The sequence below is a fragment of the Mesorhizobium sp. M0045 genome, from assembly GCF_040323385.1.
Classification (GTDB): Bacteria; Pseudomonadota; Alphaproteobacteria; order Rhizobiales; family Rhizobiaceae; genus Mesorhizobium.
On sequence record NZ_JAMYUY010000021.1, the window covers coordinates 1 to 55,498 of the forward strand.

A 55,498-nucleotide genomic window follows, 5' to 3' on the forward strand; every position below is an offset into this window, starting at 1 on the left:
ATGCCGCCACTCAAGCCCGCTTGCGGGCTTGAGCAACGTGAGTTCATGGGCGTGCTTTATAGACTTCTTAGAAGTCCATGCCGCCCATGCCGCCCATGCTGCCGCCGCCCATGCCGCCAGGCATGCCGCCGCCAGCCGACTCCTTCTTCGGAGCCTCCGCGATCATGGCTTCGGTGGTGACCAGGAGGCCGGCGACCGAGGCCGCGTCCTGCAGAGCCGTGCGCACAACCTTGACCGGATCGACGATACCCATGGCGATCATGTCGCCATATTCGCCGGTCTGGGCGTTGTAGCCGAAGGTCGCGCCCTTGTTCTCGAGGATCTTGCCGGCAACGATCGATGCTTCCGCACCGGCGTTGGACGCGATCTGGCGGGCCGGAGCCTGCAGCGCGCGACGCACGATGGCGATGCCCGCGGTCTGGTCGGAGTTGGCACCGGTTGCCTTGATGGTCAGCGAGGCACGCAGCAGTGCGACGCCGCCGCCGGGAACGATGCCTTCTTCGACGGCCGCGCGGGTCGCGTTGAGGGCGTCATCGACGCGGTCCTTCTTTTCCTTGACTTCCACTTCGGTCGCACCGCCGACGCGGATCACGGCAACGCCGCCCGCCAGCTTGGCGAGACGTTCCTGCAGCTTCTCCTTGTCGTAGTCCGAGGTGGTCTCCTCGATCTGCTGCTTGATCTGGGCGACGCGGCCCTGGATCTCGGCCTTCTTGCCGGCGCCGTCGACGATGGTGGTGTTCTCCTTGGAGATCGACACCTTCTTGGCGCGGCCGAGCATGTTGAGGCCGACATTCTCGAGCTTGATGCCGAGGTCTTCGGAGATGACCTGGCCACCGGTGAGAATGGCGATGTCTTCCAGCATGGCCTTACGGCGATCACCGAAGCCCGGCGCCTTGACGGCAGCGATCTTCAGGCCGCCACGCAACTTGTTGACGACCAGCGTCGCCAAGGCCTCACCTTCGACGTCTTCGGAGATGATGACCAGCGGCTTCGAGGTCTGCACGACAGCCTCGAGGATCGGCAGCATGGCCTGCAGGTTGGAGAGCTTCTTCTCGTGGAGGAGGATGTAGGCGTCTTCCAGATCCGCAACCATCTTTTCGGCGTTGGTGACGAAGTAGGGCGAGAGATAGCCGCGGTCGAACTGCATGCCTTCGACGACTTCGAGCTCGGTCTCGGCGGTCTTGGCTTCCTCGACGGTGATGACGCCCTCATTGCCGACCTTCTGCATCGCTTCAGCGATCATCGAGCCGACCGAAGCATCGCCATTGCCGGCGATGGTGCCGACCTGGGCAACCTCTTCCGAGGTCTTGATCTTCTTGGCGTTCTTGATCAGCGTCGCGACGACGTCGGCGACGGCGAGGTCGATGCCGCGCTTGAGGTCCATCGGGTTCATGCCGGCGGCAACCGCCTTGTGGCCTTCCTGGACGATCGACTGCGCCAGAACGGTCGCGGTCGTGGTGCCGTCGCCGGCGATGTCGTTGGTCTTCGAAGCAACTTCGCGGACCATCTGCGCGCCCATGTTCTCGAACTTGTCTTCAAGCTCGATTTCCTTAGCGACGGTAACGCCGTCCTTGGTGATGCGCGGTGCGCCGAACGACTTGTCGATGACGACGTTGCGGCCCTTGGGGCCGAGCGTGACCTTCACCGCGTCGGCGAGGATGTTGACGCCGCGCAGCATGCGCTCACGAGCGTCGCGGGAGAATTTTACGTCTTTGGCAGCCATTTTTAGCTCCTGGCAGGGGCTTGGATTAAGCCCGAAGATTTAAATGAGGGTGAGGCCGATATTCAGCCGATGATGCCCATAATGTCGGATTCCTTCATGATCAGAAGGTCTTCGCCATTGAGCTTGACTTCGGTGCCCGACCACTTGCCGAACAGGATGCGGTCGCCGGCCTTGACGTCCAGCGGGACGAGCTTGCCGGCTTCGTCGCGGGCGCCGGAACCGACGGCGATGATCTCGCCTTCCTGCGGCTTTTCCTTAGCCGTATCGGGGATGATGATCCCGCCCGCGGTCTTGGATTCGGATTCGACCCGACGAACGACCACGCGGTCATGAAGCGGGCGGAACTTCGACTTTGCCATTTTTTATTCCTCGATGAGAATGGTGAGAACAGTTCCTCCGTCCGGCGGCGCCGGACATGTGGTTAGCACTCATCTTGGGGGAGTGCTAACGTGGCGCTGAAATAGGCTGGCAGCTCGCGCGAGTCAAGACGCCTGGTGAGCATCCTCAGGACGATTGCTTCAAACGGATACTTGACTAAGTCAACTAAATGGCTGATCTTGCCGGGCAGGAGGATGCCATGACCATTCATCATCACCCAGGCAAGGAGCGGATCGACGCGGTGCGGGCCTTCAACCGCTTCTACACCCGCCAGATCGGGCTGCTCGACGAAGGGCTGCTGAAAAGCACCTTCTCGCTGACCGAAGCGCGGGTGCTCTATGAGCTGGCGCATCGCGACGGGCTGACCGCCACCGACCTTGGGCGCGATCTCGGCCTCGATGCCGGTTATCTCAGCCGGCTGCTGAAGAAGTTCGAGGAGCGTGATCTGGTCGAGCGGGCCACGATCGAGGCGGATGCGCGGCGCTCGTCGATCGCGCTGACCAAGGCCGGGCGGCAGGCCTTCGCGCCGCTGAACCAGGGTTCGCACGAACAGGTCGCGGCTTTGCTCGAACGGCTTTCGGCTGCCGAACAGGACAGGCTGGTCAGGGCCATGCAGACGGTGCAGCGTCTGCTGGGCGGAAGTGCCGAGCCCAAAATTCCCTATATGCTGCGGTCTCTGCAAGTCGGCGACATCGGCTGGATCATCCATCGCCAGGGCCTGCTCTACGCGCAGGAATATGGCTGGGACGAAACCTATGAAGCGCTGGTCGCCGAAATCCTCGGTGCCTTCGTCAAATCCTTCGATCCGAAATGGGAACGCAGCTGGATCGCCGAGCGGGAAGGGGAGGTCGTCGGCTCGGTCTTCGTCATGCACCAGTCGGACGAGGTGGCGAAGTTGCGCCTGCTCTATGTCGAGCCTTCGGCGCGCGGTCTCGGCATCGGCAGGCGGCTGGTCGAGGAATGCATCGGCTTTGCTCGAACGAAGGGTTACAGGACACTGACGCTGTGGACCAACGACGTGCTCACCTCGGCGCGCCGCATCTACGAGGCGGCCGGGTTCAAGCTGACCGACGAGGAGCGCCACCATTCCTTCGGCAAGGATCTGGTCGGCCAGAACTGGAATTTGGAGTTATAGCAGCGCCGCAGAATTTCGAGCATCGGCCTGCGGCGGTCGCTCAGGTCGCAGGCTTAATGTTTTGGTTCAAGCGACAGAGATTGGTGGGGTCATACTTGTTTTTTAGCGCGGCCAGCCTCGGATAATTCTCGCCGTAGGCCGCCAGAACGGCTATGCGCGCAGGATGCCGCGGGACGTTCCCGCGCAGGAAATTTTTCGGGACGCATTCTTTCCGGTATGCAGCCCGGATCTGTTCGCAGGAGGCGACCGACAGATCGAGCGCGCCGCCGATCTGCTGCAATACCCGCTCATCCATTTCAATTGGACGAACCGCGACCCGGAAGCGCCGACCTGGCAGCGATGGCTGGCAATCGCACGCTCGATCGATCCCAGCATCCCGAATGCCAACCGGGCATGGGACTTGAGTTTCCGCGAAGAGCTGCACGCGATTGACGCGGTAGCGGCAGGCCAAGGCATCGCTATCTGCAGCGATGTGGTCGTCAGTGGCGAACTCGAGGCTGGCAGGCTGGTCAAGGCACATGATCTCTCTCTGCCAGGCTATGGCTTTTACCTTGCTGGCGTAGCCAATCACCCCCGACAAGCGCATATCGAAGCCTTTTCCGCCTGGGTGAGATCGATAGTCTAAGCATCTGAACGCCGATCTTCCGCATGCTCGTCACAAACGCCCGGCGTAATAAATTGCTAACCACGATCGCCCTGCACCGATTGCCATGCACACTTACCGGCTTCTGGCACAATCGGGCTCCTTGAATTATGAGCACGCTTATTATATATGTCGCTCATGGTTTCCGACGGCATCGACAGATTGGGCTTTTTGATCCACGACGTGCAGCGCCTGATGCGCAAGCGGTTCGAGGCGCGCGCCAGTGGTTTCGGCCTTTCTTCGGCGCAATGGCGGCTTCTGGTACGTGTCGCCAAGGAGGCGGGTGTCGCGCAGGCGCGGCTTGCCGAGCTTCTCGAAATCGAGCCGATCAGCGTCTCGCGTCTTGTCGATCGAATGGAGGAGGGCGGCTGGATCGAGCGCCGTCCCGACGCAACCGACAGGCGAGTGCGCATGATTTTCCCGACCGCCAAGGCGAACGCGGCCTACGCCCACGTCAAGAGCCTTGCCGGCGAGGTCTATGAGGAATCGCTCGTCGGCGTTTCGCCGGAAGATCGCCGCGTCCTGGTCAAGGCGCTGGAAACAATGGTGCAGAATCTTGCAGATGGTGAGACGCCGCCCTCGGAAAAAACGAAGAATACGGAAGGCGCAGCAGCATGAACGCGGTAGCCAAACTAGATGAGAATGCGGCCAAGCTGGAGATGGAAGCTCCCGCGAAGCCGGCGGCAGCTCCGGTAACGGTCGCTCCGCAGGTAGCTCCGGCGCCGGTGGCGCCGAAGCGCCGTGCCGGCCGCTTCCTTTTGATGTTTGTGCTGCCCGCTGCGTTGATCGCCGGCGGCAGCTATGTCTGGGTGACCGGCGGCCGCTATCAGGAGACCGAGAACGCCAATCTGCAGCAGGCCAAGGTTTCGATAGCCGCCGATACGGCGGGCCGCATCGTTCAGGTCGACATTTTCGACAACCAGTCTGTCAAGCAGGGCGACGTGTTGTTCGCCATCGATCCCGAGCCCTACCGGATCGCGTTGGCCCAGGCCGACGCGGCGGTTGCCGGTGCGCGGCTCAATGTCGAGCAGCTGCGTGCGGCCTACAGCCAGGCGCTGGCGCAGGAGAAGTCCGACGAAAGCCAGGTCCAGTACGCGCAGTCCCAATATGACCGCGCCGCCGACCTTGCCCAGAAGGGCATCAACGCCAAGTCGTCGCTGGACGAAGCCAAGAACGACCTCGACAAGGCCAAGCAGCAGCTGGCCGTAGCCCAGCAGGGGATCGTCAGCGCCAAGGCGGCACTTGGCGGCAATCCCGACATCGAAACCGACAAGCATCCGACAGTAATGGCGGCGCTCGCCGCACGCGACAAGGCGGCCTACGATCTGGTCCAGACCAAGGTCAAGGCGCCTGCCGACGGCATCATCAGCCAGGCCGCTTCGTTCAAGGTCGGCCAGTATGTCGGTTCGGGCACGCCGCTGTTTTCGCTGGTCGAGACCGGCGACACCTGGGTCGACGCCAATTTCAAGGAAACCCAGCTCACCAACATGAAGCCAGGCCAGAAGGCCGATATCGTGGTCGATACCTATCCGGGCAAGACCTTCGAAGCCACCGTCAAGGCGATCGGCGCCGGCACCGGGGCCGAGTTCTCGCTGCTGCCTGCGCAGAACGCCACCGGCAACTGGGTCAAGGTCACACAGCGCATTCCGGTCCGCCTGGAATTGGCCGATGCCGACGCCAAGGCGGCGCTGCGCACCGGCATGAGCGCTACGGTCACGGTGGACACCGGCGTTTCCCGCGGGCTGCCGAGCATTTTCCGCGGCGCCACGGCGGGCGAGGCCAAGTAAGGAGGCCGAACAGCGGCCGCATAGCAAACGGCGAAATGGATGCAGGATTGGTCCGAAGGAGGCGCAGGAAAAGTTGAATGCGTAAACGGGCTGCGCTGTAGCCTGCCTGAGCAAACAACTCCGCGCAGGGTCTTCGGTCCTCAGGTTTCCGGGCGGCAGGCGCCCGCTTGTCGAGACGCTCAGTTGATGTAACCCCCACATCGATGCTCGCGTCCCACCGCGATGAGGGTCTCTCTACAGCGAGGGCCTCGCCGTCCGGAAACCCAATGTACACGTTTTTGTTACCTGCTGGAAGTTTTACGTCATGAGCAGCCCAGAACCCTTTCGCGAAGTACCGCACCGCGGCCTGATTACAGTCGCGCTCATGCTTGCGACGATCATGCAGGCGCTCGACACGACGATCGCCAACGTTGCGCTGCCGACCATGACCGGCGATCTCGGCGCCTCCCCCGACAACATCAACTGGGTGCTGACCTCCTACATCGTTGCCGCGGCGATCATGACGCCGGTGACCGGCTGGCTTGCCGACCGCTTCGGTCGCAAGGAGCTGTTCCTGACGGCCGTGGTCGGCTTCACCGTCTTCTCCATGCTGTGCGGCATCGCCTGGAGCCTGGAGACCATCGTTTTGTTCCGGCTCATGCAAGGTGTGTTCGGCGCTGCCATCGTGCCGCTGTCGCAGACCTTCCTGCTCGACATCAACCCTAGGGAACGCCACGGCCAAGCCATGGCCATCTGGGGCGCCGGCATCATGCTGGGACCGATCCTTGGCCCGACGCTGGGTGGCTGGCTGACCGAGAACTTCAACTGGCGCTGGGTGTTCTTCATCAACCTGCCGGTCGGCATCATCGCCTTCCTCGGCATGGCGGCGTATCTTCCCAGCGTTGCCCGGCGGGTGCGCAGCTTCGATTTCTTCGGCTTCACCATGCTCTCGCTCGGTGTCGGCGCGCTGCAGCTGATGCTCGATCGCGGCGGCGAGGTCGACTGGTTTTCCTCGATCGAGATATGGATCGAGCTCGGTCTTTCCATCACCGGCTTCTGGGTGTTCACCATTCACACATTGACGGCGGAGCACCCCTTTATCGACCCGAAGATCTTCCTCGATCGCAATTTCGTCACCGGGCTGGCGTTCATCTTTGTCATGGGCGTGCTCATCTTGGCGAGCATGTCGCTGCTGCCGCCAATGCTGTCGACCATCTTCGGCTATCCGACCCTCACCATCGGCATTGTCCTGGGGCCGCGTGGTGTCGGCACGATGATCGCGATGCTGTTCGTCGGGCGGATCATGCACAGGATCGATGCCAGGATCCTCGTCGTCATCGGCTTCCTGCTAACCGCGCAGTCGCTCTACACGATGTCCAGCTTCTCGCCGCAGATGGACGACTGGCTGATCCTCAGTTCCGGCGTCATCCAGGGCCTGGGAATGGGCATGGTGTTCGTGCCGCTGTCGACTGTAGCCTTCGCCACGCTCGACGCACGCTTCCGCACCGATGCCACGGCGTTGTTCAGCCTGGTGCGCAACCTTGGCTCGTCGATCGGCGTGTCGGTGGTGACGGTTTTGCTGGTACGCAACACGCAGATCAACCATGCCGAGCTTTCGGCCTACATCAATCCGTTCAACCCCAACCTCTGGGCGGCATCGCCGGCAGCGGCGGGCGGCGATCCGACGGCGCTGTCGCTGATGGATCGCATGGTCAATGTCCAGGCGATGATGATCTCCTACGTCAATGACTTCAAGCTGCTGATGATGATGACGCTGCTTGCCATTCCGTTTGTTTTCCTGCTGCGCAAGCCAAAGGCCGCGCCGCCCGCCGGTGGGGCGCCTGCCGCGCATATGGACTAAGCCTCAGGGCTTACGGCAACCGCGACCGGCTCGAGGTTTCCGTTGGCTGTGCCGGTCGCGTCGCGTTGAGCCAGGTTCACCTGCCATTAGTATATCCGGACCAATATGCACTGCTTTTGGGTTGAAGGCGAGCCTCCATTGCTTGCCTCAAGCATCAGCGGGAGGAATTGTGTTTGGCCACGAAATCATCCAGGCAAACCGCCGCAGCGCCCGAGTCCGCCAATCTGACGACGCTGGCAAAACTGGCGACTACCTCGTACGAAGTCCTCGAGCGCGAACTTCGCGCCACGATTGCGGCGCTTCAGGACCAGGCACTGCGGTTCCAGACCGCGATAGAGAACATCTCGCAAGGCATCTGTTTCTTTGACGCCGATGAACGGCTGATCCTGTGCAACCGACGCTACGCGGAAATCTATCGCCTTGCACCGGAGCAATTGCAGCCGGGTGTGGCGCTGCGCGAAATCGTCGAGCGGCGCGTCGCTGTCGGGACCTCGGCAATGAATGCGGACGCCTATCTGGGGTTGGCCCGGGCAGTCAATTCGGGCACGGCTTCGGGGAACTGGACAGCCGAGCTCGCCGATGGCCGGACAATTCAGGTCTGCCATCAACCGATGCCTGACGGCGGCTGGGTGGCCACGCACGAGGACATCAGCGAGCTCAGCGCCAATCGCTTGGTCGTTGACGAGCGTATCTCCTTGCAGACGCTGATCGACCTGGTGCCTGACTACATGTGGGTGAAGGACACCGAAAGCCGCTTCGTCGTCGCGAACCGAGCCATTGCGTCCGATAGCGGTCGGGACAGCACGAGCGACATGATCGGTCTGAGCGACTTCGACCTTCATGCGCCGGAACTTGCGCAGAAGTTTCGCTTCATCGAGCAGCAACTGATGCGCGACGGACAGCCGATGATCGACGAGGAGGAGTTCGTCATCGATGCGTCAGGCACCGGCAAATGGTTCCTGTCGACGAAACTGCCGTTGCGCAACGTTCAAAACAACATTTTCGGCCTCGTCGGCATTGCCCGCGACATCACTGCGCGCAAGCGGGCCGAAATCCTGCGCGACGGGCAGGCGCATATCCTCGAGATGATCGCAAAGAGCGCTCCCCTCGAAGATGTGCTCGAGCGGCTCATGCGTCTGGTCGAATCCCAACTGGCGGGGATATTCGGTTCGGTCTTGCTGCTCGACAAGGATGGCAGCCACTTGCGTCACGCCGCCGCGCCCAGCCTGGCGAGAGACTACACCGACGCCGTCGACGGCGCCGCGGTCGGCCCCAGAGCAGGGTCTTGCGGAACCGCAGTCTATCGGCGCGAGCCGGTGATCGTCGCTGACATCATGCACGATCCGCTTTGGGAGGATTATCGCGAACTCGCGCGGCCGCACGGTTTGCGTTCATGCTGGTCGACCCCGATCCTGTCGCATCAGGGCGCCGTGCTTGGAGTCTTTGCGATGTATTCGATGACGGTGCGCGAACCGACAGAGGCCGAGACTCGCCTCATCGATTTCACCACGCGCATCGCCGGGATCGCCATCGAACGCAAACAGGCCGAAGACCGGATCCACTTCATGGCCAACCATGACGTGCTGACCGGGCTTCCCAATCGCGCCTTGTTGGAGGATCGGCTTTCACAGGCGGTCTTGTACGCCCAGCGATACGATCGCTGGGTGACGGTGGTGTTCATCGATCTGGACAATTTCAAATTCGTTAACGACACGCTCGGCCACAATGCCGGCGACGAGCTTCTGAAGACCGTCGCTAGTCGCATGGTCGACTGCGTAAGGGCGACCGATACCGTCGTGCGGCTTGGCGGTGACGAATTCGTCATCGTGCTGTTCGACCAGCCGGCGAACGTTGATCTCGTTTCCGAGACGTTGCAAAAGCTCAGGGCTGCACTCGCCGAGCCGGTTCGGCTCGGAGCACATCTGGTGCGGGCGACGGCCAGCATCGGCATTGCCAACTATCCCAAGGATGGAACGGATCCCGATACGCTGCTGGCAAATGCCGATGCGGCCATGTATCGCGCCAAGGAGTTCGGCCGCGACAATTTCCAGTTTTACGCTCCGGAGTTCAACACCAGGGCGCATGAAAAATTCGTGCTTCAGGAAGAGTTGCGAAACGCCTTGGCCCGTTCGGAATTCACGCTGCTCTACCAGCCGCAAGTGGACCTTCGGTCAGGTCGGGTTTTTGCGGTCGAGGCGCTGATACGCTGGAACCATCCAACGCTTGGCACGGTAATGCCGACGATGTTCATACCGACCGCCGAGGAGACAGGTCTGATCGTACCGATCGGCGACTGGGTTCTGCGTGAGGCGTGCCGGCAGAACAAAGCCTGGCAAGACGCGGGACTGCCGCCCTTGACCGTTTGCGTGAATGTGTCGGCGCGGCAATTCAGGGAGCGCAACCTGATCGATCGCATCGTCAGCGCGCTGAAGGACAGCGGCCTGGAGGCCAGGTATCTCGAGCTGGAGGTGACCGAGAGCCTGATCATGCAGGATATCGAGCTGGCGGTCGCCACCATGAACGCCCTGCAAGGCCTGGGTGTCCAGATCTCGATCGATGATTTCGGCACCGGCTATTCCAGCCTCAGCGCACTCAAGACCTTTCCCGTGGCGCGGCTGAAGATCGACAAGTCCTTCATCAAGGATCTCGCCGCCGATGAGAACGATCAGGCTGTGGCCAGCGCGGTGATTTCATTGGGGCAAAATCTCAACCTGAGGGTCATCGCCGAGGGCGTTGAGACAGATGATCAGGTTGCTTTCCTGCGCAGGAACAATTGCGACGAAATGCAGGGCTATCATTTCAGCAGGCCGGTTTGCGCGCAGGACATCGAGGAATTGCTCGGCGGCGGCCGCAAAGACTGACGGATCGGTCGCCAGCAGGCTTCCGCCGACCAAATGGCGGAAGTTATCTGCCGAGCACAAGGCACCAGTAGCGAAGCGTGCTGTCGCGGCCGTCGCGCACATAGGCGAGACCGAAGCGGGTGAAGCGCGGGTCGAGCATGTTGCGGCGGTGGCCTGGCGAATGCACCCAGATATCGAACAGCTTCTGCTGGTCGAAGCGGCCTTCGGCGATGTTTTCGGCGGCAGCGCCGGCAATGCCATTGTCTTTGACGCGCGAGGCAAAGTCCTTGCCCCAGCCGGTGGTGTGGTTCATTCGGCGGCCGCGCGCCATATAGCCGGCCTGCTGCAGTGCCGCCTGCTCGAGCCGGGCATCGGGGACAAGCGGCCCGAGACCCGCCGAAGCGCGGATGCCGGCCAGCGTGCCAGCGGCGGAGGCAGAGACACCGGCGCCTTCGCCGGTGGGCAGCACGGTGGCGCAGGCGACGAGCCCGGCAAGGGCGCCAAGGCCGGCAGCTCTGAGCAGCACGCGCCTACTTAGGCTTGGTTGGGCCCCATAATTTTCGATTTTCGTAACGGTCATGCCCGCCTGACATAAGCGCGATCATGGCTTTTGCCGGGCAGGGCGGTGAAAATGCGTGATGATGGTTTCCGGCTCGACACCAGTCAGGCATTCACGGACAGACAGCTTCTTTTGCCCCATCTTTGCGGCTTCACGAGCGCTGGCGAGGTATCCTCGGTTGCAAATTTTCTCTGGGGGATATCGCTTGCAGTGACGACCGGAGCGATTCGTACGCCTGAGCACCAAGCAGCCTCCGGTATTGGTCTTCGAGACGCTGATTGAAATCGTGGACGGTCCGGATCACCGCAAGCGCCGCGTCGGTTGCAACGATTAATTTGGCCCGTCGGTCGTTCGGATCACGCGAGCGCCGAACATAACCGAGGCGCTCCAGTTCATCGATCAACTCACCCATCGATGCTTTGCCAATGCCCGCTCGCTCTGCGAGGACGCTGGGTCGGGTTCCTTCCGCGTCGATGTTGGCGAATACAGCGCCGTGTTTGGGCTTGATTGCCGAATGGCCGCTCTCCCGGAGAACCTGGACCAAAGCGCTCGCCGACGATTGATAAGCATAGAGAAGCAGAGACTGCGTGTATGGCTGATTATCCATCTTTCCAAACTTATATGGTGCCCATATAGTATGGCAACCGAACTATATGGCAAGAGGTCAGCATGGCTACTGGCAACGTCCGAACCGAAGGGGTGGAAAGTGTCGCGTACAGGCTGATCGACGCTTGGAATCGTCACGATGCTCGCGCCTTTGCCGCCGTATTCGCGGCAGATGCCGAATTTACTAACGTCTTCGGTATGCAGGCGACTGGACGTGACAGGATCGAGCAGTTCCATGCCCCAATTTTTGAGAAGATGTTCAAGCACAGCCACCTATCCGCGGAAAGCGTGCGGAACAGGCTTGTTCGCCCGGATGTTGCCACGCTCGACCTGCGGTGGTCCATGACTGGCGCACTCGATCCGATGGGAAACGAATGGCCGCGTCGGCGCGGATTAATCAGCGTAGTGGCGACGCGGGATCACGATGGATGGTTGATTGCAACGATGCACAATATGGAACTTGGAGACGATCAAACGGTAAAGTCTCAGGAGAAACTTCAAGAGCATAAGTAGGCTCTTCATCCACGTCTAAATCGAAAGCAACAGCCATCCAGCATGGTCAGCCGATCTGATCGGGCAATGAGATCGAACGGCGGGTCAGTGACCGGGATTGGCGAGCCATGCTACAGGAGTTGGTGCTGGATGGCCCGCGCCTTGCCCGGTTTGGTCGGCCACAATGGCGCGCCCCATAAGCCGGTCGCTTGGTCTTGCGGGATCTAATGTATGAACGGCTTGGCGCGCGCTGGGCTCTCGCCGGCAGTCTTTGCGATGCGGTGATCGCCGGTCGGCTATTCCGCCGCCACGAGTTTGGTTTCCGGCGTCGATGAAACCCGGCCGTCCCGATCGTCTTCGGTATGTTCCCACCAGTCGCCCAGGGCGTCGATAAGCGGCACAAGCTTGAGGCCGGGCTCCGTGAGGTCGTAATCCACACGTAGTGGATAGCCGGCATGCGCCGTTCGCCGCACGATCCCGGCTTCCTCCAGCTTGCGCAGTTCCAGCGCCAGGATGCGGTGCGACACTGCCGGGTTGTCACGCCTCAAATCGCTGAAGCGCTTGGTACCATCCTTGAGATAATAGAGCAGCAAGGTGGGCCAACGACCGCTGAGCACACGCATGGTCTCCTCGATCGGGCAGCGTGAGACGACATCTTTCATGGCGGGGACCTGGTTACAGAATAGTGCCTAATTTACATGGGGCGACCAGCGTTTAGGGTCAAGTTTCGCTGCGCAGCGTGACCCCTAACATGGAAGAGACAAAGAAATGGAACCTATTCTCCTTTACGGCTTCCCGCTGGGAAGTTCGATGGGGCTTGTCGCTGCTTTTGAACGCCTCGGACAACCCTATCGCCTGTGTCGTGTCGACATGCTCACTGAGATGAAGAACGACGCCTATGCCAGCATCAACGGCCGTCAGGAAACGCCGGTGTTGATCACGCACGAGGGCAGGGTGCTCACCGAGACTATGGCGATTGCCGCCTGGCTCGAAGCCCGCGATACGCAACGCCGTATCAGCTTCGATCCTCGCTCGCCGGAGGCCGACCGGATGCACCAGCTGGTCGCCTTCATAAACACCGGCTTCACCGCCGCCTTCACCCCGCTCTGGGCGGCATATGAAATGGAGTCGGCCGAACCGGTGCTGCTGGCGACTTTACGTGATTTCGGCCGCAAGGTCGTTACCAACCGCCATAACCAGCTTGAGGCGATGATCCTCGACACGGATTTCCTGATCGGCGAGCGGCTGACGCTTGCCGACACCACGTTGATCGGCGTGGCGCGCTGGGCGGAGTTCCACCAGGCGGTCGACGGCGCCGCTTACCCAAAGCTGGCGGCGCTACGCCGCCGCATCGAAGCCGATCCGGCCGTGCAATACGCGCTCGCTGTCGAGGCTGGCGAAAAGCCCGCCGGGTCAGGCGCTTGCTTCGGTCACTTGCCGCTGGCCGAGGTGATCGATCGCTTCGCGGCGTAACTGTTCGCTCAGCGCCCGGCGCCCCGGCGCCGGGCGCTGGCGACAAGCACGCCCAGATCGGCTATCATGTCGACGTTCTTGAAGTGGCAGCTGCGGGCGGCCATCCTGGCGGTGACCGCCCCGACACACGGGAGAAAGGTTATGGCCGGCTTTCATGTCATGGCTGATGCACGTGGAATGCATGTACAGCCCACGGTGCGCCGCATCAGCACCGAGGATCTGATTGATGCGCTCCGTCTCGGCGTCGAGGATTTCTGGGCCAAGCCGTCGCATTATGTGTTCCTGTGCCTGATCTATCCGGTGGTCGGCCTGATCCTGACGCAGTGGACCTCGGGCTCGAACGCCATCCAGCTGATCTATCCGCTGATGTCCGGCTTCGCTTTGGTCGGTCCGTTCGCGGCTATCGGCCTTTACGAAATCAGCCGCCGGCGCGAGTTCGGCATGGATACATCCTGGTGGCATGCGCTCGACGTGCGCCACTCGCCGGCGCTCCCCGCGATTGCGGTCATCGGCATCATGCTGCTGGTACTGTTCCTGCTCTGGCTGTTCACCGCGCAGTCGATCTACACCAGCCTGTACGGCAATCAGCCTCCGGCCTCTATTGCCGGCTTTATTCGCGAGGTGCTGACGACCAGCAAGGGCTGGACGCTGATCCTGCTCGGCAACCTGGCCGGGTTCGTCTTCGCCGCGATCGTGCTGGCGACGACCGTCGTCGCCTTTCCGCTGCTGCTCGACCGCGATGTCGGCGCGGTCTCGGCAGTCGAGACGTCGGCGCGCGCCGTCCTGACAAACCCGCTACAGATGGCGCTGTGGGGCCTGATGGTCGCCGTGCTCCTGGTCATCGGCTCGATCCCGCTATTTGCCGGGCTTGCCGTCGTCATGCCCATCCTTGGCCACGCGACCTGGCATCTTTATCGCAGGGTGGTCGAACCGGAGCGGGCGGAGCAGGTCAGGCGGCCAATGTAGGACCGATCAGCGTTGCGCGTCGGTTGCCATCTTGACGGCCAGCGCGGTCAGCACCGTACCCATCATCCAGCGCTGGATCACCATCCATAAGGGCCGCCCGGCGAGGAAAACCGCGATCGAGCCGGCCGTCACCGCGATGATGGCATTGACGGTCAGGCTGATCGCGACCTGCGTGGCACCGAGCACTAGAAGCTGCGACAGCACGTGGCCCTTGCCGGGGCTGATGAATTGCGGCAGCAGCGACAGATAGAGCACTGCCACCTTCGGGTTGAGCAGGTTGGTCATCAGGCCCATCGCGAACAGCTTGCGCGGCCTGTCTTTCGGCAGTTCGCGGATATGGAAGGGCGAGCGCCCGCCGGGCTTCACCGCTTGCCAGGCGAGCCACAGCAAATAGAGCGCGCCGGCAAGGCGCAGCACATCATAGGCAAAGGGTACGGCGAGCAGCAGCGCGGTGATGCCGAACGCCGCCGACAGCACATAGAACAAGAAACCGAGCGCCACGCCGCCCAGCGAGATCAGCCCGGCCTTCGGCCCCTGCGACAGCGAGCGCGAGATCAGATAGATCATGTTCGGGCCGGGCGTCAGCACCATGCCGAGGCAGACCAGCGCGAAGGCAAGGTGGTTGGCGGGTTCAGGCAAGAGCGCATCTCCGGATGGGAACACTCACCACATGCTTCCATCATCCGCAAGGGCATGAGGGCAGGAGCCTTTGCGCCAGTGCGCCGGGCCTCCTGCCTTAGTTCCCGGACGACAATCTTGCGGACACAATGAAAGCTGGTGACAGGGCGAAGCGCTTCGGTTAATCCGGGCCGGCCGCTACGGACCGTCGGTCGCGGCGCTTGCAAGCATCATGGTACAGGGACAACGGCATGGCGGATTCGCCCGACATCATCGGTTCGCTCGCAGACTTGTCGGGAGCCTATTCAGCCATACTGTGCGACGTCTGGGGCGTGGTGCACAATGGCGAATGGCATTTCCCGGCGGCGGCTGCCGCGCTGATCGCTGCTCGCGCGGCGAGAATACCTGTCGTGCTGATCACCAATTCGCCGCGCCGCAGCGCCGACGTGGTGGCGCAGATGAACGCCATCGGCGTTCCTCCCGCTGCCTATGACCGTGTCGTAACGTCCGGCGACGTTACCCGCGATCTGATCGCCGAAGGGCCGCGAAAGATCTTCCATATAGGCGCCGATCGGGATTTCACGCTCTATGAGGGCCTCGACGTCGAGCTCGTCGAGGAGTTCGAAGCATCCGGCGTGGTCTGCACCGGCCTGTTCGACGACGAGGTGGAGAAGCCGGAAGATTATGCCGATCTTCTGCGGCGGCTGCGTGCCAGGAACCTGCCCTTCATCTGCGCCAATCCCGACATCGTCGTCGAGCGCGGCGAACGCATGATCTGGTGCGCAGGCGCTTTGGCCCGCGAATACGCACAGCTTGGCGGACGCACGCTGATCGCCGGCAAGCCGTACGCGCCGGTCTATGACGTCGCCATGAAGGAGGTCGCCGTCATTCTCGGCCGCCCGGTCGAGCGTTCGCAAGTTCTGGCCATCGGCGACGGCATGATGACCGACATCAAGGGCGCGGCCGACAATGGCTTCGACGTGCTCTACGTATCGGGCGGCATCCATGCCCGCGATTACGGTGAGACGCTGCAGCCGGATCCGGCCAGGCTCGCGGCCTTTCTGGAAAAATACGGCTACAGGCCGGTCGCGGTGATTCCCAGACTGCAATAGGTTCAAGCCATGACGGCAATGTTCGAACGCATTTCCGCAACCGCACCGCTGCCGGCCCATCTGCGCGGCGGCGTGGTGGCTATCGGCAATTTCGACGGTGTCCACCGCGGCCACCAGGCGGTGCTCGAACGCGCGCGCGCCGAAGCGGAGCGTCGCGGCGTACCCGCCCTGGTACTGACCTTCGTACCGCATCCGCGAAAGGTTTTCAGGCCGGACATGCCGCTGTTCGTGCTGACGCCGCCGCCGATGAAGGCGCGGCTGTTGTCGCATCTGGGCTTTTCGGCGCTGGTCGAGCAGCCGTTCACACGCGAGTTCGCCTCCTTGTCGGCGGAGGCTTTCGTCACCGGCGTGCTCGAGCGCAACCTCGGCATAAGCCACGCCGTCACCGGCTTCGATTTCCATTTCGGCAAGGACCGCCAGGGCGGTCCGGCCTATCTGATGGCTGCCGGCGAGCGCCATGGCTTCGGCGTCACGCTGGTCGATGCGTTTCGCGACGAAAGCGCCGAGGTGGTGTCGTCGAGCCGCATACGCACGCTGCTGTGCGAGGGCAATGTGGCCGAGGCCGCCGGCTTGCTCGGCTACCGTTTCACCGTCGAGGCGGAGGTGATCGGCGGCCAGCAGCTCGGCCGGACACTCGGCTTTCCGACCGCAAACATGAGGCTTTCGCCGGAAGCCACCCTCAAGGAAGGGATTTATGCCGTCCGCTTCCGCCGCGCCGACGGTTCCCTTCATGATGGCGTCGCCAGCTTCGGCCGCCGGCCGACGGTCGACGACAATGGCGCGCCATTGCTGGAGACCTTCGTCTTCGACTTTTCCGGCGACCTCTATGGCGAGATTTGTGCCGTGTCCTTCTTCGGCTACCTGCGCTCGGAGGTGAAGTTCGACGGGCTTGACGCGCTGGTCGCCCAGATGAAGCGTGACGAGGCCGAGGCGAAGGCACTGCTCGCCGGCGTCAGGCCGCTTTCCGGGCTGGACGCGGCCATTGCTTTTTAGAGCATGGTCCCGACCCGAAGGTCAGCGAAGACAAAAAGTGGGAACCGGTTTTCCGACTAAGATCATGCTCAACCAGAATTTATCTCTTCAGCGCCAGGCCGACGGCAATGAAGGTCCAGCCTTGGAAAATCAGGTCGACGGCCAGGAACAGGCCGAGCACCCACACGCTGTTGACCGGCCAGCCCATGGCGATGACCAGTCCCGCCAGCGCGCTGATGACGCCGGCCGTGACCACCCAGCCCCAGCCCGGCTGCGGCCGGTGGCTGTAGCCGACCCAGGCCCTGAGCACGCCTGAGGCAAGCAGCGCGACCGCCAGGAGGAATGTCAGCACCGCCGAGGCCAGCAGTGGATTGTAGAAGGCGAAGAACCCGGCGACGGCGTAGAGAAGGCCGCTGAGCAGCCAATAGAAGAAGCGGCCCCATGTCTTCACGCCGAACGCATGAATGATCTCGATGACGCCGGCCATCAGCATCAGCCAGCCGACGACATAAACCGAGGCGACGGTTGCGATGAACAGATTGCCGAAAGCAATGCCGCCGAAGATGAGCAGCAGCACCCCGAGCGCGACGAACCATCCCCACTTCGCCCGCGTCTGGCCAATGGCGTCTTTCATGGCATCGCTGTGCACGGTCATTGCCCTTCTCCGTCAAGGTTGCCTAGCTTCTTTGTTCCGAAAGGTAGCGCCGATCGCCTTGCCCGTCCAGCGAGCAGGCTGTGAGCGCCACACTCCCGAGCGATCCGCTTGCCAGACCTTCGCTTTTTATCCGAGGCGGCCAAATACCAGATGGAATATTCGATCGTGTGCAGGGGTGGGCCAGCGCTAAAAGATGACAAGCGGGTTTACGGGCGACCCGTCGTCCCGTGTATTCGCCATGGCGCAAGTGTAACGAAAAATTCCCAGCGCTGGCGTTGGCCCTTTATCGATGACGTGCGGCTGCTGCTGTATACCGTGTTCTACGCTTGATGAGGCTGGGGAAGCAAAATGAGCGATATGGACGAACACCGCGATCTGCTGGAGATCAATGCCATCCGTAGGCTGTTGACGTCAAAACCACGAACGGTCCGCTGGGACGAACGCCGGGCACGGCTCGACGAAGTCGGTTCGGTCTGGCCGGTCGCGGAGGACATCCGATGCGAGCATGTGGTTTTCGATGGCCTCGAGGGAGAGTGGTCCCTGGCGCCTGGCAGTAACAGGGATAAGATTCTGCTCTTTTTCCACGGTGGCGGCTACTGCTCCGGCTCTCTTAAAAGTCATCGTCGAATGGTGACCGAGGCAGGTCGGGCAATGGGAATGCGCACCCTCGCGATCGCCTATCGACGAGCGCCGGAACATCCTTTCCCTGCGCAACATGAAGACGCACTCACCGCATGGCGCTTTCTGAGGCGGCAAGGCATTGCGCCGGATCGCACCGTGGTTGGGGGAGACAGTGCGGGCGGCAACCTCACCCTGTGCCTGGTCAGTATATTGCGCACGGCAGGCGAGCGGTTGCCGCGATGTCTTTGGCTGTGTTCGCCCTGGACGGACCTTTCGATGTCCGGCGCGACACTATCAACCAAGGACGCAATCGACCCTATCATCCACCGGGCGTATTTGGGGGAACTGGCAACCGCCTATGTTCCCAATGGCGTTGGTCGGCGCGATCCGCTGATCTCGCCTTTGTTCGCCGATCTGAGCGGATTTCCCCCAATGCTTATACAAGTCGGTTCGGCCGAGACGCTGTTGTCGGACGCAACTCGGCTCGCGGAAGCCGCTGGCGCGGCTGACGTCAAAGTACGTCTCGAAATTTGGCCGCATATGATTCACGCTTGGCCGGTTTGGAATGCGGGGCTGGGTGCCGGTCGGCGCGCTCTTCACAGCGCGGGGATGTTTGCCCGCGAATATTTATAACCCCTGCCGAAGCAGCTGCTGGCGCATTCCAAACATCTTGATCTGGAATCTTGGTGCGCCAGTACAATTCGCTGCAATGCGGAAAACAGCCCGGCCAACGCTGCCAAGGTTACGGACATTAAGTCAAATTTTACCGAACTGGCGCCATGGCTTGGATCAAGGCTGATAGTGTTCGTCAACGCGTTCGACGTATGGAGTAATGATGCGGTCTGTCCCGACGGTCTTGGCCGCATTCATGCTCGGCACCTGCGGCGTTGCCAAGGCAGGCGAGGGCACCTTCGGCTGGATGTCCGGAGACTGGTACCTGACGGTCGGCGCCACCGGCATGGTTGCCCCGAATTTCGAAGGCGGCAAAAAGTACCTGCTCAGCGCCTCGCCAATCATCTCGCTCGGCAAGGCTGGTCCCGCGGCGCGCTTCACCTCGCGCAACGACAATATCTCGTTGGCATTGATCGACGATGGCGGCGTCCGCGCCGGCCTGACAGGCAAGTTCCTGTTTTCCCGCGACGGTGGTGATGCCGACGAGTTGAAGGGTCTCGACCCGGTGCGCTGGGGCGGCGAGGCCGGCGGCTTCTTCGAATTCTATCCTTTGGATTGGCTGCGTGCCCGCGCCGAATTGCGGCATGGCATTCGCGCCCATAACGGCTTTGTCGCCGACATCGCCGCCGACGCCTTTTACGATGTGACGCCCGATGTCAGGATTTCGGGCGGGCCGCGCGTTTCATTCGCCTCATCGGACTATTTCGACGCCTATTACGGCGTTGATGCCGAGGAGTCCCTGGCCTCGGGGCTCAGCGAATATCATCCCGGTGGCGGGGTGAAGTCGGCGGGCCTGGGCGGCGCGGTGACCTGGAAGGTGACCGAGCCGATGACGGCCAGTCTGTTCGGCGAATATTCCCGCCTGATGGGCCCGGCCGGCGATTCCAGCCTGGTCAAGGAGCGCGGCGATCGCAACCAGTTCACGATCGGCGTGTCGACGACCTACCGCTTCGATTTCTCGATGTGAGCGGGCGGGCGTCGGCTCATTTGATCAAACGGCTGTCGAACGGATAATGGTATAGGCCCGCAATCGTAATGCGTGACGCATCGTCATGGGTCGGGTTGAGCAGATAGTTGTTTGCCTTGCGCATTATGATCGAAGGAATTTTCATGAGCGCGTAACGATTGGCCGAGAGAAAGTCCGTGCCCTGTCGCCGTGTCGATTCCATGTCCTTGTCCCAGCCGTCCTGGATAACCGGTTCGGTCATTTCTATTCCGTCCGGAACGTCGATTTCGATAAGCTGGTAGGTTTCCGGAACGGTTTCGCGCGTCGCATGCACCAGTATCTCCAGCAGTGCCGTCGAAGGGTGGTCGGTGCAATAGACGATGGGCATTCCGCGCCTGTTCCATCTTCCATCAACGAGCGTTCCGCCACGACCCGAGAGATCCGCGAAACTGGAGATGCGCCAGATGCGCATCGTCAGGCAAGCATGCCAAAGTCGATACGGATAAGCTCTTCGGAAACGACGTGGGCGCCGGTCTCTGTCTCAAGGAGATCGATCGGCCTTGCACCATCCAATGCTATGATCTCGCTTCTCAGCCAACGCTGGGCTTTCTCATGGCTACCGAATACCCGATCCGCCTGCTCGGCGATGCGTTCAAGGCGCAGGGCGCGGTCGGATTCAGCTGGCGAAAGCGGCTCGGCATGTTCCTTGCGACGCGCCAGCGTGCGGCGGGGGGCAACGATACGATAGAGTTCTTCGCTACTGAAACCCAGACTGCGCAGATGATCGATCTTGTCCGTAGGGACGGAAAAGTCGCGTGTTGCGCGAATTGCCCTTGCTGCGACCGACATGAATTGTTTCCTTGGCACTGCAGGCCATTTGCCTACAAATGTATGCGCAATTGGCACCTAACGCAAGGAAGCATCAGAGTTCGGGCTTTTCAATATCGCCTGTCTCGGCTAAAAGCCCAGCCATGACGAGCTTTTCGCGCCTTCTCGCGACTGCGATACGAATTACAGGCCCGGTGTTCCGGGCGGCTTGACCGCCGCCGGGGCCGCCGGGAATCTTGCGCGCGGCCTCTCGCGCTTTTTCCAGATCATCAACGCATATCGCCCAAAAGTGGGTCCGGTTTTGGGAAGACGATATGCGTCAAAGCGAAGAACTTCAACGCCCGGGCTCTTTTGCCGCCGGCAACGCATATGGCAGACGAATGACTGATACCGAGACCGCCGAGACGATCGACTATTCCAAAACGCTCTACCTGCCGCAGACGGATTTCCCGATGCGCGCCGGTTTGCCGGAAAAGGAACCGCTGCTGGTCAAGCGCTGGCAGGACATGGACCTTTACCGCAAGTTGCGCGAAGACGCAGCCGGCCGCGAAAAATACGTGCTGCACGACGGCCCGCCTTACGCCAATGGCAACATCCATATCGGCCACGCGCTGAACAAGATCCTCAAGGACGTCATCACCCGCTCGTTTCAGATGCGCGGCTATGACTCGAACTATGTACCCGGTTGGGATTGCCACGGCCTGCCGATTGAATGGAAGATCGAGGAGCAGTACCGCGCCAAGGGCAAGAACAAGGACGAGGTGCCGGTTAACGAGTTCCGGCAGGAATGCCGTGAGTTTGCGGCGCACTGGATCAAGGTGCAGGGTTCCGAGTTCCAGCGCCTCGGCGTCGTCGGCGACTTCGACAATCCCTATACGACGATGGCTTTCCACGCCGAGGCGCGCATCGCCGGCGAGCTGCTGAAATTCGCCATGTCCGGCCAGCTCTATCGCGGCTCCAAGCCGGTGATGTGGAGCGTCGTCGAACGCACCGCGCTGGCCGAGGCGGAGGTCGAATACCAGGACTACGAGTCGGACACGATCTGGGCGAAGTTTCCGGTCGTCAGCCTCGCTCGCCAGGTCATCAACATCGAGGATGGACAGCCAGCCCTGGATCCCAAGCTGACGCAGACGTCGCTCGATCTGCTTGATGCCAGCGTCGTCATCTGGACGACGACGCCGTGGACAATCCCCGGCAACCGCGCCGTCAATTACTCGCCGCGCATCAACTATGGTCTCTATGAGGTTACAGCGGCCGAGAACGCCTTTGGTCCCCAGCCCGGCGAAAAGCTGATCTTTGCCGAGAAACTTGCAGACGACGCTGCCGCGAAGGCCAAGGTCACCCTGAATCGGCTTCGCAACGTTGGCGCCGAAGAGCTTGAAAATCTTACGCTTTCGCATCCCCTCAAAAGTCTGGGTGGCGGCTACGATTTTCCCGTGCCCATGCTCGCCGGCGATCATGTCACCGACGATGCCGGCACCGGATTCGTCCACACCGCGCCGGGACACGGCCGCGAAGACTTTGACGCCTGGATGGATGCCGCCTCTGACCTTCGCCAGCGCGGCATCGACACTGCGATCCCCTTCACCGTTGACGATGCCGGCTTCTTCACCAAGGACGCGCCGGGCTTCGGCCCGCACCGCGAGGGTGGAGCGGCGCGCGTCATCGACGACAATGGCAAGAAGGGCAACGCCAACCAGGCTGTCATCGACGAGCTGATCAAGCGCAACGCGCTGTTCGCGCGCGGCCGCCTGAAGCACTCCTATCCGCATTCCTGGCGCTCGAAGAAGCCGATCATCTTCCGCAACACGCCCCAATGGTTCGTCTATATGGACCAGGAGCTTGGCGACGGCACGACGCTGCGCGGCCGCGCGCTGAAAGCCATCGACGATACCCGCTTCGTGCCCGCCGCCGGCCAGAACCGCATCCGCGCCATGATCGAGGAGCGCCCCGACTGGGTGCTGTCGCGCCAGCGCGCCTGGGGCGTGCCGATCGCCGTCTTTGCCGATGCCGACGGCAACGTGCTGCGCGACGAGGCAGTCAACCAGCGCATCATGGACGCCTTCGAGAAAGAAGGCGCCGACGCCTGGTTCGCCGCCGGCGCCAAGGAGCGGTTCCTCGGCAATCACGATGCCTCGAGATGGCAGCAGGTCATGGACATCCTCGATGTCTGGTTCGATTCAGGCTCGACGCATGCCTTCACGCTTGAGGACCGGCCCGACCTGAAATGGCCGGCCGACCTCTATCTCGAAGGCTCCGATCAGCATCGCGGCTGGTTCCACTCGTCGCTGCTCGAAAGCTGCGGCACCAGGGGCAGGGCGCCCTATGACACCGTCGTCACCCATGGCTTCACCATGGATGAGGAGGGGCGGAAAATGTCGAAGTCGCTCGGCAACACGGTCGTGCCGCAGGACGTCATCAAGCAGTCCGGCGCCGACATCTTGCGGCTGTGGGTGGTGACGACCGATTATTGGGAAGACCAACGGCTCGGCAAGAACGTGCTGCAGACCAATATCGACGCCTACCGCAAGCTGCGCAACACCATCCGCTGGATGCTGGGCACACTCGCCCATGACGACGGCGAGGAGGTGCCGCTGGACAAGATGCCGGAGCTGGAGCGGCTGATGCTGCACCGGCTCGCCGAACTCGATGAAGTCGTACGCTCGGGCTACGACGCGTTCGAATTCAAGCGCATCACCCGCGCGCTGCTCGACTTCATGGTGGTCGAGCTATCGGCCTTCTATTTCGACGTCCGCAAGGACGCGCTTTACTGCGAAGCGCCTTCCAGCGTGAAGCGCAAGGCTTCCGTGCAGGTGGTGCGCCATCTCTTCGACTGCCTGGTGAAATGGCTGGCGCCGATGCTGCCCTTCACTATGGAAGAGGCTTGGCTCGACCGTCATCCGGATGCGGTCTCGGTGCATCTCGACCAGTTCCCGAAAATCCCGGCGGACTGGAAGGACGAGGCGCTGGCGGAGAAGTGGCGCAAGGTGCGGCAGGTCCGCCGTGTCGTCACCGGCGCGCTGGAAATCGCCCGCGCGCAGAAGGTCATCGGCTCTTCGCTGGAAGCGGTGCCGGTCGTCACCCTCGACGATGCCGCGCTCGAAGCGGCGATCGCCGATGTCGATATGGCCGAGATGGCGATCACCAGCGATCTGGTAATCGTGCACGGCAAGGCGCCGGCGGGCAGCTTTACCCTCGACGACGTTAAAGGCGTCGCCGTGGTCGTCGAGAAGGCGGAGAACCGCGGCCTGGTGAAGTGCGCGCGCTCTTGGCGCTACACCGCCGATGTCGGCTCAGATCCGGAATTCCCGGATGTTTCGGCCCGTGACGCCGCTGTCCTGCATGAACTCAAGGCTTTGAGCCGCCTCTAAGGCGGTGCACAAATGCCACGGCGGGCAGCCGATCGGCCCCGGCGCGTTGCCCTTAACGAGTGGTTGAGGTAAACACGCGAAACTCCGGACGACAAATTGTCGCCGGAATTCCGTCGGAAGAGCATAGGCGACGGGGACCGGACCTTTCTTTGGCCGGCGGCAATCGAGAGGCTGTCTACAGTGGGACTTTTTGGCATGACCGAGAGAACTTACGCGCGCGTTGCGCTGCTGGCGCCGCTTGTCGTATCGGGCCTCGCCTTGTCCGGCTGCATGGGCTCGCCCACTTACGGGACCGACAAGCCTGCTGCCTCGCAGCTTGCCGACGACCTCACGGGGGCTTTTTCCTTCGCACCCAAGCGCAAGGAGAGTATCGACTACAAGCCGCGCCCCACGCTGGTGAAGCCGGGGCCAGGGCAGAAGGAAGTGTTGCCGCCGCCCCAGGAAAGCATCGAGACGGCAAGTGCCGAATGGCCCGAATCGCCGGAGCAGCGCCGTGCCCGCCTGCGCGCCGATGCCACCCTGCATCAGGACGACCCGGCCTACCAGGCGCAGATTGTCGATGACGTGCAGACCGACCCGGTGGCCGTCAAGGCCGCGATGGCGCAGTCGGCTTCGAGCCATCCGCCGGCATGGACTCCAGCGGCTTCGGACAAGGGCCGCGCCGCGGAAGTCAAGCGCCGTCTGGCTGAAGGCAAACAGGGCGACCCGACCACCCGCAGATATCTGAGCGAGCCGCCGGTGCAATACCGCGCCGCCGCCCCCACCGCGCCGGTGGATGACCTCGGCGAGGATGAGTACAAGAAGGAACGCCGCCTCAAGAAGGAGGCGGCCGCCAAGAGCAAGAGCGGCGGCATGTTCGACTGGCTGCCCTGGTAGCCTGACGGCGCCAGAGACGTTCTTGCCTGGGTTGGCTGGCTGGACTGGCTGACTTGGATTTGGACCGTCTGCCGGACCGGAAAATCAGGGTCCGCGTCGCTCGCGAAAAAAGTCTTTCAGCAGCGCTGCCGCAGCGTTCTCGGCCATGCCCGGATAGATATCGGGCACATGGTGGCAGGTTGGTGACGTGAAGAAGCGAACGCCGTTGACCACTGCGCCGCCCTTCTCGTCGGCAGCGCCGAAATAGAGCCGGCGCAGCCTGGCGAAGGAGATGGCGCCGGCGCACATGGCGCACGGCTCCAGCGTCACGTAGAGATCGTGGCCGCTGAGCCGCTCACTGGAAAGCTTGCGGCAGGCCTCGCGGATCGCCAGCATCTCGGCATGGGCAGTGGGATCGGCGAACTCGCGGGTGCGGTTGCCGGCACTTGCAACGACCGTATCGCCGCCGACGACGACCGCGCCAACCGGCACCTCGCCACGCTGGGCGGCGGCTTCGGCCTCTTTCAGCGCCAGCGCCATGAAATCCTGCCGCTTCACGCGGTTTCCATTCCGATTATCTCCTCGCCACTAGAGCGCGATCCTGTTACTACCCGCGCAAACGAGCAAAGGCCACATGGACGACAAAAACAAGAAATTCCCGCGCAAGGCCGGGCCGAAGCCGGCAGGGCCGCGCGGTCGCGACAGCGCTCCCGGCAAGGGCGGCAAGCCGTCCTTCGGCGCCAAAAAACCCTACACTCCGCGCGGCGACCGGCCGGCGGCGGCCGAAGGCGAACGGCCGAAGCGCGACTTCAAAGGCGACCGGCCATTCAGCAAAGGGCCGCGTCCGGAAGGCAAGCCTTATGAACAGCGCGAGGGTTCACGCAAGCCGTACGCACCGCGCGGCGACCGGCCAGCGGCGGCCGAAGGCGAACCGCCGAAGCGCGACTTCAAGGGCGGCGACCGGCCGTTCAGCAAAGGGCCGCGTCCGGAGGGCAAGCCTTATGAGAAGCGCGAAGGTCCGCGCAAGCCCTACGCGCCGCGCGGCGACCGGCCGGCCGCTGCCGAAGGCGAGCACGGTGAAAGGCGCTTCGACCGTCCCAAGCGTGACTTCGGCGATCGTCCTAAGCGTGATTTTGGCGGCGATCGGCCGCAAGGTGCACAAACGGCACGGGCGGCGTCGGACGGCGGCTTCAAGCCGCGCCCGCGTCGCGTCGAGGTAACGGAAGAAGCCGGCGAACGCATTGCCAAGCGGCTGGCGCGTGCCGGCCTGGCCTCGCGCCGCGACGCCGAGGAACTGATTGCGGCCGGTCGCGTCAAGGTCAATGGCAAGGTGTTGTCCTCGCCGGCCTTCAACGTGATGCCCGGCGACATCATCCATCTCGACGGCATGGAGATCCCGCCGATCGAGCGCACCAGGCTGTTCCTTTTCCACAAACCGGCCGGCGTGGTCACCACCAACCGCGATCCCGAAGGCCGCAAGACCGTCTTCGATGTGCTGCCCCCCGGGCTGCCGCGGCTGATGACCATCGGCCGGCTCGACATCAACACCGAAGGCCTCCTGCTGCTCACCAATGATGGCGGCCTGTCGCGCGTCCTCGAACTGCCGGCCACCGGCTGGCTCAGGCGCTACCGCGTGCGCGTCCACGGCAAGGTCGAGGAAAGCGCGCTTGCCGGCCTGCGCGAAGGCCTTGCCGTTGACGGAGTCTTTTATGGCGCCATCGAAGCGACGCTCGACCGCGAGCAGGGCTCGAACGCCTGGCTGACACTCGGCCTGCGCGAAGGCAAGAACCGCGAGGTCAGGAACATCCTGGGCTCGCTCGGTCTCGACGTGACGCGGCTGATCCGCATTTCCTACGGGCCGTTCCAGCTCGATGATTTGCCGGAAGGCCATGTGCTGGAGATCAAGGGCCGTGTGCTGCGCGACCAACTCGGCGAGCGTCTGGTCGAAGAGTCCGGCGCCAATTTCGACGCCGATATCACCAAGCCATTTTCCAACAAGCCGGTCAGGCGTGAGCGGGAGGAGGAGCCCGAGCGGCCGAAATTCACCCGCGACGGCGAACGCCGGCCGATCGGCGAGGGCGGCCTGATCAAGAACCGCAAGCGTCGCGAAGGCAGCCGCGACGAAGCGCTCGGCAAGCTGTCGACAAGCCCCGACAGGAGCTTTGGGCCGAAAAAGAGCTTTGGCGAGCGTGGCCCCAGACCTGAACGCAGCGACTTCGGGGACAAACCCCGTGGCGACAAGCCGCGTGGCGGCTTCGGTGGGAAGAAGTCCGAACGCGAGCAGCGGCCGATCGAGCCGCCGGGCCAGCGCAAGGCCAATGTCTGGATGGCGCCGGGCGCACGGCCGATCGGCAAGGGCAGGGCGGAGGCAGACGCCGCCAAGGCGGCAGAAAACAAGGCGCGCAAGGCCTCGTTCAAGCCGTCTTACGGCAAGCCCGGCGGCAAGCCGCAAGGCGGCGGTGCAAAGCCGTTCGGCAAGCCACGCGGCGAGCGTCAGGATGGCGGTGGCGACCGGCCGCGCGGCGGCCCGAAGGGAAGCAATGCGGATCGTCGGCGGTGAGTTTCGCGGGCGTCCGCTGGCGACGCCCCGCACCTTTGCCATCCGCCCGACGACCGACCGCACGCGTGAGGCGGTCTTCAACGTGCTGGCGCATCGCTTTCCCGAAAGACTGGACGGCGCGCGCGTCCTCGACCTGTTCGCCGGCACCGGTGCGCTCGGCCTCGAAGCGCTGTCGCGCGGCGCCTCCTACGCTGTCTTCATCGAAGAATCCGCCGAGGGGCGCGGCCTGATCCGCACCAATGTCGAGGCCTTCGGCCTCACCGGCCGCACCAAGATATTCCGCCGCGACGCGACGGCCCTGGGCGAGGCGGGCACCATCGCCGCATTCGGCCTGGTCTTCGCCGATCCGCCCTATGGCAAAGGCCTTGGCGAACGGGCCTTGCGCTCGGCCAAGGCCGGCGGCTGGCTCGCCCCCGGCGCGCTCTGCGTCGTCGAGGAAGCGGCGGCGGCGCCGTTCGAGGCAGGGCCGGGCTTTTCGGTTGTCGATGAGCGCAACTATGGCGAGACGGTCATCCGGTTTATCGAGGCCGCCTGAATTCGGTGTCCGCGATGGCGCCTTCAAAATGACGCACAATTCGCTTTGCCTCGACCAGCAACCCCGCCTATCGTCCGACCACCAAACCGGAGCCATCTATGACATTTCAGGCTGAATGGCTGCGCGGAACGCTCTTGGGGCTGGCTCTGGTGATGGCCGCGCCGGCTCTGGCGGGCAACAATCCCGACGACGGCGTCGTGACCGATTTCCTGCTCGACAACGGCATGGAGGTCGTCGTCATCCCCGATCACCGCGCCCCGATCGTCACCCATATGGTCTGGTACAAGATCGGCAGCGCCGACGAGCCGCCGGGCAAGTCCGGCATCGCCCATTTCTTCGAGCATCTGATGTTCAAGGCGACCAGCAACCATGCGGCCGGCGAGCTCGACCGCGCCGTCGCCGCCATCGGCGGCTCGGACAACGCCTTCACCTCCTACGACTACACCGCCTTTCACGAGACGGTGGTGCCGCAGGCGCTCGGTGAGATGATGGGCTTCGAGGCTGACCGCATGCGCAACCTCATCCTCAACGACGATGTCATCAAGACGGAGCGCGACGTCATCCTCGAGGAGCGCCGCTCGCGCATCGATAGCAATCCGCAGGCGGTGCTCGACGAGGAAGTCGACGCCACGCTGTGGCAGAACCAGCCCTACCGCATTCCGGTTATCGGCTGGATGCAGGAGATGGAGAAGCTGAACCGCACCGACGCGATGGCCTTCTACAATAAATATTATACACCCAATAACGCCGTGCTGGTGGTTGCCGGCGATGTCGAACCGGAAACAGTCAAGGCGCTGGCCGAAAAGACCTATGGCAAAATCGCGCGCGGCCCGGATCTGCCGCCGCGCATCCGCCCGGTCGAGCCGGAACAGAACACCAGGCGTACGGTGACGCTGACCGACGGGCGCGTCAGCGTGCCGAGCTTTACCACGCAATGGGTGGTCCCGTCCTATCACACGGCAAAGCCCGGCGAGGCCGAAGCGCTCGACGTGCTGTCCGAAATCCTCGGCGGCGGCAACCGCAGCCGGCTCTACCAGGAGCTTGTCGTCAGGCAAGGCATCGCCGCGGCGGCCGGCGCCTTCTTCCACGGCACCATGCTCGACGACACCAATTTCACCGTCTACGGTGCGCCGCGCGGCGATGCCAAGCTTGCCGACGTCGAGGCCGCGGTCGACGCGGAGATCGCCCGCATCGCCAAAGACGGCGTCACCAGCGACGAGCTGGAAAAATCCAAGGACCGTTTCGTACGCTCGATGATCTTTGCCCGCGACAAGCAGGAAGACATGGCCAACATCTACGGCTCGACGCTCGCCACCGGCGGCAACGTCCAGGACGTTCAGCAATGGCCGGACCGCATCCGCAAGGTCACCGCCGACCAGGTCAAGGAAGTCGCTGCCCGCTACCTCAATCTCGACCACGCAACGACCGGCTATCTTCTGCCGCAAACCCAAGCTGGGAATTGATGTGATGATGAGCCAGCATGGTCCCGCTCTGCCTTCTCCCCTCGTGGGCTCCTCCCCTTCTCCCCCTGGGGGAGAAGGGAAGCGCCAGCACGCCGGCCAGATTCTAGCGACCCTGTTCCTCTCCCTCGTCTTCCTCGTCCTGCCGGCGCTTTCCGCTCGCGCCGCCATGGACATCCAGGAGGTGATCTCGCCGAAGGGCATTACCGCCTGGCTGGTGGAGGACTATTCGGTGCCGATCGTCGCCATCCGCTTCGTTTTCGATGGCGGCGCGACGCAGGATCCGCCCGGTAAGGAAGGGCTTGCCAATCTGATGAGCGGCCTGTTCGACGAAGGTGCCGGCAACCTCGACAGCGAGGCCTTCCAGATCAAGCTCGATGACGTCGGCGCCGAGATGAGCTTCGACGCGCAGCGCGACGGCATTTACGGCTCGATGCGCATGCTGGCCGACCAGCGCGACGGCGCCTTTGACCTGCTGCGCGTGGCGGTCAACCAGCCGCGCTTCGACCAGGTGCCGATCGACCGCATCCGCGCGCAAATCCTGTCCGGCATCATCGCCAGCGAGCGCGATCCCGATACGCTCGCCCAACGCAAATGGCTGGACGCGATCTACGGCAGGCATCCCTATGCGCGGCCCGACCAGGGCACCAGGCAAAGCATCGCGACGATTACGCCGGCCGATCTCAGCGCCTTCCACAAGGCAAATTTCGCCCGCGACGGCCTGCATGTCGCGGTGGTCGGCGCCATCGACGCCGAGACGCTGAAGCAGAAGCTCGACCTGGTGTTCGGCAGCCTGCCGGAAAAGCAGGCGCTGACGCCCGTTCCCGACATCGACCTGAAGCTCGGCCAGCAGCTCGAGGTCGTGTACGACCAGCCGCAGGCCTCGCTGCAACTCGCCTATCCCGGCGTGAAGCGGAATGCGCCGGACTTCTTCGCCGCGGTGCTGATGAACGAGATCCTCGGCGGCGGCACCTTCACCTCGCGGCTGTTCGACGAGGTGCGCGAGAAGCGCGGCCTTGCCTACAGCGTCAGCTCCGACCTCGTCGACCACCAGCATTCCGAGGCGCTGTCCATCACCACCTCGACCCGCGCCGACAGGGCGGCCGAGACGCTGGCCGTGGTGCGCGACGTGGTCAAGCGCATGGCCGAGGAGGGGCCGACCGAAGCCGAGCTGGCGGCGACCAAGAAATACATGATCGGCGCCTATGCCATCAACAATCTGAATTCCTCGGGCGCGATCGCCTCAACGCTGGTCGAGATCCAGCTCGGCAAGCTCGGCATCGACTACATGCAGCGCCGCGCCGCCCTGATCAACGCGGTGACGCAGGACCAGGTGAAAGCGGTGGCGAAAAAGCTGCTCTCCGCCGAGCCGGCCGTCATGGTGGTCGGGCCGAAGCTGGGCGCGGCCAACAAGGGATGAGCCCTAGCTTCGGCATCGCCTTTGGCGGCGGCGGCGCGCGCGGGCTGGCGCATATCCATGTCATCGAGGCGCTCGACGAGCTGGGCATCAGGCCGGCGGCAATCGCCGGCTCGTCGATCGGCGCCATCATGGGCGCCGGCATGGCCTCTGGTATGACCGGCAAGGACATCCACGACTATGCGCGCTCGATCCTAGGCCGGCGCGCCGAGGTGGCGACGCGCATGTGGCGGGCGCGGCCCGGCACTTTTGCCGAAGCGATGCAGGGCGGCCTGCGGGTCAGCCAGTTCAATGTCGAGCGCATCCTCAAGGCGTTCCTGCCCGATGCCATTCCCGAGACCTTCGCCGAACTCAAAATACCGCTGAAGGTGACGGCAACGGATTTTTATGGCCACAAGCTCGCGGTGTTGGCCGAAGGCGAGCTGCCTTCGGCGCTGGCCGCCTCGGCGGCGATTCCAGCGGTGTTCCGCCCGGTGATGCGCGACGGCAGGATGCTGATCGACGGCGGCATCTACAATCCCGTGCCGTTCGACCTGATCGAGCTCGACGCCGACATCATCATTGCCGTCGACGTGGTCGGCGCGCCGACCGAGGCCGGGCGCAAATTCCCGACCTCCGTCGACCTGATGTTCGGCGCCACGCAGCTGATGATGCAGTCGATCATCGCCAGCAAGCTGAACCAGAGCCGGCCCGACATATTGGTCCGGCCGGCGGTGTCGAAATACCGGGTGCTCGATTTCATGAAGATCGAGGCGCTGATGGCCGAGACGGTTGCGATCAAGGACGAGCTGAAGCGCGAGGTGGAGCAGGCGCTGAAGGCGAGGGAAGACGCTGCGGTCGCGGGCAGGCAGCGGACGATGTAGGGAAGCTGCCAATCTCCCCCCTTGAGGGGGAGATGTCGCCGAAGGCGACAGAGGGGGGTCGTCTCGCGTAATGCGCCAACCCCCGCTGTCGAAAGAGAGGAACCGCGCCCGGTCGAACCGACCCCCTCTGCCCTGCCGGGCATCTCCCCCTCGAGGGGGGAGATTGGCTGATCACGCCATCCCGGCCGCATACTCCAGCGCCACCACGCCGTTGCTGAATTGCGTGGCCGAGATCAGCTCGAGCGGCAATTGCGCGCCGGGCGGGAACAGCAGCTTGCCCTGGCCGACGGCACCGGGGTAGCTGAGCAGCCTAATGCGGTCGACCAGGCCGTTGCGCAGCAATTCCTGCGCGACGCTGAGGCTGCCATGCACATAGATGTTGCCGCCGCTGCCTTGCTTCAGCCCTCTGACCGCGTCCGGTAACGCGCCCTGCAGCAACTCGGCCGGCTGCCAGTCGAGCGCCGTCAAGCTCGTCGAAGCGACATATTTCGGTAGAGCGTTGAACCGGTCGGCGAAATCTCCGGTCTCCTTGGGCCACGAGCCGGCAAATATCTGATAGGTCGTGCGTCCCAAAAGCATGGCGCCGCTGTCGGCAAGCTCGTCCTCCTTGAATTTCTGCATCTCATCGTTCCAGGCGACGCTCGGCAGCTTCTCGACCTCGGCGATGCCGTCGACGCTGATGAATTCGGTGACGATGAGTTTTCGCATGGCGGGTTCCTTCTGCCGAGCGCGGGTCTTGTGCGAACTGCTCCGTCAACTAGCGCGGCGCTTTTTCAGGGGGAGGGCTTTCCTGTTCAGATTCGATCTGCAATAACCGCCCCGCTGAGCAATACCAGTTTCCTGGCCAGTATCCGCGCCACGTCGAAGCATGCCTCGGCGACTGGATCATCTACCATGAGCCCAGCAAGGTAGAAGAGAGCCGAGCTATTTCGCTGTGGCTAAGGTCCAGCTTATCGCCGATCGTGCGCGTCACGGGCTGCCTACAGCTTGGCAATACCGGCTTTCAGCAGCCCTTCGCGGATGTGCTGCACATCGGACTCCTGGGCATAGTGCAGGGTGGCGATGAATGACTCGAGGTCGAATTGGGGATCGAGCGTTCTGATCTTGCCCAGATGCGCCGCGGCCGCGATTTCGTCGCCGAGCCAGCCGTAGCAGGCAGCGGCGAAGGCGTGCTGAGCCGAGTCCATGGTCGACAGATGCATGAAAGCTTCGATCGCCTCGCCATACTGGCGCGCGGCGAAATGCGCCTTTCCCAGATGGCTCCAGAACCTCTCCGGGTGGTGCGGGTTCAACTGCATGGCCTTGCGGATCCATTCAATTCCCTCTTCCGGTCTCCCCAGCCACGTCAACAACTCGCCTTGCTGCACCACCACGAGGTCGTAATTGGGATTGAGGGCCAGCGCCCGCTCCTGATGGTAGCGCGCAGTGGTCAGCTCATTGTTGTTCACGTTCACTGCCGCGAGAATGCGATGGACATCGGCATCGTTGTTGTCCAGCGCCAGCGCCCTGTCCAGCGCCGCCATAATGCTGTTCCAGACGGCATCCCTGTCTTCGCACCAGTTATGGACCCAGGCCTGGCCAAGAATGCAGGCCCGCCACGCATGGGCATGGGCATAATCGGGGTCGAGCGCGACGGCCCTTTCTATCAAGGTTCGCGCGCGTTCATTATCCGCAATCGTGCTTCGGTGATGCAGCACCTTGGCAGCAAGCACACATTCATACGCGGCCATGTTTGCAGGTTTCGCCCGCGCGAGCTGGTCCCGCTGAGCCGCCTCGACACGACCGGGCAGCGTGGCTGCGATCGCCGCCGTCACCTCATCCTGAATCGCGAATATGTCGACCAGCTTCCGGTCATACTTGTCCGCCCAGATATGAGCGTCATTCGCCGTGTCGATGAGCTGAACCGTCACGCGCACCCTCTCGCCGATCTTGCGGACGCTTCCCTCCACCAGGTATTGCACGTCGAGTTTCTCGGCCACCTCGCGCACATTCACGGCGCGGTTCTTGTAGACGAAGCTGGAATTGCGCGAGATGACGAACAACTCATGGTGGCGGGACAGTTCGGTGATGATGTCCTCGGTCAGTCCGTCCGCGAAAAATTCCTGCTCGGGGTCGCCGCTCATGTTGGTGAATGGCAGCACCACTATCGAAGGTTTCGAGATGGATCGCTTTGCCTCGACTTCCGGCAGGACAGGGCTGTCAAGCCCGATGCGATAGAGGCGAACCGGGCGGCTGATGTTCTTCAACGTCTTCTCGCCCAGGTCCTCCATGGCAATTTCGAGACGGTCGGCAATTTGGGTCGCCACCGCTGCGGTCACGCAGATACCGCCGACGTCGGCGAGTTGCTCGATGCGCGAGGCAATATTGACGCCGTCGCCGAAAATATCCTCATCGTCGAAAATGATGTCGCCGAGATTTATGCCGATCCTGAACTCGATACGCCGTTCTTGCGGCACATCCGAATTGCGCCGTTTCATGCGCTGTTGGATTTCCACGGCGCATTTCACGGCATCGGTCACGCTCTGGAACTCAACGAGCATGCCGTCTCCGGTGGTCTTGATGATCCGGCCCTTGTTCTTCGCAATGGCGGGATCGACCAGTTCTATGCGATGGGTGCGAAGGCGTGCGAGCGTGCCGGATTCGTCGGCTTCCATTAGCCGGCTGTAGCCCGCCATATCGGCAGCCAGAATTGCGGCTAGTCTCTGTTCCATCGCTGAACCAAAAACCAAGCCTACGCTTCCTGGGCCGCCAAATCCAGCAATTTGGGCTTGTGGCTGGATCAAGACGTCTTCTACCGCAGCAGCAAGAAAGGGCGCCTTCCGCCTGGTGGCTTCTCAACCTCGGCAATGCCATCAACGCTGATGAATTCGGCGATGATGAGTTTTCTCATGGCGGGGTTCGTTTCAGTCGGGGGCGGGCTGCGCTGGCGCCCTGCGAACCGCTCAGTGAAACTAGCGCTGCGCTTTGTCAGGGGGGAGGAGCTTTTCCCCATTCGCTTCCAAGGACCGATACCGTGGGGAAAAGCTTCTCCGGCCTAGACTACGCTCCCAAGATCGGTTGGTATTACACCTAAGGCAGATATCTCCAAAGAACGAATTGTAAAAAGATCATGGGGTTTGGGGTCTTCATTCATCGGTCAGATTCGATCTACAATGACCGTCCCGCTGAGCAATACCAGTTTCCTGGCCAGTATCTGCGTCGCGTCGAAGCATGCGTCGGCGACTGGATCATTTACTACGAGCCTAGCAAGGTAGACGAGAGCCGCGGCTATTTCGCGGTAGCCAAGGTCCAGCAGGTCATCCTCGATCCTGCAAAGCCTGACATGTACCTCGCTCTGATTGAGCCCGGAACCTACCTCGATTTCGTCAATCCTGTTCCGTTTAATGGTATGAATGGCATTGTTGAGAAGAGTGTCCTTAACGACGAAGGACGGATTTCCGGTCGCGCCCAATCTGCGGTCCGCCAAATCAGTCCAAGTGACTTCAATCGCATTATCGATCTGGGCCTGGACAGCAATGAGCTATTGCTGCCGCGCGTTGATGAGACCGGCACGTCGCTTGGCTTTCAAGACGAGCAGGCGCCGTTCGAGTTCGAGCAGAGCCGTGACCGCGTGAGTTACATTGGGTCGCGTATCGTACGGGATCGTATTTTCCGCCGCATCGTCTTGCGCGCCTATGATGAGCGTTGCGCGATCACGGGACTCAAATTGATAAATGGCGGTGGACGAGCAGAGGTTTCCGCCGCGCATATTCGACCGGTCGAAGCGAACGGACCCGATGTCGTCAACAATGGGATCGCACTATCCGGTACAGCTCATTGGATGTTCGATCGGGGGTTGATCAGCCTGTCCGACGATCTGGAAATCCTGATCTCGCGGCAGGTGAACGACTTGGAAAGTGTGCAGGCATTCATAAACAAGACCAGTCGACCGCTTGCGCCGGCCCGACAGATTGAACGCCCTCATCCTCGTTTCTTGCAATGGCACCGTGAGTACTGCTTTAAACAGTGAGGGGCGAAAGTGGCTTCCCTTGGCAGCGACAGCCGATTCCATGCGCACGGGCACAGCTTATACCGTTGCTAACGATAACTCGTCCTCGGTGCCATTAGTCTCGTCATTTTGACGGTTGGGCCTAAATAGGCGGCCCATGCTTCGGCGTGCCGGCTGGAGAGAATCGTAGAAATCATCCGCCGCAAGGCTCAAACATTCTGGTGCCAACGCATGCTTGACGGCGTCAGCGTCCCATTCCTTATTCAACTGCTTTGCAAGGGCGAACACAACAGCCCTGCCGACTCGTAGGATCATACTCTTCTCGGCTTGCTGCAGCGCTGCCTCCCGCATGGCATCGACGTCGGCTACCGTGGCGTACGACGCCTCCAGGGTCTCGCGCATCTCATCAATCGATGGGTACAACATGTTGAGAAACAATTGTCCATTCTCGTAGTACCGCCCAGCTCGGCTGCGAAGTTGTTTCTCGTCGATCTCCTCCGCCGTTCTCAAAAGTACAAGGTCGGGCGCTCGCTCGCGGTCCTTCCAGAGGTCCGCCGCTTTTGCACCTTGCGGTGCTAGATTGAGATCGACGTGCTTGGTCTTCGGCTTCGACCCGCTGGCCGAGCCTTCGCCTTCCCGCGTCACTTGAGTGCCAGCACCATAGGAAGAGTCCACCAGCCGGACCCCGGTTGGTGTCGCACGGGGCAAAACACGACGAACGCGCAGATCGTTGAGTAGCTTCTGAAGTTCGTCGCGAATTTCGTCGTTGGAGGTGCTTTCCGGTGCAAATGAGCGGATGAGGTCGACAACCCACTGCGGACGATGTTGCGCGACTACATCACCGAAGTGTGTAACCTGAACGGTCTCCTGCTCACCCGACCGGTAACGCAAGAACTGGCGGTAGCCGTCGGGCAGTACCGACGCATTGTCCGGAAGCTCGATATGCACCGAGATGTGCTTCGACCCGAACGGGATGCCAAAGAGCGGAGCATTGATTGCCCAGGCTCGTCCAGTTTTCACGTCGTAAAGTTCGTCTTTATAGACTATGGCGACGAGACTAAGCGCGGATTGGATCGCCCCGCTGATCGAGCGATTGTGGCTGGGCGATTTTTCGTAGGGCGGATCGTAGTAATAGTGGATTTTGATTCCAACCGGGGTTTCGACGGTTTCAGTCCTTCCGAAGGCACCCGCCGCCGCCCGTCGCGGAAGAGGTTCGAACACGCGCGTTCCCTCGCCAAGTTTGTGAGTGCCGGTTTGGAGCACCACTCGGACACCGTCGGGTAGGCGGTAGAACCGGTGGTAGAGATAGGTGGCCAACCACTGGGCGTCTAAGGTCGGATCGCCGTTATAAGGGTCGCGTGCCGTATCTTGCTCGTGCTCGTTGCCCAAGAGTCGCACTTCCGTCCAATCTTCCCCTAGGTCGTACCCTTCCTCGCGGGCTTGGTGCGTAACGTTAACGACCTCTGCGAATTCTCCGTCATCGAGTTGGCGACGCAGCCGGCCATAGCGGCCATCGCGCTGGCACAGGAGGACTTCGTTCACTTCACCAGATTTGCACGATCGATAGATTATACCGAGCTTGTTGGAAGGAAGTGAGGCCACCTTTGCCCCCATCCCGAAATTCGCATCCAGGCCCTTCTCCTTTCGGATTGATGCAGCGAGATCGCACATTCGATAGAGCTCGCTCGCGTCCATTCCAGGCCCAGTGTTCCAGATGGCCAGTTTCGGTGTGCCGCCGAAATTGATCACCCGGAAGATTGCTTGTCGATGTCCTTCCTCTGCCTGAGACGCGGCCTCGAGCGCGTTCTTCGTGAGTTCGCGGATCATCATTATCCGTGGACAACGCTCGATCGTGGTCGCGACCAAGAAATCGGTATCGTCAATTTGGATCGGAGTAATGCTCGAAGTGTCCATTGTGAACCTTACAGCTTGAACCCGGATTTCCGGACACGGGGCGTTTCAAAGCGCGCTTCCACCTCAACAACGGCTTCCCGCAACGCCCGAATGATTTTTCTCACCTCCGCCTCCTCATACTCATAGACCTGACGGTTCGAGAGGTTACCGATCCGAGCGATCGCCTCAAGTGCTTTGGTAGTTCGGCTCTCAGCCAGTTGACGGAATTTTTCGCGCTTTTGTGACACCGATTAGGTCTTTATTTCACGTGGACTTCACAAATTTTGCGAAATACGTTGCATAAGGCGCGCGCATTTGCAATCGCCGACATTGTGATCGAACGTTTTGGCGTTGTCCGATCAAACTTCCCTTCTGTCGGTAAGCATTGCCGGCTAGCACGCTCGGCAAGGTTGCTGACTATTCCGATACCTCTTGCCTTACGCCAGTCTTCACCCTCCCTCTGAGAAAACCTTTTCCCAACCCACCCCGCACCCGCTGACCTCACCAATCAGCGTCCCGCAGGCCCATAAGAGAAAAGCTTCTCAACCGGGTGGATCATGACCCAAATCATGGCGTCCGAAGTCCAGCCAACGCCCGCCAAGCAGCCGGTCACCTTGCGTGAGGTGGCGGCACTTGCCGGCGTCAGCGTGCCACCGCCTCAAAAGCACTGAACGGGCAGGGGCGGATGGCGGCCGCGCCGCGGACCCGGATTCGCGAGACGGCGCAGCGGCTGGGCCTTAGCCCGAACAGCCTGGCGCATAGCCTGCTCAGGCGGCTCCCTTACCAACGACATATCGCCGCGCCTTCGGCGCGCATTTGAGACGGTTCACCGCCCATGAAGCAACTCTGATCCCAAATATCGTCGTGCGATCCCAAGCGGTCGCCCGACCGGATCCGGGCTAACGTCAGCAAAATGGAACAATCCGGCAGCCGGCGGGTTTGTAGGATGAAGGGCGATCTGTTTCGGAGGAAGATTACGATGAAACGCGTCCTCGCCCAACATGCGGTGCGACTGATGCTCGGCGCCGCCTGTCTGCTCATGGTCGTCGAGATTCCCAACCCAATTGCGCCATTGTCGCTTGTGTCAGAGGCAAGGGCTGCCACCACCGTTTCGATCAGCACATTCTATGAAGACCTGTCTTCCTACGGCGATTGGGTCTCGTATCACGGAGCGACCGTTTTCGTGCCGGTTGATGTGCCTGACGATTGGCGTCCGTATACGCTTGGACATTGGGTCTATACCGAGCAGTATGGCTGGCTCTGGGTGTCCGACGAGCCATTCGGCTGGGCGACGTACCATTACGGCCGGTGGGGCTATGCCGACGATATCGGCTGGTATTGGGTTCCGGGCACTCGCTGGGCGCCGGCATGGGTGAGTTGGCGTCGTGACAGGGAGCACATGATTTGGGCTCCACTGCCGCCGCGCCGCGATCCGGATCTAATTTCAATCGAGGTGACCTTCGACACGACGCCGGATTATTACTGGGTTGTGGTCCCCACCCGCGAATTCCTTGCCGCGGACATTTCTACCGTCGTTATCCGTGATGAGCCGGAGTTTGTTCGCATCGTGGAGGCGGCCGAGCCGGCCGGCGACGTGACGATCCGGAACAACGTCGTGATCAACAAAGTCATTGATGTCGATGTGATCGAAAAGGAGACGAATCAGAAGGTGACTGCCGTCAAGGTCAGCAAGACCGACGCGCCCGAGCAGTCCGGCAAACTGGAAAACGATACGGTCGCTGTCTTTGAGGGCGAGGTGAAAGCCGACCCTAAGGCCAAACCAGCCAAGCTCAAAGACATCGAGGAGGTGAAGCAGGTTCAGGCTGGCCGGAAATCGAAGCCGACCGAAGGTGCTGCATCGACCGAGCAGGCCAAGCCCGAAGAAACCGCCAAGCCTGAGAAGCCGAAGGCCGGCGAGCAGCCGACCACCGAGCAGCAGCAGGCCGAACCTGGCAAGGCGGCCAAGCCTGAGAAGCCGAAGGCCAAGGAGCAGCCCGCCGCCGAGCAGCAAAAGGGCGAGCCGGAACAGGCGGCCAAGCCTGAGAAGCAGAAGACCAAGAAGCAGCCCGCCACCGAGCAGCAGCAGGCCGAGCCGGAACAGACGGCCAAGCCTGAGAAGCCGAAGACCAAGAAGCAACCCGCCGCCGAGCAGCAGCAGACCGAGCCCGAGCAGGCAGCCAAGCCTGAGAAGCAGAAGACCAAGAAGCAGCCCGCCGCCGAGCAGCAGCAGGCCGAGCCTGAGCAGGCGGCCAAGCCTGAGAAGCCGAAGGCTAGGAAGCAGCCCGCCGCCGAGCAGCAGCAGGCCGAGCCCGAGCAGGCGGCCAAGCCTGAAAAGCAGAAGGCCAAGGAGCAGCCCGCCGCCGAGCCACAGCAGGCCGAGCCGGAACAGGCAGCCAAGCCCAAGCCGCAGAAGCAAAAAAACAAGGCGTGCGATCCGCAGACTGAGAGCTGCTAGCCGTACGGGTAGACTGCGGCACCGCGATTATTCGATCGCGGTGCCGCTGAGCGGCCATTCCCCCTTGCCATCCCCACATCCTTCGTCCTAATCTCTCCCTTGAGAAAACCTTTTCCCAACTCGCCTCGCATCCGCTGACATCACCAACCAGCACCCTGAGGGGCCATAAGAGAAAAGCTTTTCCCACCTGGGAGGATCATATCCAAATCATGGCGTCCGACGTCCAGCCAACGCCCGCCAAGCAGCCCGTCACCTTGCGTGAAGTGGCGGCCATTGCCGGCGTCAGCGTCGCCACGGCCTCAAAGGCGCTGAACGGGCAGGGGCGGATGACTGCCGAGACGCGGACCCGGATTCGCGAGACGGCGCAGCGGCTTGGCTTTCGCCCGAACAGCCTGGCGCAGAGCCTACTCAGGCGGCGCTCCTTTACCGTCGGGCTGTTGACCAACGACACCTATGGCCGCTTTTCGCTGCCGCTGATGGCCGGCGTTTCCGATGCACTGGTCGATGCCGGGGTCTCGGTGTTCTTGTGCAATGTCGAGGACGACCCCCGCCTTGCCCAGCTGCATGTCGATGCCATGCTCGACAAGCGCGTCGACGGCATCATCGCCACCGGCAAGCGCATCGACCGCCACCTGCCGGTCGACCTCGCCAATCTCGGCATTCCGGCGATCTATGCCTTCACCGAGCCCGATCCAAACGCCATCGCTTTCGTGTCCGACGATGCCGGCGGGGCGCGGCTGGCGGTCGAGCACTTTTGTCGGCTCGGGCGGCGGCGCATCGCCCACGTCAGCGGTCCCGCAAGCTTTGCCGTGGTGCATGCCCGGGCGCAGGCCTATCGCGAAGTGCTGGCCGAGAACGGCCTGCCGGTCATGGAGCCGCTGCTTGGCCACTGGTCGGAGGCCTGGGGGCATGAGGCGGTGGCAAAATTGTTCGACGGCGAGGGGTTCGACGGCACGCGCGAAAAACCTGATGCCGTCTTTTGCGGCAACGACCAGATCGCGCGCGGCGTCATCGACGCCTTGCGCGAGCGCGGTATCGGCGTGCCGGACGAGGTCGGCGTCATCGGCTTCGACAATTGGCAGATCGTCGCCGAGGCGACCCGGCCGCCGCTGACCTCGGTCGACATGAATCTGGCAGCACTTGGCCGCGAGGCCGGCCTTGCCCTGCTTTCGCTCGTCGGCGGCGAACCCGCTTTGCCGGGCATCAGAAAACTGCCGTGCCGGCTGGTGGTGCGTCAGTCATGCGGCCGTCCGCCGGACGGCTGAAACGAAACGGGCCGTGTCGATTGCAAAGCGCTGGGGCGCGGCCGAGTTAAATCCATGTGGAGGAGAAGCATGAGAACCACCATTACCGGGCTCGCCGTCGCCGCGAGCATTTTGGGCACGCTGGCAACCGTCGGCTCGGCCGCCGCCGACACCGCCAACATCTGGGTCCGCGCCGACGGCTCGAACTTCATGCCGCGCATCGTCGATGCCTTCAACAAGGGGCATCAGAACCAGATCAAGCTGGACATCATCCCCAATGCCGAAATCATCCCGAAATATGGCGCCGCCGCCGCCGGCGGCACCGCGCCGGATGCACTCTCGCTCGACCTGATCTACACGCCGTCATTCGCCGCCGCCGGCCAGCTGGAGGACATCACCGACTGGGCGAAATCGCTGCCCTATTTCGCCAGCCTGTCGCCGGCGCATGTCAAGACCGGCACATATAAGGGCCGCATCTACGGGCTGCCGTTCTCGGCGGATTCCTCGGTGCTGATCTGGAACAAGAAGCTGTTCAAGCAGGCCGGCCTCGACCCGGAAAAGGGCCCGACCAACTGGGCCGAGATCGAGAGCGACGCCGAAAAGGTCAACGCGCTCGGCGGCGACATCAAGGGCTTCTACTTCTCCGGCAATTGCGGCGGCTGCAACATCTTCACCTTCACGCCGCTGATCTGGGCCTCGGGCGGCGACATCCTGACGGAGGACGGCTCCAAGGCGACGCTCGACACGCCGCAGATGCGCGGCGCCATCGACCTCTACCGTTCGATGGTCAAGAAGGACCTGGTGCCTTCAGGCGCACAGACCGACACCGGCTCCAACTTCTTTGCCGCGTTCGCCACCGGCAATATCGGCATCTCGCCGTCCGGCGCCTTCGCCATCGGTGCGCTGAACACGCAATATCCCGATATCGACTACGGCATCACCTTCCTGCCGGGCAAGGATGGGGGCTGGTCGTCGTTTGCCGGCGGCGACAATTTCGTCGTCACCAAGGGCACCACCAAGGTCGCGGTGGTGAAGGAGTTCCTCGATTTCGCCTATTCGCTCGAAGGCCAGACCATCCTGGCGAAATACGGCAGCCTGCCGGTGCGCGGCGACATCGCCAATGAGGCGCTGAAAGACCTCGACCCGCGCTACAAGGTTGCCGCCGAAGCCATGGCCAAGGGCCGCACGCCCTATTCGGTGGTGTTCAACGACCTGATCAACTCGGCCAACGGTCCGTGGAACCAGATGATGAACGAGGTCTTCTTCGGCGAAGACGTCGACGGCGCCATCGCCAATGCGCAGGAGACCATGCAGTCGATCATCGATTCGGCGCCGCAGAAGTAGGCTGGCGCCCACCTCCCCCTCGAGGGGAGGTCGGACCGCAGGTCCGGGTGGGGTCATCGCGGCAGTGCTCGACGCTCTTGTGATGCCGGCGCACTTCGCGGAGGACCCCACCCCCGGCAACCCCTTAACCTCCCCCTCGAGGGGAGGTCGGACCGCAGGTCCGGGTGGGGTCATCGCGGCAGTGCTCGACGCTCTTTTGATGTCGGCGCGCTTCGCGGAGGACCCCACCCCCCGGCCTTCGGCCGGACCCTCCCCTCAAGGGGGAGGGGGACGTCCCGCCAATGGAACAACAGGCATGAGCACCATCACAGTACGCCGTTGCAATGCTGGCTCCCCCTTCTCCCCTTGTGGGGTCCGAAGGACGGGGCGAGACCAGTGGCTCGCCTCCGGGCGGTGTCGCCGAAGGCGACGGATGAGGGGTGCTCCAGCTTGGCACCCACGGCGATCCTTCCAACACCCCGTCTCGGCGCTGCGCGCCGATCCACCTTCTCCCACAAGGGGAGAAGGGAAGGCGAGCGGCCAGCCATGACCACCATCACAGCAATCTCCGCCCCGACGCGCCCCCGCAAACTCGTTGGCGCCGGCCGCCGGCAGTGGATCGGCCTGCTCTATGTCGCGCCGGCCGTCGCGCTTGTCGTCGTCTTCTTCATCGTGCCGCTTTGCATGACCGCCTGGATGTCGCTGCACAACTGGCCGCTGATGGGCGCGCACAGCTTTGTCGGCCTCGACAATTACTGGGCGATCCTGCGCGACACCCGCTTCTGGAACGCGCTGAAGTTCACCGGCTACTACACGGTGGTGGTGACGATCGCGATCTTCGCCGTCGCCTTTCCGCTGGCGCTGTTCATCGAAAGGCCGCGGCAACTGACGGGCTTCTACCGCACGTCATTCTTCATGCCGGCGGTCATCGGCTTCGCCTCGGCCAGCCTTTTGTGGTCATGGCTGCTCAATGTCGATTCCGGCCTGTTCAGCCCGGCCGCCTTCGAGCTTGGCCTGACCGAGAAGAAATTCAACCTTTTGGCGACCTTCCAGCCGGCCTTCTGGTCGATCATCGCCATGGTGGTGTGGAAGGTGGCGGGCTTCACCATGATCATCCTGATGACCGGCCTGCAATCGATCCCGCCGGATCTGCAGGAAGCGGCGATGATCGACGGGGCAGGGCCATTCGCGCGGTTCCGGGCGATCACCTTGCCCTTGATGCGCCGCACGCTGGCGCTGGCGCTGATCCTGTCGGTGGCCGGCTCGATCCTCGCCTTCGACCAGTTCTACATCATCCTGCGCGGCGGCCCGCGCAACCAGACGCTGACCGCTGTCTACTGGATCTTCAACCAGTCCTTCGTGTCGTTCAAGCTCGGCTATGGCGCGGCGCTTTCGATGATCCTGCTGGTCATCCTGGTGGCGCTCAGCCTCATCCAGCTGCGGCTGCTGCGCCAGCCCGAGGGGGTCGACTAATGGCGCAGGCAAGGAGCCGCAAACGCCGCATCGGCATGCAGATTGCCGAGCACTCGACCGGCATCATCGCCTCCATTCTGTTCCTGGCGCCGATCGCCTGGACGGTGCTTTCGGCCTTCAAGCCGGCACAGGAAGCGCGCCAGCCGCCGGTGCCGCCCTGGCCGACCAGCGGCATCTCGCTCGAGAACTACGCCACGCTCAACACCTTCGGCGATGGCCTCTGGCTGCCGGCGCAAAACAGCATCTACGTCTCGGTCATGACCGTGGTGCTGTCGGTGATCGTCAGCGTGCTCGCCGGCTACGGTTTCTCGCGCTTCCGTTTTCCGCTGAAGAACCTGCTCTTCGTCGTCATCCTGTCGACGATCATGATCCCGTTCCAGTCGATCCTGACGCCGATCTTCCTGGTGCTGACAAAAATCGGCCTGCACAACACGCTGACCGGGCTGGTCTGCGTCTATGTCACGCTGCAGCTGCCGTTCTCGATCTTCATGATGCGCAACGCCTTCGACGCGGTGCCGCGCGAGATCGAGGAGGCCGCGCGCATGGACGGCGCCAACAATGTCACCATGCTCTTGAGGGTGATGCTGCCGCTGGTCTGGCCGGGCATCGTGACCATCGCGCTGTTCGCCTTCCTCGGCGCCTGGAACGAGTTTCTGGCGGCCCTCGTGCTGATGACAGACCAGTCCAAATTCACGCTGCCGATCATGATGACCGCACTCCAGTCCGGCCGCTTCGGCGCCATCGACTGGGGTGCCGTGCAGGCCGGCGTCACCGTGATGATGGTGCCGTGCCTCGTGCTCTTCCTGCTGCTGCAGCGCTTCTACATCCGCGGCCTGATGGCAGGGGCCGTGAAGTGACCAATCGAACCGAACCGGAGTGAATTGATGACCGCATCGCAATCCGCCAGTCAGGGCGCCAAGCCGAAACTCGCCTTCCGCCCGCTGCCGGTGCCGCAGGTCGACGTGCGCGGCTTCTGGGGCGACCGCGTCGATGCCGTCGCCTCGAAGACCGCCGGCATCCTTTACGACCGCTGCGTCGAGGCGCGCATGCTCGAGCAGATCGATCCGGACCGGCCATCGCCGGGCGTCGTCATCCCGTTCCACTCACCCTCGCCGGACGAGGCCGCCACCGCCGGCAACGAGTTCACCGGCTCGACGGTGACGACGCAGATGTTCTGGGATTCGGATTGGGGCAAGACCATCGAGACCGCCGCCTATTCGCTCTACCGCCGCCGCAACGAAGAGCTGGAGAAGAAGATCGACGCCGTCATCGATATGTACGGCAAGCTGCAGCAGCCCGACGGCTATCTGTCGAGCTGGTACCAGCGCATCCAGCCCGGCCTGCGCTGGACCAATCTGCGCGACTGCCACGAGCTCTATTGCGCCGGCCACCTGATCGAAGGCGCGGTCGCCTATTACCAGGCCACCGGCAAACGCAAGCTGCTCGACATCATGTGCCGCTACGTTGACCACATCGCCGAGACGTTCGGTCCCGAGCCCGGCAAGAAGAAGGGCTATTGCGGCCATGAGGAGATCGAGCTGGCGCTGGTCAAGCTGGCGCGGGTGACCGGCGAGCGCAAATATATGGAGCTTGCCAGATACTTCATCGACCAGCGCGGCCAGCAGCCGCATTATTTCGACGAGGAGGCGCGGGCCCGCGGCGCCGACCCGAAGGCGTATCATTTCAAGACCTACGAATACAACCAGTCGCATAAACCGGTACGCGAGCAGGACAAGGTCGTCGGCCATGCGGTGCGGGCGATGTATCTCTATTCGGGGATGGCCGACATCGCCACCGAATATGGCGACGACACGCTGCGGGTGGCGCTCGACCGGCTGTGGGACGATCTCATGACCAAGAACCTCTACGTCACCGGCGGCCTCGGGCCGTCCTCGCACAATGAGGGTTTCACCGCCGACTACGACCTACCCAACGACACCGCCTATGCCGAGACCTGTGCTTCGGTCGGCCTGGTGTTCTGGGCGAGCCGCATGCTCGGCATGGGTCCCAATGCGCGCTACGCCGACATCATGGAGCGGGCGCTCTACAACGGCTCGATCTCGGGCCTGTCGCTCGACGGCTCGCTGTTCTTCTACGAAAATCCGCTGGAGAGCCGCGGCGCCCACCACCGCTGGAAATGGCACCGCTGCCCGTGCTGCCCGCCCAATGTCGGGCGCATGGTCGCCTCGATCGGCAGCTATTTCTATGGCCTGTCGGACGACGCACTCGCCGTCCATCTCTATGGAAACGGCACGGCTCGTTTCGATATCGCCGGCCGGCAAATAGAGCTGACCCAGACCAGCAACTATCCCTGGGACGGTGCGGTCTCGATCTCCGTCGAACCGGAAGCGCCGACCGCGTTCACCTTGCATCTGCGCCTGCCGGGCTGGTGCCGCAAGGCAACGCTCAAGGTGAACGACGCCGATGTCGATCTGGCTACTGTCACCAGCGACGGTTATGCCGCGGTCCGCCGCGAATGGCGCAAAGGCGACCGCGTCGAGCTCGATCTCGAGATGGCGGTCGACCGTCTATACGCCAACCCGCAGGTGCGGCAGGATATCGGCCGTGTCGCACTGGCGCGCGGCCCGCTGATCTATTGCGTCGAGGAGACCGACAATTCCAGCCAGCTGCACCGCATCGCCCTGCCGCGCACGGCCGACATCGAGGCGCATCAGCAGCCGAACCTTCTGGGCGGCGTCGTGACACTTTCGGCGATCGCCAAAAAGGAGGCTTTCGAAAACTGGGAAGAGGGGCTCTACCGCACCGAACCGCCGGCGGTGGAGGACGCGAAGCTCACCGCCGTGCCGTATTTCGCCTGGGACAACCGCGACCCCGGCGAGATGCTGGTCTGGCTCAGGGACGAATGAAGCCCGGCGGCAGCGCCCGACCGATCTCCTCGGCCACAAGTTCCTGCAGCTGCCAGAGATTGCGGTCGCGGATGCCACAGGCGTCGAGATGGCGAATGGTCTCGAACAGATATTCGGCGCCCGAACCCCAATGGCCGACGGCGTTGGCCAGGGTCGCCGCTATCGCTCGCTTGTCGAGTTTGCCGGCATAGCGCGGATTGGCGCGATCGACAACGAAACCAAGCGCTTGGCCCATGCCGTCGGCTGTCCTGACCTGCAGCCAGCGCGGCAGGTTGACGGAGGGCAGGATGGTCATCTCGCGGCGCAGCAGCGCTTCGAGATTGGCCGCCACGGGCTCGGCGATCTCGAACACCATGCCCTGGCATTGGCCGCCGCGGTCGAGCGCCATCATCAGGCCGGGCTGCTCGACGGTGCCCCTGAAGCGCTGCACCGTAAAACAGAACGAACGGTGCCAGCCCGTCGCCACGGCCCGTTCGCCACCCCTGACCTCGCCGGCCGGCTTCCACAGCAGCGAGCCATAGGCGAACAGCTTCAACGGCCCGGCCGGCGCGCCGGCCAACACCTCGTCGCGAATGCGCGCGTAATCGGCATCGGTCATGTAGACCATGCCCGGTGTCGGCCCGGCATCCTCGACCGCACGCAAGGTGCGGGCGACCAGCGCCTCGGTCAGCGCCATCGGTGTCTTGCGTGGCGAACGCCGTGATGCGGCGGAAATGACCTTGCTCATCCTCATGCTCTCAGCCTTGCCGCCATGTTGCCGAAGGCTGAAGGATTCTCAAGGGCCCAGTACACCGGCGCGGTATCGGGATTCGAACTATCGTGTCGAACAGCTTGACTGGATTCGACGAAATACCCAGCGGGCTTAAGCGCGTCGACTGAACCCGTTTCAGCGCGACGCGCTTCAGTGCGGAGGCTGATCTGGCCGGCCGCCGCCGCCGTCAAGCAGCCGGCCGGATGTTTTGGTTCACCCGGAAGAGGTTGTTTGGGTCGTATTTCTTCTTCAGCGTAGCCAGGCGCTCATAATTGTCGCCATAAGCCGCCTTGAGCCTTCCTTCGCCCTCGTCATCCATCATGAAGTTCAGGTAGGCGCCACCCAGATCGAACGGATGCACGGCCTCCCAGTAGGCCTTGGTCCAGCGGGTCACCGGCCCGGCTTTCTGTGGGTCCGGATCGATCCCGGCGATGACCATCGACCAGGTCGCATTCCGGCAATTCCAGGGTGTCTCGTCTTTGCCGACGCGATGGACCGCGCCATCGATAGGGTAGAGGTGCATGAGCGATAGCTCGCTCGGCGTCTTCGCCGCCTGCTCGAGATGGGCCTCGATCGCCTCGTCGGACAGCGTCTTGACGAAATCGCCCCGCCAGTACCACTGCATCCCCTTCGGGTAGAGCCCATCGAACATGCTCTGCACCGCGGGATAGGGCATCGTTCCCATCCAGTTGAACCAGGGCGCGGGCAGCGCATCGAGCAGCGGGGCCAGCGCCTCTCTGCCTTTTTCCTCCGGGCCGTTGTAGCAGCACATCAGCAGACACATCCGCTTTCCCCAAAACTCTTCCGGGAAGGGTGCGCTCGAGAGGACGGTCTTGAGCCCAAGAAAGATCCCAAGTTCTTCGGGCGCATTCGGCAGGAACTCGCGATAATGCTGCATGATGGTGCGGGCGTGGCGCTGATCCCATGCGATCGGCCCCGCAAAGACCATGCTGACCTGGTGGAGCTTGAACACAAAGCTGGTGACGATGCCAAAATTGCCGCCGCCGCCGCGAAGCGCCCAGAACAGGTTGGGGTTCCGCTCCTTGCTTGCGGTGACGAAGCTTCCATCGGCAAGCACGACATCGGCTTCGACCAGATTGTCGATGGTCAGGCCATATTTGCGCGTCAGATAGCCGTGGCCGCCGCTCAGCGTCAGTCCGGCGACCCCGGTGGTCGAGATGATGCCCGCCGGTACGGCTAGGCCAAAGGCATGGGTGGCATGGTCGACGTCGCCCTGAGTGCAGCCCGGGCCTACCCGCGCCGTACGGGCATCCGGATCGACGCGCACACCGTTCATCGCCGACAGGTCGATCACCAGACCGTCGTCGCAACTCCCCAATCCTGGTCCGTTATGGCCGCCGCCACGTACCGCAACCAGCAAATTGTTGTCGCGGCCGAAATTCACCGCTGTGATCACGTCGGCGACGTCGACACAGCGGGCGATGATCAGCGGCCGCTTGTCGATCATGCCGTTGTAGAGCTTGCGGGCCTCATCATAGCCGGCGTCGCCGGCGCGGATGACTTCGCCCCGCAGGCTTGCTGCGAATTTGGTGATGTCTTCATCGTTCATGACATTCCTCCCTGTTATTGGACCTGTCGGCCGGCCGATGAAACGCTAATCCCGTCCGCTGTTCCCGCAAATGTCACATCGTCCATTTCCGTTGCCCGATCGTTCAGAGTAGGATTAGACCGGATGGATGGTTGCTCGGGCGGCCATATTGCCGGATAGTTCGAGATGCCTGGCGGAAAAACTCGTTGTCAAAGGGGGTAGCCGATCGTTTCCGGAGGTGTAGTGCATGGATGTCCTTTCCGATGTGCTCCGGGCTGTTCGCCTCACCGGTGCGATCTATTTCGACGTCGACGCCAGTTCTCCCTGGGTTGGCGAGTCGCCGGGCACTGCCGACATTGCCGCCGCTGTCATGCCGGAGGCAGAGCACATCATCTCTTTTCATGCCGTGATGTCGGGGTCGTGCTGGGCCGCGCTGGCAGACGATTCGGTGCCCCCGGTGCTGGTGAACGCCGGTGATGTCGTTGTCTTCCCCGGTGGTGTTCCGAACGTCTTGAGCTCCTCACCCGGGGCGCGGGGCGAACCCAATATGGCGATGTATTATCGGCCGATAGACGAGAGCCTGCCGTTCGCGGTCATCCATGGGGGCGGGGGAGACGAGCGGACCCGGTTCATTTGCGGGTATCTTGGGTGCGATGCGCGTCCCTTCAATCCTCTCCTCGCCGCATTGCCGGCCATCCTGTGTGCCCGCAAGCCCGCCGATGGAAGCAGCTGGGTTATCGACCTTTTTCGGCTGGCGCTGGCAGAAGGTGGCAGTGGGCGGGCGGGCTGTGAAACGATCCTTGCCAAGCTGAGCGAGCTGATGTTTGTCGAGATCATCCGCCGCCATCTCGAGACCCTCCCCGACGATTCGCGCGGCTGGCTGTCAGGCCTACGGGATCCACATGTCGGCGAGGCGCTCCGGCTTATTCACGCTCGCCCCAGGGAGGAATGGACATTGGACCGGCTCGCCCGCGAAGTGGGGCTCTCACGCACGGCGTTTGCGAGCCGCTTTACCCACTATGTCGGGGTTTCGCCGATGCACTATCTTGCTCGCTGGCGTCTGCAACTGGCGGGACGTCTGCTCGAACGGCCCGGAATGAGCATCGCGCAGGCGGGTGCCGAGGTCGGCTACGAGTCGGAAGCCGCCTTCAATCGCGCCTTCAAAAAGTTCGTCGGCATTCCACCTGGCACCTGGCGAAAGGGACGGTCGGCATTGCTCGAGGCTCACAGATTGCCCGCTGGCGTCGTGCAATAGGAAAGAACTGGCTGGGGCGTTGACGCTTCGGTCTGCGTGCAGCGTCCCAATACTCGAAAGCCCCTGGCACAAAGCGGTAGACGATGACCGGCCGCCGCGACGCTTTCGGCGAGCTTCACGCCTCAATCCTTCGCGCGCTCGACATAGGCGCCATCGGCCGTCATCACCACCACGCGGGTGCCGGCGCTGATGTGTGGTGGCACCAGGGTGCGCACGCCGTTGGACAGCGTTGCCGGCTTGTAGGATGAGGATGCCGTTTGGCCCTTGGTCACCGGCTCGGTCTCGACCACCTCGAAAGTGGCGCGCTGCGGCAGCACCAGCGAGATGGCGATGTTGTTGTATTGCGAGATCTGTACCGGCATCCCTTCCACCAGATAAGGCGCCATGTCGCCGACCACGCTTTCCGGCACCGCGACCTGATCATAGGTCTCCGGGTTCATGAAGTGAAAGCCTTCGCCGTCGCGATAGAGGAACGTGTGCTCGCGCTCCTCGACATAGGCGCGCTCGACCTGCTCTGTGGTGCGATAACGCTCGGAAACCTTTACCCCGTCGGAGATGCGCCGCATGTCGAGCTGGGTGACCGGCGTACCCTTGCCAGGATGAATGTTTTCGGCAAAGAGGATCACATAAAGCTTGCCGTCCTTTTCGACGACGTTGCCTTTACGTAAGGAGCTGGCGATGACCTTCACGGGTTTCCATCCTGATAAAATTTGTTGGCGCAAATCGGCTGGAGAGGCCGTTGCGTGCGGCCTAGCGCATCTTGGCCGCAATCGCCAGCCCTCTCTGCAATTCCCCTGAAGCCGATGACCGCCGCTTCGCCGTGGTGGACGCCGCATGTCCACGCCGACCGCCGGCCGCGGCTGATTCTGCGCAACGCCATTGCCGCCGGCATGCGCGACTGGTTCGCCCGCCGCGACTTCGTCGAGGTGGAGACATCGGCCCTGCAGGTCTCGCCCGGCAATGAAGCGCACCTGTCGGCCTTTGCCACCGAGGCGATCGGGCCGGACGGGCAGCGCCAGCCGCTCTATCTCCATACTTCGCCAGAATTCGCCTGCAAGAAGCTGCTTGCTGCCGGCGAAGAGCGCATCTTCAGCTTCGGGGCTGTGTGGCGCAACCGCGAGCGCGGCCCCTTGCACCATCCTGAGTTCACCATGCTCGAATGGTACCGCGTCGGCGAGACCTATGAGAGCCTGATGCGCGATTGCGCCGAGCTCGTCGCGCTGGCGGCCGAACGGGCGGGCGCAAAGCGTCTTAGCTTCCGCGGCCGCGAGGCCGACCCGTTTGCCGAGCCGGAACGGTTGAGCGTCGCCGAGGCCTTCATGCGCCATGCCGGCATCGATCTGCTGGCGACGGTAGCAGCCGACGGCAGCACCGACCGCGAGGGTTTGCATGCCGCCCTGGTCCAGGCCGAATTGCGGACCGCGCCCGACGACAATTGGGCCGACCTGTTCAGCCGGGTGATGGTCGAAAAAATCGAACCGGCGCTGGGGCAGGGGTGTGCCACAATCCTCTACGGCTACCCGATCTCGGAGGCGGCATTGGCCCGGCCGAGCGCCGACGATCCACGCACCGCCGAGCGCTTCGAGCTCTATTGCTGCGGCGTCGAGCTCGCCAACGCCTTTGGCGAATTGACCGATCCGGCCGAGCAGCGCCGGCGCTTTGCCGCCGAGATGGACGAGAAGCAGCGCGTCTATGGCGAACGCTACCCGATCGACGAGGATTTCCTCGCCGCGCTCGCCATCATGCCGCAGGCGAGCGGCGCGGCGCTCGGCTTCGACCGGCTGGTAATGCTCGCCACCGGCGCGCTCAGGGTCGACGACGTGATCTGGACGCCGGTGGCTGGTCCCTGACGAGAGGTTGGGCTGACCGAGGCGTCAGATTTGGACCAATTACATGTCAGGCCAGGCCGCCGCTGGCTCCGTCGGCCAGAAGATTAGCGACGACGAACATCGACAGACCCATCACCAGCGTGCCGGCGGCGGTGATTGCCGGGAGAGCTTTTCGCGCGGCCGTTGGCACTGGCCAGGAACTGCACCAGGACGACTGGTCATGGGCGAAGCGCTGCAACCGTTCCGTGTGTTGCCGCGATCATGGTGGGCCGGCATAGTGCTGGCGGAGTTCGCGGCGCAGCGGAGCTAGCGGCCAGCGTACTTAGAATGGGCCTGGGCACAATGCCAGACAAGAACGCGCTGGACGCAAAGCATGGCGGCGAATGGACAATGTCCTGGCGCTTGGTCATACTTGCGGCCGCAGCGATTAACGTTGTGATGCTCTTGGCCGCGCTGTTCGTCGCGCAAATTCTAGGTCTGGACGCTACGATCTTCTATCGAGATCCATCTGCAGCCGCCGACGTCGGCTTCTACACGGGGTGGATTTCGTCTTTAGGTGCCTCACTATGGATCGGCACCGGCGCTGCGACCCTGTTTGCTGGTCGGCTCACGCGCCGATGGGATTGCACGTTTCTCGGCGGCCTTACCCTGGTCTTGGGCCTCGATGACCTGTTGTTGATCCATGAGGACGTGCTGCCCGTTGTTGCGATACCAGAGATTGTTCCCATGATTGCCTATGCCGTCGCCGGGTTGTTCTGGTTCTTTCGGCTGCGACGGAAGACATTCGAGGGCACGATCGTATTTGTGGCCGCAGGCTTCCTACTCGCGATGTCAGCAGCCATCGACCAGCTGGGAGAGCTGTTTCCAACCCCGGATTCGGCGGTCGACATCGCCGAAGACGCCGTCAAAGAGCTTGGCATCTTTCTTTGGGCGGCAGGTGCTGTCGGGTACGCGGCGATGGTGACACGATTGGGCCGCCCGTGGGTGGATCCAGCCGATCCCAACTCTACAGGCTGACTGCCGCACACGCTATGAGCCAACGGCGGTGATCACCACCGGCACGATCAGCGGCGACAGCAGCAGCGGCATGACGATGCGGCGGCCGGGAAACTTTTCGTCGGAAAGCGCAATCGCTGCAAACGTGCCGAGTGTCGTCGCGATCAGCGTCGTCCCGAACGCAACGATCAGGCTGTTCCCGATCGCTGATTGCCAGCGTTGGGTGCCGAGCACGACCGCGTACCAGCGCGTCGAAATCCCCTCCAGCGGAAAGATGAAGAAGGCGCCGCTGTTGAACGACAAGGGAACCGGAACGAGGATCAGGAGGAGAAACAGGATCACCATGCGAGGCCCTTGGGCACGGAGGCGATGAGGCAGGCGAGGGGGAAGCCCAGTATCAGCGTGGCCAGCGTCTCCGCCGCGGCGACGAAGAATGTGGGCATGAACACCTGCAGGAAGATCGCCTGCTCCGGCGGCACTCTTTCAATGCCTCCAATTCGTGCGCCAATCGCTTCCGGCGGCCACCCGCGCCAATGCGCTGGCGCTCGCCGGTCTGCTGGCCGAGGCCCTGACGGCCTGGGAGGAGGTGGTGGCGGACGCTGACCTGGCAGACTTGCCGCGCTCCAACGGCTGTCTCTACTTGTATCGTCGCGAGAGCGATTTCGCCAAGGCCGCTGGGGGCAGGGCGCTGCGCGCCGGGTTTGGCGTCCATCAAGAGGTTCTGATGCCGGAAGCGGTGGCGCGCTGGAGCCCGGCCTGCCCGCGACCGGGGCCAGCGGTCTGTACTTCCCGGACTCGATGAATGTCACCGATTCCCGGCCCGTCATCGGTCCGTCGCGCGGCAGCTCCAGAGTGATCCATGCCTTCGGTCATGGTCATCTCGGCCTGACACTCGCGCCGATCACCGCGCGCCTGGTCGCCGAGCTGATCATTGGTCCCGGCGATCCAGCGCGTCTCGCGGCGTTTTCGGCTGATCGCTTCCGCGCCTGATCGATCGAACATTTCGCCGTCGGGTTGCGATCAGGAGTCGCGCCGACCTGGGCTGGATGCCCCCTGATTGTCCGCTTCTCCCATTGCAGAAGCCGCGCCGGGACAATAGATGGTGCATCGACGGCTGCCCTTCAGCCGGCCGGAAATAACAGGATCATGCGCATGACCGATACGCTCGACGCAGCGAAACTGACCGATCGCGTCGCAGCCCTGGTCGAGGCTGCCAAACGGGCCGGCGCCGATGCCGCCGATGCGGTTGCGGTGCGCGGCCGTTCGACCGGCGTGTCGGTGCGGCTCGGCAAGGTCGAAGGCACAGAGGCGTCCGAGAGCGAAGACGTCTCGCTGCGTGTCTTCGTCGGCAAGCGGGTAGCGAGCGTTTCGGCAACGGCGGCATCCGACCCCAATATGCTGGCCGAGCGTGCCGTCGCCATGGCCAAAGTGTCGCCCGAAGATCCCTATCAGGGTCTCGCCGATCCGGCCTTGCTGGTCAAGACGCCGCGCGACCTCGATCTCTTCGACGCCACTCAGGTATCGGCGGACCAGTTGAAGGAAGCAGCCCTTGCCGCCGAGGCGGCGGCGCTTGCCGTCAAGGGCGTCACCAATTCGGCCGGCAGTAGCGCCAGTGCCGGGCTGGGCGGCCTCGTGCTCGCCACTTCGCATGGGTTTGTCGGCCATTATGTCGCGTCGCGCTTTTCGCGCTCGACCAGCGTGATCGCCGGCGAGGGCACCGGCATGGAGCGCGATTACGAATTCTCCTCGCGCCAGCATTTTTCCGATCTCGACGCGCCGGAAGACATCGGCCGCAAGGCCGGCGAGCGCGCCGTACGCCGTATTGGCGCGCGCAAGGCTGCGACCGGGCCGGTCGACGTGGTGTTCGATCCGCGCGTGGCGCGCGGCATTGCCGGCCATCTCGCTGGTGCCATCAATGGCGCCGCGGTGGCACGCAAGACCAGCTTTC

The 55,498-nt window shown here is 62.8% G+C and carries 54 protein-coding genes and 1 pseudogene (1 of these 55 cut by a window edge); 34 read left to right on the forward strand and 21 right to left on the reverse strand.

The features are described 5' to 3' along the window. Nucleotides 1-67: 67 nt before the first annotated feature. Both groL and groES read right to left on the reverse strand, forming a co-directional pair. Nucleotides 68-1,723, reverse strand: coding sequence for a chaperonin GroEL (gene groL / locus NKJ72_RS25290; protein ID WP_352479888.1), 1,656 nt, complete (start codon nt 1,721-1,723; stop codon nt 68-70). 62 nt (nt 1,724-1,785) lie between these two features. After that, nucleotides 1,786-2,082 (reverse strand): co-chaperone GroES, encoded by a 297-nt coding sequence (gene groES / locus NKJ72_RS25295; protein WP_006203049.1) that lies wholly within the window; start codon nt 2,080-2,082, stop codon nt 1,786-1,788. Between the two features lie 218 nt (nt 2,083-2,300). On the opposite strand from groES, the gene NKJ72_RS25300 reads away from it, so the two are divergent. Further along, entirely contained in the window at nt 2,301-3,236 is a 936-nt protein-coding gene (locus tag NKJ72_RS25300; protein ID WP_352479889.1) for a bifunctional helix-turn-helix transcriptional regulator/GNAT family N-acetyltransferase, read from the forward strand. A gap of 40 nt (nt 3,237-3,276) precedes the next feature. Here the strand turns inward: NKJ72_RS25300 and NKJ72_RS25305 are convergent, their stop codons facing one another. Next, nucleotides 3,277-3,516, reverse strand: coding sequence for a BBE domain-containing protein (locus NKJ72_RS25305; protein ID WP_352479890.1), 240 nt, complete (start codon nt 3,514-3,516; stop codon nt 3,277-3,279). On the opposite strand from NKJ72_RS25305, the gene NKJ72_RS25310 reads away from it, so the two are divergent. The 5 genes from NKJ72_RS25310 to NKJ72_RS25330 all read left to right on the forward strand — a co-directional run bounded on the left by NKJ72_RS25310 (nt 3,400) and on the right by NKJ72_RS25330 (nt 10,367). Continuing rightward, nucleotides 3,400-3,861, forward strand: a complete 462-nt coding sequence (locus tag NKJ72_RS25310; protein WP_352479891.1) for a LysR substrate-binding domain-containing protein — start codon at nt 3,400-3,402, stop codon at nt 3,859-3,861. The two genes, NKJ72_RS25305 and NKJ72_RS25310, sit on opposite strands and share 117 nt — an antisense overlap. A 156-nt stretch (nt 3,862-4,017) precedes the next feature. Further along, nucleotides 4,018-4,497: a MarR family winged helix-turn-helix transcriptional regulator gene (locus NKJ72_RS25315; protein WP_352479968.1), complete on the forward strand. Its 480-nt coding sequence runs from the start codon at nt 4,018-4,020 to the stop codon at nt 4,495-4,497. Next, on the forward strand, nt 4,494-5,666 hold the full coding sequence (locus tag NKJ72_RS25320) for an HlyD family secretion protein (RefSeq protein WP_352479892.1): 1,173 nt from the start codon (nt 4,494-4,496) through the stop codon (nt 5,664-5,666). Before NKJ72_RS25315 ends, NKJ72_RS25320 begins: the two co-directional genes overlap by 4 nt. A 304-nt stretch (nt 5,667-5,970) precedes the next feature. Further along, nucleotides 5,971-7,506: a DHA2 family efflux MFS transporter permease subunit gene (locus NKJ72_RS25325; protein ID WP_352479893.1), complete on the forward strand. Its 1,536-nt coding sequence runs from the start codon at nt 5,971-5,973 to the stop codon at nt 7,504-7,506. A gap of 173 nt (nt 7,507-7,679) precedes the next feature. Beyond that, nucleotides 7,680-10,367: an EAL domain-containing protein gene (locus NKJ72_RS25330; protein WP_352479894.1), complete on the forward strand. Its 2,688-nt coding sequence runs from the start codon at nt 7,680-7,682 to the stop codon at nt 10,365-10,367. 43 nt (nt 10,368-10,410) lie between these two features. Here the strand turns inward: NKJ72_RS25330 and NKJ72_RS25335 are convergent, their stop codons facing one another. Beyond that, nucleotides 10,411-10,926 (reverse strand): CAP domain-containing protein, encoded by a 516-nt coding sequence (locus tag NKJ72_RS25335; RefSeq protein ID WP_352479895.1) that lies wholly within the window; start codon nt 10,924-10,926, stop codon nt 10,411-10,413. A gap of 130 nt (nt 10,927-11,056) precedes the next feature. Further along, on the reverse strand, nt 11,057-11,512 hold the full coding sequence (locus tag NKJ72_RS25340) for a MarR family winged helix-turn-helix transcriptional regulator (RefSeq protein ID WP_352479896.1): 456 nt from the start codon (nt 11,510-11,512) through the stop codon (nt 11,057-11,059). Nucleotides 11,513-11,574: 62 nt separating this feature from the next. On the opposite strand from NKJ72_RS25340, the gene NKJ72_RS25345 reads away from it, so the two are divergent. Next, a complete protein-coding gene (locus tag NKJ72_RS25345; RefSeq protein ID WP_352479897.1) occupies nt 11,575-12,024 on the forward strand; it encodes an SgcJ/EcaC family oxidoreductase in 450 nt (149 codons plus the stop codon). Between the two features lie 275 nt (nt 12,025-12,299). Here the strand turns inward: NKJ72_RS25345 and NKJ72_RS25350 are convergent, their stop codons facing one another. Continuing rightward, the gene (locus NKJ72_RS25350) at nt 12,300-12,665 is read right to left on the reverse strand and encodes a winged helix-turn-helix transcriptional regulator (RefSeq protein WP_352479898.1); all 366 of its coding nucleotides are present in this window, start codon (nt 12,663-12,665) and stop codon (nt 12,300-12,302) included. Between the two features lie 106 nt (nt 12,666-12,771). Here NKJ72_RS25350 and NKJ72_RS25355 point away from each other — a divergent pair, with 106 nt between their 5' ends. Together NKJ72_RS25355 and NKJ72_RS25360 are read left to right on the forward strand one after the other, a co-directional pair. Continuing rightward, on the forward strand, nt 12,772-13,476 hold the full coding sequence (locus NKJ72_RS25355; protein WP_352479899.1) for a glutathione S-transferase family protein: 705 nt from the start codon (nt 12,772-12,774) through the stop codon (nt 13,474-13,476). Between the two features lie 141 nt (nt 13,477-13,617). Next, nucleotides 13,618-14,442 carry a DUF2189 domain-containing protein gene (locus NKJ72_RS25360; RefSeq protein ID WP_352479900.1) on the forward strand — a complete coding sequence of 275 codons (825 nt, stop codon included), beginning with the start codon at nt 13,618-13,620 and terminating at the stop codon, nt 14,440-14,442. 6 nt (nt 14,443-14,448) lie between these two features. Here the strand turns inward: NKJ72_RS25360 and NKJ72_RS25365 are convergent, their stop codons facing one another. Next, nucleotides 14,449-15,081, reverse strand: coding sequence for a LysE family translocator (locus tag NKJ72_RS25365; protein ID WP_352479901.1), 633 nt, complete (start codon nt 15,079-15,081; stop codon nt 14,449-14,451). Nucleotides 15,082-15,311: 230 nt separating this feature from the next. Here NKJ72_RS25365 and NKJ72_RS25370 point away from each other — a divergent pair, with 230 nt between their 5' ends. Then, nucleotides 15,312-16,172, forward strand: a complete 861-nt coding sequence (locus NKJ72_RS25370) for a TIGR01459 family HAD-type hydrolase (protein WP_254817424.1) — start codon at nt 15,312-15,314, stop codon at nt 16,170-16,172. Between the two features lie 9 nt (nt 16,173-16,181). Next, the gene (locus tag NKJ72_RS25375) at nt 16,182-17,165 is read left to right on the forward strand and encodes a bifunctional riboflavin kinase/FAD synthetase (protein WP_352479902.1); all 984 of its coding nucleotides are present in this window, start codon (nt 16,182-16,184) and stop codon (nt 17,163-17,165) included. 79 nt (nt 17,166-17,244) lie between these two features. Here the strand turns inward: NKJ72_RS25375 and NKJ72_RS25380 are convergent, their stop codons facing one another. Continuing rightward, the gene (locus tag NKJ72_RS25380; protein ID WP_352479903.1) at nt 17,245-17,799 is read right to left on the reverse strand and encodes an HdeD family acid-resistance protein; all 555 of its coding nucleotides are present in this window, start codon (nt 17,797-17,799) and stop codon (nt 17,245-17,247) included. A gap of 348 nt (nt 17,800-18,147) precedes the next feature. Between NKJ72_RS25380 and NKJ72_RS25385 the strand changes: the two genes are divergently transcribed. Then, a complete protein-coding gene (locus tag NKJ72_RS25385; RefSeq protein WP_254817427.1) occupies nt 18,148-19,053 on the forward strand; it encodes an alpha/beta hydrolase in 906 nt (301 codons plus the stop codon). 199 nt (nt 19,054-19,252) lie between these two features. Then, nucleotides 19,253-20,059 carry a MipA/OmpV family protein gene (locus NKJ72_RS25390; RefSeq protein WP_502894288.1) on the forward strand — a complete coding sequence of 269 codons (807 nt, stop codon included), beginning with the start codon at nt 19,253-19,255 and terminating at the stop codon, nt 20,057-20,059. Nucleotides 20,060-20,075: 16 nt separating this feature from the next. On the opposite strand, the gene NKJ72_RS25395 is transcribed toward NKJ72_RS25390, so the two are convergent. Together NKJ72_RS25395 and NKJ72_RS25400 are read right to left on the reverse strand one after the other, a co-directional pair. Continuing rightward, nucleotides 20,076-20,510, reverse strand: a complete 435-nt coding sequence (locus NKJ72_RS25395) for an RES family NAD+ phosphorylase (RefSeq protein WP_352479905.1) — start codon at nt 20,508-20,510, stop codon at nt 20,076-20,078. A gap of 2 nt (nt 20,511-20,512) precedes the next feature. Further along, a complete protein-coding gene (locus tag NKJ72_RS25400; protein WP_352479906.1) occupies nt 20,513-20,887 on the reverse strand; it encodes an Xre family toxin-antitoxin system antitoxin in 375 nt (124 codons plus the stop codon). Nucleotides 20,888-21,246: 359 nt separating this feature from the next. Between NKJ72_RS25400 and ileS the strand changes: the two genes are divergently transcribed. Together ileS and NKJ72_RS25410 are read left to right on the forward strand one after the other, a co-directional pair. Continuing rightward, nucleotides 21,247-24,237, forward strand: a complete 2,991-nt coding sequence (gene ileS / locus NKJ72_RS25405) for an isoleucine--tRNA ligase (protein ID WP_352479907.1) — start codon at nt 21,247-21,249, stop codon at nt 24,235-24,237. A 195-nt stretch (nt 24,238-24,432) separates the two neighbouring features. After that, nucleotides 24,433-25,113, forward strand: coding sequence for a hypothetical protein (locus NKJ72_RS25410; RefSeq protein ID WP_352479908.1), 681 nt, complete (start codon nt 24,433-24,435; stop codon nt 25,111-25,113). Nucleotides 25,114-25,197: 84 nt separating this feature from the next. On the opposite strand, the gene NKJ72_RS25415 is transcribed toward NKJ72_RS25410, so the two are convergent. Beyond that, nucleotides 25,198-25,650: a nucleoside deaminase gene (locus NKJ72_RS25415; protein ID WP_352479909.1), complete on the reverse strand. Its 453-nt coding sequence runs from the start codon at nt 25,648-25,650 to the stop codon at nt 25,198-25,200. Nucleotides 25,651-25,726: 76 nt separating this feature from the next. Here NKJ72_RS25415 and NKJ72_RS25420 point away from each other — a divergent pair, with 76 nt between their 5' ends. From NKJ72_RS25420 to NKJ72_RS25440, 5 genes are all read left to right on the forward strand, one after another. Then, nucleotides 25,727-27,652 carry a pseudouridine synthase gene (locus NKJ72_RS25420; RefSeq protein ID WP_352479910.1) on the forward strand — a complete coding sequence of 642 codons (1,926 nt, stop codon included), beginning with the start codon at nt 25,727-25,729 and terminating at the stop codon, nt 27,650-27,652. Further along, nucleotides 27,633-28,187, forward strand: a complete 555-nt coding sequence (gene rsmD / locus NKJ72_RS25425; protein ID WP_352479911.1) for a 16S rRNA (guanine(966)-N(2))-methyltransferase RsmD — start codon at nt 27,633-27,635, stop codon at nt 28,185-28,187. The genes NKJ72_RS25420 and rsmD overlap by 20 nt, the downstream gene beginning before the upstream one ends. Nucleotides 28,188-28,285: 98 nt before the next feature. After that, complete coding sequence (locus tag NKJ72_RS25430) at nt 28,286-29,650, forward strand: M16 family metallopeptidase (protein ID WP_352479912.1); 1,365 nt, start codon at nt 28,286-28,288, stop codon at nt 29,648-29,650. A gap of 4 nt (nt 29,651-29,654) precedes the next feature. Next, nucleotides 29,655-31,067: a M16 family metallopeptidase gene (locus tag NKJ72_RS25435; protein WP_352479913.1), complete on the forward strand. Its 1,413-nt coding sequence runs from the start codon at nt 29,655-29,657 to the stop codon at nt 31,065-31,067. Then, nucleotides 31,064-31,927 carry a patatin-like phospholipase family protein gene (locus NKJ72_RS25440; protein WP_352479914.1) on the forward strand — a complete coding sequence of 288 codons (864 nt, stop codon included), beginning with the start codon at nt 31,064-31,066 and terminating at the stop codon, nt 31,925-31,927. The genes NKJ72_RS25435 and NKJ72_RS25440 overlap by 4 nt, the downstream gene beginning before the upstream one ends. Before the next feature lie 171 nt (nt 31,928-32,098). Here the strand turns inward: NKJ72_RS25440 and NKJ72_RS25445 are convergent, their stop codons facing one another. Then, nucleotides 32,099-32,635: a dihydrofolate reductase family protein gene (locus NKJ72_RS25445; protein WP_352479915.1), complete on the reverse strand. Its 537-nt coding sequence runs from the start codon at nt 32,633-32,635 to the stop codon at nt 32,099-32,101. A 272-nt stretch (nt 32,636-32,907) separates the two neighbouring features. Then, nucleotides 32,908-34,638 carry an adenylate/guanylate cyclase domain-containing protein gene (locus tag NKJ72_RS25455; protein ID WP_352479916.1) on the reverse strand — a complete coding sequence of 577 codons (1,731 nt, stop codon included), beginning with the start codon at nt 34,636-34,638 and terminating at the stop codon, nt 32,908-32,910. Between the two features lie 398 nt (nt 34,639-35,036). On the opposite strand from NKJ72_RS25455, the gene NKJ72_RS25460 reads away from it, so the two are divergent. Continuing rightward, on the forward strand, nt 35,037-35,936 hold the full coding sequence (locus NKJ72_RS25460) for an HNH endonuclease (RefSeq protein WP_352479917.1): 900 nt from the start codon (nt 35,037-35,039) through the stop codon (nt 35,934-35,936). A gap of 57 nt (nt 35,937-35,993) precedes the next feature. Here the strand turns inward: NKJ72_RS25460 and NKJ72_RS25465 are convergent, their stop codons facing one another. Both NKJ72_RS25465 and NKJ72_RS25470 read right to left on the reverse strand, forming a co-directional pair. Then, the gene (locus NKJ72_RS25465; RefSeq protein WP_352479918.1) at nt 35,994-37,829 is read right to left on the reverse strand and encodes a hypothetical protein; all 1,836 of its coding nucleotides are present in this window, start codon (nt 37,827-37,829) and stop codon (nt 35,994-35,996) included. A gap of 8 nt (nt 37,830-37,837) precedes the next feature. Next, complete coding sequence (locus NKJ72_RS25470; RefSeq protein WP_352479919.1) at nt 37,838-38,056, reverse strand: hypothetical protein; 219 nt, start codon at nt 38,054-38,056, stop codon at nt 37,838-37,840. 321 nt (nt 38,057-38,377) lie between these two features. On the opposite strand from NKJ72_RS25470, the pseudogene NKJ72_RS25475 reads away from it, so the two are divergent. From NKJ72_RS25475 to NKJ72_RS25505, 7 genes and pseudogenes are all read left to right on the forward strand, one after another. Beyond that, nucleotides 38,378-38,583 (forward strand): annotated as a pseudogene (locus tag NKJ72_RS25475) (LacI family DNA-binding transcriptional regulator); the annotation flags it as partial. A 240-nt stretch (nt 38,584-38,823) separates the two neighbouring features. Then, the gene (locus tag NKJ72_RS25480; protein ID WP_352479920.1) at nt 38,824-40,263 is read left to right on the forward strand and encodes a DUF6600 domain-containing protein; all 1,440 of its coding nucleotides are present in this window, start codon (nt 38,824-38,826) and stop codon (nt 40,261-40,263) included. Between the two features lie 209 nt (nt 40,264-40,472). After that, entirely contained in the window at nt 40,473-41,528 is a 1,056-nt protein-coding gene (locus NKJ72_RS25485) for a LacI family DNA-binding transcriptional regulator (protein WP_352479921.1), read from the forward strand. A 69-nt stretch (nt 41,529-41,597) separates the two neighbouring features. Beyond that, nucleotides 41,598-42,851: an ABC transporter substrate-binding protein gene (locus tag NKJ72_RS25490; protein WP_352479922.1), complete on the forward strand. Its 1,254-nt coding sequence runs from the start codon at nt 41,598-41,600 to the stop codon at nt 42,849-42,851. A 525-nt stretch (nt 42,852-43,376) separates the two neighbouring features. Then, entirely contained in the window at nt 43,377-44,303 is a 927-nt protein-coding gene (locus NKJ72_RS25495; protein WP_352479923.1) for a carbohydrate ABC transporter permease, read from the forward strand. Continuing rightward, nucleotides 44,303-45,160 carry a carbohydrate ABC transporter permease gene (locus NKJ72_RS25500; protein WP_352479924.1) on the forward strand — a complete coding sequence of 286 codons (858 nt, stop codon included), beginning with the start codon at nt 44,303-44,305 and terminating at the stop codon, nt 45,158-45,160. The genes NKJ72_RS25495 and NKJ72_RS25500 overlap by 1 nt, the downstream gene beginning before the upstream one ends. 27 nt (nt 45,161-45,187) lie before the next feature. Further along, nucleotides 45,188-47,170: a glycoside hydrolase family 127 protein gene (locus tag NKJ72_RS25505; protein ID WP_352479925.1), complete on the forward strand. Its 1,983-nt coding sequence runs from the start codon at nt 45,188-45,190 to the stop codon at nt 47,168-47,170. Here the strand turns inward: NKJ72_RS25505 and NKJ72_RS25510 are convergent. Next, nucleotides 47,157-47,897: a gamma-glutamylcyclotransferase gene (locus NKJ72_RS25510; protein WP_352479926.1), complete on the reverse strand. Its 741-nt coding sequence runs from the start codon at nt 47,895-47,897 to the stop codon at nt 47,157-47,159. The genes NKJ72_RS25505 and NKJ72_RS25510 overlap by 14 nt on opposite strands. 211 nt (nt 47,898-48,108) lie before the next feature. Beyond that, a complete protein-coding gene (locus tag NKJ72_RS25515; protein ID WP_352479927.1) occupies nt 48,109-49,491 on the reverse strand; it encodes an FAD-binding oxidoreductase in 1,383 nt (460 codons plus the stop codon). Nucleotides 49,492-49,717: 226 nt separating this feature from the next. On the opposite strand from NKJ72_RS25515, the gene NKJ72_RS25520 reads away from it, so the two are divergent. Further along, nucleotides 49,718-50,725, forward strand: a complete 1,008-nt coding sequence (locus NKJ72_RS25520; RefSeq protein WP_352479928.1) for an AraC family transcriptional regulator — start codon at nt 49,718-49,720, stop codon at nt 50,723-50,725. 122 nt (nt 50,726-50,847) lie between these two features. Here the strand turns inward: NKJ72_RS25520 and efp are convergent, their stop codons facing one another. Continuing rightward, complete coding sequence (gene efp / locus NKJ72_RS25525; RefSeq protein WP_023674374.1) at nt 50,848-51,414, reverse strand: elongation factor P; 567 nt, start codon at nt 51,412-51,414, stop codon at nt 50,848-50,850. 114 nt (nt 51,415-51,528) lie between these two features. Between efp and epmA the strand changes: the two genes are divergently transcribed. Continuing rightward, nucleotides 51,529-52,575 (forward strand): EF-P lysine aminoacylase EpmA, encoded by a 1,047-nt coding sequence (gene epmA / locus NKJ72_RS25530; RefSeq protein WP_352479929.1) that lies wholly within the window; start codon nt 51,529-51,531, stop codon nt 52,573-52,575. Between the two features lie 46 nt (nt 52,576-52,621). On the opposite strand, the gene NKJ72_RS25535 is transcribed toward epmA, so the two are convergent. Continuing rightward, nucleotides 52,622-52,792 (reverse strand): hypothetical protein, encoded by a 171-nt coding sequence (locus tag NKJ72_RS25535; protein ID WP_352479930.1) that lies wholly within the window; start codon nt 52,790-52,792, stop codon nt 52,622-52,624. A 104-nt stretch (nt 52,793-52,896) separates the two neighbouring features. Here NKJ72_RS25535 and NKJ72_RS25540 point away from each other — a divergent pair, with 104 nt between their 5' ends. Continuing rightward, nucleotides 52,897-53,571, forward strand: coding sequence for a DUF8692 domain-containing protein (locus tag NKJ72_RS25540; RefSeq protein ID WP_352479931.1), 675 nt, complete (start codon nt 52,897-52,899; stop codon nt 53,569-53,571). A 12-nt stretch (nt 53,572-53,583) separates the two neighbouring features. On the opposite strand, the gene NKJ72_RS25545 is transcribed toward NKJ72_RS25540, so the two are convergent. Further along, nucleotides 53,584-53,895 (reverse strand): ABC transporter permease, encoded by a 312-nt coding sequence (locus NKJ72_RS25545; protein ID WP_352479932.1) that lies wholly within the window; start codon nt 53,893-53,895, stop codon nt 53,584-53,586. Then, nucleotides 53,889-54,029 (reverse strand): hypothetical protein, encoded by a 141-nt coding sequence (locus tag NKJ72_RS25550; RefSeq protein ID WP_352479933.1) that lies wholly within the window; start codon nt 54,027-54,029, stop codon nt 53,889-53,891. The genes NKJ72_RS25545 and NKJ72_RS25550 overlap by 7 nt, the downstream gene beginning before the upstream one ends. Before the next feature lie 20 nt (nt 54,030-54,049). Here NKJ72_RS25550 and NKJ72_RS25555 point away from each other — a divergent pair, with 20 nt between their 5' ends. The 3 genes from NKJ72_RS25555 to NKJ72_RS25565 form a co-directional block, all read left to right on the forward strand. Continuing rightward, nucleotides 54,050-54,352, forward strand: a complete 303-nt coding sequence (locus tag NKJ72_RS25555; protein ID WP_352479934.1) for a hypothetical protein — start codon at nt 54,050-54,052, stop codon at nt 54,350-54,352. Continuing rightward, complete coding sequence (locus tag NKJ72_RS25560) at nt 54,349-54,540, forward strand: FAD-dependent oxidoreductase (RefSeq protein ID WP_352479935.1); 192 nt, start codon at nt 54,349-54,351, stop codon at nt 54,538-54,540. Before NKJ72_RS25555 ends, NKJ72_RS25560 begins: the two co-directional genes overlap by 4 nt. Nucleotides 54,541-54,702: 162 nt before the next feature. Continuing rightward, nucleotides 54,703-55,498, forward strand: partial view of a TldD/PmbA family protein gene (locus NKJ72_RS25565; protein WP_352479936.1) — the 5' portion only. It continues 548 nt past the right edge of the window; 796 of the gene's 1,344 nt are visible here — the first part of the coding sequence; it begins with the start codon at nt 54,703-54,705; the stop codon falls past the right edge of the window.

Bases quoted from the DNA above. Each gene is read 5' to 3' on its own strand.
- NKJ72_RS25335 (WP_352479895.1), bottom strand. From the start codon at position 10,926: ATGACCGTTACGAAAATCGAAAATTATGGGGCCCAACCAAGCCTAAGT.
- NKJ72_RS25375 (WP_352479902.1), top strand. From the start codon at position 16,182: ATGACGGCAATGTTCGAACGCATTTCCGCAACCGCACCGCTGCCGGCC.
- NKJ72_RS25560 (WP_352479935.1), top strand. From the start codon at position 54,349: ATGAATGTCACCGATTCCCGGCCCGTCATCGGTCCGTCGCGCGGCAGC.
- NKJ72_RS25540 (WP_352479931.1), top strand. From the start codon at position 52,897: ATGCCAGACAAGAACGCGCTGGACGCAAAGCATGGCGGCGAATGGACA.
- NKJ72_RS25395 (WP_352479905.1), bottom strand. From the start codon at position 20,510: ATGCGCATCTGGCGCATCTCCAGTTTCGCGGATCTCTCGGGTCGTGGC.
- NKJ72_RS25505 (WP_352479925.1), top strand. From the start codon at position 45,188: ATGACCGCATCGCAATCCGCCAGTCAGGGCGCCAAGCCGAAACTCGCC.
- NKJ72_RS25340 (WP_352479896.1), bottom strand. From the start codon at position 11,512: ATGGATAATCAGCCATACACGCAGTCTCTGCTTCTCTATGCTTATCAA.
- NKJ72_RS25445 (WP_352479915.1), bottom strand. From the start codon at position 32,635: ATGCGAAAACTCATCGTCACCGAATTCATCAGCGTCGACGGCATCGCC.
- ileS (WP_352479907.1), top strand. From the start codon at position 21,247: ATGACTGATACCGAGACCGCCGAGACGATCGACTATTCCAAAACGCTC.
- NKJ72_RS25315 (WP_352479968.1), top strand. From the start codon at position 4,018: ATGGTTTCCGACGGCATCGACAGATTGGGCTTTTTGATCCACGACGTG.
- NKJ72_RS25400 (WP_352479906.1), bottom strand. From the start codon at position 20,887: ATGTCGGTCGCAGCAAGGGCAATTCGCGCAACACGCGACTTTTCCGTC.
- NKJ72_RS25485 (WP_352479921.1), top strand. From the start codon at position 40,473: ATGGCGTCCGACGTCCAGCCAACGCCCGCCAAGCAGCCCGTCACCTTG.
- NKJ72_RS25385 (WP_254817427.1), top strand. From the start codon at position 18,148: ATGAGCGATATGGACGAACACCGCGATCTGCTGGAGATCAATGCCATC.
- NKJ72_RS25520 (WP_352479928.1), top strand. From the start codon at position 49,718: ATGGATGTCCTTTCCGATGTGCTCCGGGCTGTTCGCCTCACCGGTGCG.
- NKJ72_RS25435 (WP_352479913.1), top strand. From the start codon at position 29,655: ATGATGAGCCAGCATGGTCCCGCTCTGCCTTCTCCCCTCGTGGGCTCC.
- NKJ72_RS25430 (WP_352479912.1), top strand. From the start codon at position 28,286: ATGACATTTCAGGCTGAATGGCTGCGCGGAACGCTCTTGGGGCTGGCT.
- NKJ72_RS25345 (WP_352479897.1), top strand. From the start codon at position 11,575: ATGGCTACTGGCAACGTCCGAACCGAAGGGGTGGAAAGTGTCGCGTAC.
- NKJ72_RS25320 (WP_352479892.1), top strand. From the start codon at position 4,494: ATGAACGCGGTAGCCAAACTAGATGAGAATGCGGCCAAGCTGGAGATG.
- NKJ72_RS25370 (WP_254817424.1), top strand. From the start codon at position 15,312: ATGGCGGATTCGCCCGACATCATCGGTTCGCTCGCAGACTTGTCGGGA.
- NKJ72_RS25420 (WP_352479910.1), top strand. From the start codon at position 25,727: ATGGACGACAAAAACAAGAAATTCCCGCGCAAGGCCGGGCCGAAGCCG.
- NKJ72_RS25325 (WP_352479893.1), top strand. From the start codon at position 5,971: ATGAGCAGCCCAGAACCCTTTCGCGAAGTACCGCACCGCGGCCTGATT.
- NKJ72_RS25460 (WP_352479917.1), top strand. From the start codon at position 35,037: ATGGGGTTTGGGGTCTTCATTCATCGGTCAGATTCGATCTACAATGAC.
- NKJ72_RS25390 (WP_502894288.1), top strand. From the start codon at position 19,253: ATGATGCGGTCTGTCCCGACGGTCTTGGCCGCATTCATGCTCGGCACC.
- NKJ72_RS25490 (WP_352479922.1), top strand. From the start codon at position 41,598: ATGAGAACCACCATTACCGGGCTCGCCGTCGCCGCGAGCATTTTGGGC.
- NKJ72_RS25410 (WP_352479908.1), top strand. From the start codon at position 24,433: ATGACCGAGAGAACTTACGCGCGCGTTGCGCTGCTGGCGCCGCTTGTC.
- groES (WP_006203049.1), bottom strand. From the start codon at position 2,082: ATGGCAAAGTCGAAGTTCCGCCCGCTTCATGACCGCGTGGTCGTTCGT.
- rsmD (WP_352479911.1), top strand. From the start codon at position 27,633: ATGCGGATCGTCGGCGGTGAGTTTCGCGGGCGTCCGCTGGCGACGCCC.
- epmA (WP_352479929.1), top strand. From the start codon at position 51,529: ATGACCGCCGCTTCGCCGTGGTGGACGCCGCATGTCCACGCCGACCGC.
- NKJ72_RS25500 (WP_352479924.1), top strand. From the start codon at position 44,303: ATGGCGCAGGCAAGGAGCCGCAAACGCCGCATCGGCATGCAGATTGCC.
- NKJ72_RS25355 (WP_352479899.1), top strand. From the start codon at position 12,772: ATGGAACCTATTCTCCTTTACGGCTTCCCGCTGGGAAGTTCGATGGGG.
- NKJ72_RS25515 (WP_352479927.1), bottom strand. From the start codon at position 49,491: ATGAACGATGAAGACATCACCAAATTCGCAGCAAGCCTGCGGGGCGAA.
- NKJ72_RS25545 (WP_352479932.1), bottom strand. From the start codon at position 53,895: ATGGTGATCCTGTTTCTCCTCCTGATCCTCGTTCCGGTTCCCTTGTCG.
- NKJ72_RS25300 (WP_352479889.1), top strand. From the start codon at position 2,301: ATGACCATTCATCATCACCCAGGCAAGGAGCGGATCGACGCGGTGCGG.
- NKJ72_RS25495 (WP_352479923.1), top strand. From the start codon at position 43,377: ATGACCACCATCACAGCAATCTCCGCCCCGACGCGCCCCCGCAAACTC.
- NKJ72_RS25455 (WP_352479916.1), bottom strand. From the start codon at position 34,638: ATGGAACAGAGACTAGCCGCAATTCTGGCTGCCGATATGGCGGGCTAC.
- NKJ72_RS25310 (WP_352479891.1), top strand. From the start codon at position 3,400: ATGCCGCGGGACGTTCCCGCGCAGGAAATTTTTCGGGACGCATTCTTT.
- NKJ72_RS25380 (WP_352479903.1), bottom strand. From the start codon at position 17,799: ATGACCGTGCACAGCGATGCCATGAAAGACGCCATTGGCCAGACGCGG.
- NKJ72_RS25480 (WP_352479920.1), top strand. From the start codon at position 38,824: ATGCTCGGCGCCGCCTGTCTGCTCATGGTCGTCGAGATTCCCAACCCA.
- NKJ72_RS25510 (WP_352479926.1), bottom strand. From the start codon at position 47,897: ATGAGCAAGGTCATTTCCGCCGCATCACGGCGTTCGCCACGCAAGACA.
- NKJ72_RS25465 (WP_352479918.1), bottom strand. From the start codon at position 37,829: ATGGACACTTCGAGCATTACTCCGATCCAAATTGACGATACCGATTTC.
- NKJ72_RS25350 (WP_352479898.1), bottom strand. From the start codon at position 12,665: ATGAAAGATGTCGTCTCACGCTGCCCGATCGAGGAGACCATGCGTGTG.
- NKJ72_RS25440 (WP_352479914.1), top strand. From the start codon at position 31,064: ATGAGCCCTAGCTTCGGCATCGCCTTTGGCGGCGGCGGCGCGCGCGGG.
- groL (WP_352479888.1), bottom strand. From the start codon at position 1,723: ATGGCTGCCAAAGACGTAAAATTCTCCCGCGACGCTCGTGAGCGCATG.
- NKJ72_RS25360 (WP_352479900.1), top strand. From the start codon at position 13,618: ATGGCCGGCTTTCATGTCATGGCTGATGCACGTGGAATGCATGTACAG.